This is a genomic window from Streptomyces sp. NPDC006691 (assembly GCF_042869955.1).
In the GTDB taxonomy this organism is placed as follows: Bacteria; Actinomycetota; Actinomycetes; order Streptomycetales; family Streptomycetaceae; genus Streptomyces.
In genome coordinates this window covers 1-49806 of record NZ_JBIAGW010000032.1, presented here as the reverse complement: position 1 = coordinate 49806, position 49806 = coordinate 1, and the positions used below count along the sequence as shown (strand labels likewise).

At 72.2% G+C, this 49806-nt stretch carries 47 protein-coding genes; 20 read left to right on the top strand and 27 right to left on the bottom strand.

What is annotated here, in order from left to right; genetic code table 11:
- Nucleotides 1–216 precede the first annotated feature (216 nt).
- The 3 genes from ACFYNP_RS36365 (at nucleotide 217) to ACFYNP_RS36355 (ending at nucleotide 2113) form a co-directional block, all read left to right on the top strand.
- Nucleotides 217–1182 (top strand): zinc-binding dehydrogenase, encoded by a 966-nt coding sequence (locus ACFYNP_RS36365; protein ID WP_388406808.1) that lies wholly within the window; start codon nucleotides 217–219, stop codon nucleotides 1180–1182.
- Nucleotides 1183–1352: 170 nt separating this feature from the next.
- Nucleotides 1353–1562, top strand: a complete 210-nt coding sequence (locus tag ACFYNP_RS36360; RefSeq protein ID WP_388791555.1) for a helix-turn-helix domain-containing protein — start codon at nucleotides 1353–1355, stop codon at nucleotides 1560–1562.
- Nucleotides 1562–2113 carry a Clp protease N-terminal domain-containing protein gene (locus tag ACFYNP_RS36355; RefSeq protein ID WP_388791553.1) on the top strand — a complete coding sequence of 184 codons (552 nt, stop codon included), beginning with the start codon at nucleotides 1562–1564 and terminating at the stop codon, nucleotides 2111–2113. Before ACFYNP_RS36360 ends, ACFYNP_RS36355 begins: the two co-directional genes overlap by 1 nt.
- 260 nt (nucleotides 2114–2373) lie before the next feature.
- Here the strand turns inward: ACFYNP_RS36355 and ACFYNP_RS36350 are convergent, their stop codons facing one another.
- Both ACFYNP_RS36350 and ACFYNP_RS36345 read right to left on the bottom strand, forming a co-directional pair.
- On the bottom strand, nucleotides 2374–3420 hold the full coding sequence (locus ACFYNP_RS36350; RefSeq protein WP_388791551.1) for a helix-turn-helix transcriptional regulator: 1047 nt from the start codon (nucleotides 3418–3420) through the stop codon (nucleotides 2374–2376).
- A gap of 1 nt (nucleotide 3421) precedes the next feature.
- Nucleotides 3422–4327, bottom strand: coding sequence for a DUF4097 domain-containing protein (locus ACFYNP_RS36345; protein ID WP_388791549.1), 906 nt, complete (start codon nucleotides 4325–4327; stop codon nucleotides 3422–3424).
- A 261-nt stretch (nucleotides 4328–4588) separates the two neighbouring features.
- Here ACFYNP_RS36345 and ACFYNP_RS36340 point away from each other — a divergent pair, with 261 nt between their 5' ends.
- Nucleotides 4589–5407 carry a hypothetical protein gene (locus tag ACFYNP_RS36340; RefSeq protein WP_388791547.1) on the top strand — a complete coding sequence of 273 codons (819 nt, stop codon included), beginning with the start codon at nucleotides 4589–4591 and terminating at the stop codon, nucleotides 5405–5407.
- Nucleotides 5408–5538: 131 nt separating this feature from the next.
- On the opposite strand, the gene ACFYNP_RS36335 is transcribed toward ACFYNP_RS36340, so the two are convergent.
- A complete protein-coding gene (locus ACFYNP_RS36335) occupies nucleotides 5539–5721 on the bottom strand; it encodes a DUF6104 family protein (protein WP_003961784.1) in 183 nt (60 codons plus the stop codon).
- A 290-nt stretch (nucleotides 5722–6011) separates the two neighbouring features.
- Here ACFYNP_RS36335 and ACFYNP_RS36330 point away from each other — a divergent pair, with 290 nt between their 5' ends.
- Nucleotides 6012–6401, top strand: coding sequence for a DUF6191 domain-containing protein (locus tag ACFYNP_RS36330; RefSeq protein ID WP_388791545.1), 390 nt, complete (start codon nucleotides 6012–6014; stop codon nucleotides 6399–6401).
- 103 nt (nucleotides 6402–6504) lie between these two features.
- Here the strand turns inward: ACFYNP_RS36330 and ACFYNP_RS36325 are convergent, their stop codons facing one another.
- From ACFYNP_RS36325 to ACFYNP_RS36310, 4 genes are all read right to left on the bottom strand, one after another.
- On the bottom strand, nucleotides 6505–10323 hold the full coding sequence (locus tag ACFYNP_RS36325; RefSeq protein WP_388406825.1) for a multifunctional oxoglutarate decarboxylase/oxoglutarate dehydrogenase thiamine pyrophosphate-binding subunit/dihydrolipoyllysine-residue succinyltransferase subunit: 3819 nt from the start codon (nucleotides 10321–10323) through the stop codon (nucleotides 6505–6507).
- Between the two features lie 280 nt (nucleotides 10324–10603).
- Nucleotides 10604–11794 carry an ATP-binding protein gene (locus ACFYNP_RS36320; RefSeq protein ID WP_388406828.1) on the bottom strand — a complete coding sequence of 397 codons (1191 nt, stop codon included), beginning with the start codon at nucleotides 11792–11794 and terminating at the stop codon, nucleotides 10604–10606.
- Entirely contained in the window at nucleotides 11791–12528 is a 738-nt protein-coding gene (locus ACFYNP_RS36315) for a response regulator transcription factor (protein ID WP_053730675.1), read from the bottom strand. The genes ACFYNP_RS36320 and ACFYNP_RS36315 overlap by 4 nt, the downstream gene beginning before the upstream one ends.
- A gap of 90 nt (nucleotides 12529–12618) precedes the next feature.
- On the bottom strand, nucleotides 12619–13287 hold the full coding sequence (locus tag ACFYNP_RS36310) for a spermidine synthase (RefSeq protein WP_388406831.1): 669 nt from the start codon (nucleotides 13285–13287) through the stop codon (nucleotides 12619–12621).
- A 255-nt stretch (nucleotides 13288–13542) separates the two neighbouring features.
- On the opposite strand from ACFYNP_RS36310, the gene ACFYNP_RS36305 reads away from it, so the two are divergent.
- A complete protein-coding gene (locus tag ACFYNP_RS36305; protein ID WP_388791543.1) occupies nucleotides 13543–14388 on the top strand; it encodes a rhomboid-like protein in 846 nt (281 codons plus the stop codon).
- Here the strand turns inward: ACFYNP_RS36305 and ACFYNP_RS36300 are convergent.
- Both ACFYNP_RS36300 and ACFYNP_RS36295 read right to left on the bottom strand, forming a co-directional pair.
- Nucleotides 14372–15424, bottom strand: a complete 1053-nt coding sequence (locus tag ACFYNP_RS36300; RefSeq protein ID WP_388791541.1) for a DUF3626 domain-containing protein — start codon at nucleotides 15422–15424, stop codon at nucleotides 14372–14374. The genes ACFYNP_RS36305 and ACFYNP_RS36300 overlap by 17 nt on opposite strands.
- A 56-nt stretch (nucleotides 15425–15480) precedes the next feature.
- The gene (locus ACFYNP_RS36295) at nucleotides 15481–16206 is read right to left on the bottom strand and encodes a GNAT family N-acetyltransferase (protein WP_388791539.1); all 726 of its coding nucleotides are present in this window, start codon (nucleotides 16204–16206) and stop codon (nucleotides 15481–15483) included.
- Between the two features lie 189 nt (nucleotides 16207–16395).
- On the opposite strand from ACFYNP_RS36295, the gene lon reads away from it, so the two are divergent.
- Nucleotides 16396–18810 carry an endopeptidase La gene (lon, locus tag ACFYNP_RS36290; protein WP_388406844.1) on the top strand — a complete coding sequence of 805 codons (2415 nt, stop codon included), beginning with the start codon at nucleotides 16396–16398 and terminating at the stop codon, nucleotides 18808–18810.
- A gap of 36 nt (nucleotides 18811–18846) precedes the next feature.
- Here the strand turns inward: lon and ACFYNP_RS36285 are convergent, their stop codons facing one another.
- On the bottom strand, nucleotides 18847–19650 hold the full coding sequence (locus tag ACFYNP_RS36285) for a trypsin-like serine peptidase (protein WP_388406847.1): 804 nt from the start codon (nucleotides 19648–19650) through the stop codon (nucleotides 18847–18849).
- Nucleotides 19651–19776: 126 nt separating this feature from the next.
- Nucleotides 19777–20610, bottom strand: a complete 834-nt coding sequence (locus tag ACFYNP_RS36280; RefSeq protein ID WP_388406850.1) for a lysozyme — start codon at nucleotides 20608–20610, stop codon at nucleotides 19777–19779.
- Nucleotides 20611–20905: 295 nt separating this feature from the next.
- Here ACFYNP_RS36280 and ACFYNP_RS36275 point away from each other — a divergent pair, with 295 nt between their 5' ends.
- Nucleotides 20906–21358 carry a MarR family winged helix-turn-helix transcriptional regulator gene (locus ACFYNP_RS36275; protein ID WP_100579617.1) on the top strand — a complete coding sequence of 151 codons (453 nt, stop codon included), beginning with the start codon at nucleotides 20906–20908 and terminating at the stop codon, nucleotides 21356–21358.
- Between the two features lie 75 nt (nucleotides 21359–21433).
- On the opposite strand, the gene ACFYNP_RS36270 is transcribed toward ACFYNP_RS36275, so the two are convergent.
- The gene (locus ACFYNP_RS36270; protein ID WP_388406855.1) at nucleotides 21434–22219 is read right to left on the bottom strand and encodes a hypothetical protein; all 786 of its coding nucleotides are present in this window, start codon (nucleotides 22217–22219) and stop codon (nucleotides 21434–21436) included.
- Between the two features lie 336 nt (nucleotides 22220–22555).
- Here ACFYNP_RS36270 and ACFYNP_RS36265 point away from each other — a divergent pair, with 336 nt between their 5' ends.
- From ACFYNP_RS36265 to ACFYNP_RS36245, 5 genes are read left to right on the top strand one after another with little or no spacing between them, the layout of a single operon-like run.
- Entirely contained in the window at nucleotides 22556–25375 is a 2820-nt protein-coding gene (locus ACFYNP_RS36265; protein ID WP_388791536.1) for a nitrate- and nitrite sensing domain-containing protein, read from the top strand.
- On the top strand, nucleotides 25372–25902 hold the full coding sequence (locus tag ACFYNP_RS36260) for a roadblock/LC7 domain-containing protein (protein WP_388406861.1): 531 nt from the start codon (nucleotides 25372–25374) through the stop codon (nucleotides 25900–25902). The genes ACFYNP_RS36265 and ACFYNP_RS36260 overlap by 4 nt, the downstream gene beginning before the upstream one ends.
- Nucleotides 25899–26345, top strand: coding sequence for a DUF742 domain-containing protein (locus ACFYNP_RS36255; RefSeq protein WP_388791534.1), 447 nt, complete (start codon nucleotides 25899–25901; stop codon nucleotides 26343–26345). Before ACFYNP_RS36260 ends, ACFYNP_RS36255 begins: the two co-directional genes overlap by 4 nt.
- Complete coding sequence (locus ACFYNP_RS36250) at nucleotides 26326–26943, top strand: ATP/GTP-binding protein (protein WP_388406866.1); 618 nt, start codon at nucleotides 26326–26328, stop codon at nucleotides 26941–26943. Before ACFYNP_RS36255 ends, ACFYNP_RS36250 begins: the two co-directional genes overlap by 20 nt.
- A gap of 48 nt (nucleotides 26944–26991) precedes the next feature.
- Nucleotides 26992–28233 (top strand): styrene monooxygenase/indole monooxygenase family protein, encoded by a 1242-nt coding sequence (locus ACFYNP_RS36245; protein WP_388791532.1) that lies wholly within the window; start codon nucleotides 26992–26994, stop codon nucleotides 28231–28233.
- Here ACFYNP_RS36245 and ACFYNP_RS36240 read toward each other — a convergent pair.
- The 4 genes from ACFYNP_RS36240 to ACFYNP_RS36225 form a co-directional block, all read right to left on the bottom strand.
- Nucleotides 28230–29399 (bottom strand): NlpC/P60 family protein, encoded by a 1170-nt coding sequence (locus tag ACFYNP_RS36240; protein WP_388791530.1) that lies wholly within the window; start codon nucleotides 29397–29399, stop codon nucleotides 28230–28232. The two genes, ACFYNP_RS36245 and ACFYNP_RS36240, sit on opposite strands and share 4 nt — an antisense overlap.
- Nucleotides 29400–29499: 100 nt before the next feature.
- The gene (locus ACFYNP_RS36235; protein WP_267056366.1) at nucleotides 29500–29799 is read right to left on the bottom strand and encodes a hypothetical protein; all 300 of its coding nucleotides are present in this window, start codon (nucleotides 29797–29799) and stop codon (nucleotides 29500–29502) included.
- 10 nt (nucleotides 29800–29809) lie between these two features.
- Entirely contained in the window at nucleotides 29810–30535 is a 726-nt protein-coding gene (locus ACFYNP_RS36230; protein ID WP_388791528.1) for a TetR/AcrR family transcriptional regulator, read from the bottom strand.
- Nucleotides 30536–30564: 29 nt separating this feature from the next.
- Nucleotides 30565–31494: a diiron oxygenase gene (locus ACFYNP_RS36225; RefSeq protein ID WP_388791526.1), complete on the bottom strand. Its 930-nt coding sequence runs from the start codon at nucleotides 31492–31494 to the stop codon at nucleotides 30565–30567.
- Nucleotides 31495–31684: 190 nt separating this feature from the next.
- Here ACFYNP_RS36225 and ACFYNP_RS36220 point away from each other — a divergent pair, with 190 nt between their 5' ends.
- Complete coding sequence (locus ACFYNP_RS36220) at nucleotides 31685–32791, top strand: ferritin-like domain-containing protein (protein ID WP_388406878.1); 1107 nt, start codon at nucleotides 31685–31687, stop codon at nucleotides 32789–32791.
- A gap of 132 nt (nucleotides 32792–32923) precedes the next feature.
- Nucleotides 32924–33523, top strand: coding sequence for a Uma2 family endonuclease (locus ACFYNP_RS36215; protein WP_388406880.1), 600 nt, complete (start codon nucleotides 32924–32926; stop codon nucleotides 33521–33523).
- A 40-nt stretch (nucleotides 33524–33563) separates the two neighbouring features.
- Here ACFYNP_RS36215 and ACFYNP_RS36210 read toward each other — a convergent pair whose 3' ends face one another.
- The 7 genes from ACFYNP_RS36210 to ACFYNP_RS36180 all read right to left on the bottom strand — a co-directional run bounded on the left by ACFYNP_RS36210 (nucleotide 33564) and on the right by ACFYNP_RS36180 (nucleotide 40284).
- A complete protein-coding gene (locus tag ACFYNP_RS36210; protein WP_388791524.1) occupies nucleotides 33564–35021 on the bottom strand; it encodes a penicillin-binding transpeptidase domain-containing protein in 1458 nt (485 codons plus the stop codon).
- Entirely contained in the window at nucleotides 35018–36406 is a 1389-nt protein-coding gene (locus tag ACFYNP_RS36205; protein ID WP_388791521.1) for an FtsW/RodA/SpoVE family cell cycle protein, read from the bottom strand. The genes ACFYNP_RS36210 and ACFYNP_RS36205 overlap by 4 nt, the downstream gene beginning before the upstream one ends.
- Nucleotides 36407–36575: 169 nt before the next feature.
- Entirely contained in the window at nucleotides 36576–36917 is a 342-nt protein-coding gene (locus tag ACFYNP_RS36200; protein ID WP_388406888.1) for an SH3 domain-containing protein, read from the bottom strand.
- Nucleotides 36918–37069: 152 nt separating this feature from the next.
- Nucleotides 37070–38389 (bottom strand): ATP-binding protein, encoded by a 1320-nt coding sequence (locus tag ACFYNP_RS36195; protein WP_388791519.1) that lies wholly within the window; start codon nucleotides 38387–38389, stop codon nucleotides 37070–37072.
- A complete protein-coding gene (locus ACFYNP_RS36190) occupies nucleotides 38386–39159 on the bottom strand; it encodes a hypothetical protein (RefSeq protein ID WP_388407035.1) in 774 nt (257 codons plus the stop codon). The genes ACFYNP_RS36195 and ACFYNP_RS36190 overlap by 4 nt, the downstream gene beginning before the upstream one ends.
- 73 nt (nucleotides 39160–39232) lie before the next feature.
- Complete coding sequence (locus tag ACFYNP_RS36185) at nucleotides 39233–39859, bottom strand: class F sortase (protein ID WP_388791517.1); 627 nt, start codon at nucleotides 39857–39859, stop codon at nucleotides 39233–39235.
- 119 nt (nucleotides 39860–39978) lie between these two features.
- Nucleotides 39979–40284, bottom strand: coding sequence for a zinc-ribbon domain-containing protein (locus ACFYNP_RS36180; protein WP_388406895.1), 306 nt, complete (start codon nucleotides 40282–40284; stop codon nucleotides 39979–39981).
- 155 nt (nucleotides 40285–40439) lie between these two features.
- Here ACFYNP_RS36180 and ACFYNP_RS36175 point away from each other — a divergent pair, with 155 nt between their 5' ends.
- The 3 genes from ACFYNP_RS36175 (at nucleotide 40440) to ACFYNP_RS36165 (ending at nucleotide 42989) form a co-directional block, all read left to right on the top strand.
- Entirely contained in the window at nucleotides 40440–41243 is an 804-nt protein-coding gene (locus ACFYNP_RS36175; protein ID WP_388406898.1) for a nuclease-related domain-containing protein, read from the top strand.
- 184 nt (nucleotides 41244–41427) lie between these two features.
- Nucleotides 41428–41835 (top strand): YciI family protein, encoded by a 408-nt coding sequence (locus ACFYNP_RS36170; RefSeq protein ID WP_388791515.1) that lies wholly within the window; start codon nucleotides 41428–41430, stop codon nucleotides 41833–41835.
- Between the two features lie 8 nt (nucleotides 41836–41843).
- A complete protein-coding gene (locus tag ACFYNP_RS36165) occupies nucleotides 41844–42989 on the top strand; it encodes an RNA polymerase sigma factor (RefSeq protein ID WP_388791557.1) in 1146 nt (381 codons plus the stop codon).
- A 37-nt stretch (nucleotides 42990–43026) separates the two neighbouring features.
- On the opposite strand, the gene ACFYNP_RS36160 is transcribed toward ACFYNP_RS36165, so the two are convergent.
- Both ACFYNP_RS36160 and ligD read right to left on the bottom strand, forming a co-directional pair.
- Nucleotides 43027–43935, bottom strand: a complete 909-nt coding sequence (locus ACFYNP_RS36160) for a DNA ligase (RefSeq protein ID WP_388791513.1) — start codon at nucleotides 43933–43935, stop codon at nucleotides 43027–43029.
- Nucleotides 43932–44816, bottom strand: a complete 885-nt coding sequence (gene ligD, locus ACFYNP_RS36155) for a non-homologous end-joining DNA ligase (RefSeq protein WP_388791511.1) — start codon at nucleotides 44814–44816, stop codon at nucleotides 43932–43934. Before ligD ends, ACFYNP_RS36160 begins: the two co-directional genes overlap by 4 nt.
- 59 nt (nucleotides 44817–44875) lie before the next feature.
- Between ligD and ACFYNP_RS36150 the strand changes: the two genes are divergently transcribed.
- Together ACFYNP_RS36150 and ACFYNP_RS36145 are read left to right on the top strand one after the other, a co-directional pair.
- The gene (locus ACFYNP_RS36150; protein ID WP_388791509.1) at nucleotides 44876–46009 is read left to right on the top strand and encodes a Ku protein; all 1134 of its coding nucleotides are present in this window, start codon (nucleotides 44876–44878) and stop codon (nucleotides 46007–46009) included.
- Nucleotides 46010–46199: 190 nt separating this feature from the next.
- Nucleotides 46200–47198 (top strand): PP2C family protein-serine/threonine phosphatase, encoded by a 999-nt coding sequence (locus tag ACFYNP_RS36145; protein ID WP_388407042.1) that lies wholly within the window; start codon nucleotides 46200–46202, stop codon nucleotides 47196–47198.
- A 294-nt stretch (nucleotides 47199–47492) separates the two neighbouring features.
- On the opposite strand, the gene ACFYNP_RS36140 is transcribed toward ACFYNP_RS36145, so the two are convergent.
- Nucleotides 47493–48302, bottom strand: coding sequence for a pentapeptide repeat-containing protein (locus ACFYNP_RS36140; protein WP_388791507.1), 810 nt, complete (start codon nucleotides 48300–48302; stop codon nucleotides 47493–47495).
- 123 nt (nucleotides 48303–48425) lie between these two features.
- Complete coding sequence (locus tag ACFYNP_RS36135) at nucleotides 48426–49190, bottom strand: MerR family transcriptional regulator (RefSeq protein WP_388791505.1); 765 nt, start codon at nucleotides 49188–49190, stop codon at nucleotides 48426–48428.
- Nucleotides 49191–49806: the final 616 nt, after the last annotated feature.

Here is a 49806-nt window from a genome sequence, read left to right as displayed (position 1 = left end):
CCCCGCGCCCGGGGGGGGGCGGGGGCCGCGGCCGGGGGGGGGGCGGGGCCCCGCGGGGGCCCGCGCGGCCCCCCCCCCCCCCGGGGGGGGGGGGCCCCCGGCCGGCCCCCCCCCCCACGACTGTCTTCCCGGCTCGTCCCGGCTCCTCCCGGCGTGCGGGGCGTCACAGCCGTGGGAGGTTCCGGCGGCCGGGCCGCGCCCCCTAGGGTCAGGGCCATGTTCGCCGCTTACGCCGCCCGCATCGACCGTGACCAGCCGCTCAGCGGCCTTGAGTTGGGGGAGCGGCCGGCCCCCGAGGTACGTCCCGGCTGGACCCTCGTCGACGTACGGGCAGCCTCCCTGAACCACCATGACGTCTGGTCGCTGCGCGGGGTAGGGCTCTCCGAGGACAAGCTGCCGATGATCCTCGGCTGCGACGCGGCCGGTGTCGACCAGGACGGCAACGAGGTCGTCCTGCACTCGGTGATCGGCCAGACCGGCCACGGCGTCGGCCCCACCGAGGGCCGCTCGATCCTCACCGAGAAGTACCAGGGCACCTTCGCCGAACAGGTCGCCGTGCCCACCTGGAACGTGCTGCCCAAGCCGAAGGGCCTGAGCTTCGCGGAGGCCGCCTGCCTGCCGACCGCCTGGCTGACGGCGTACCGGATGCTGTTCACCAACGCCGGTGTCCGGCCCGGGGATTCGGTCCTGGTGCAGGGCGCGGGCGGCGGCGTGGCCACGGCCGCGATCGTGCTCGGCAGGGCGGCGGGCCTGCGGGTCTTCGCGACCAGCCGCGACGAGCACAAGCGCGGGCGAGCGGTCGAACTGGGCGCGGTCGAGGCGTACGAGCCCGGGGCGCGGCTGCCGCAGCGGGTGGACGCGGTGATCGAGACGGTGGGCGCCGCGACCTGGTCCCACTCCGTCAAGTCCCTGCGCCCGGGCGGCACTTTGGTCATCTCCGGCGCCACCAGCGGCGACCGCCCCGCCCACGCCGAACTGACCCGCATCTTCTTCCTCGAACTCAAGGTCGTCGGCTCGACGATGGGCACGAAGGACGAGCTGGAGGACCTGTTGGCGTTCTGCGAGGCGACGGGCGTACGTCCCGTCATCGACGAGGTGCTTCCGCTGGACCGGGCGCGCGAGGGCTTCGAGAAGGTGGCGTCGGGCGATCTGTTCGGGAAGGTGGTCCTCACGGTGGGGTGAGGCCGGTACCGGGCATCCGCTGCACTTCGGGGCCGTGACCCCGCGCGTAGGACCGCGCGGGGTCACGGCCCTTTCGTCTGCCCGTCGTCTGCCCGTCGATTGCCCGTCGACTGCCCGTGGATGTCAACAAGGGTTGACGTCTCGGTGTCTGTCAATGTAAGTTGACAGGCATGACCGAGGCAACCGATCTCGCCGCACGAGCCGGCGACCGCGACCCGAGGGTCGGACTGCGAGCCGTCGCCGCGCTGCGCCGGCTACTGGAACAGCTCGAATCCGTACAGGTGCGAAGCGCCCGCAATCAGGGCTGGTCGTGGCAGGAGGTCGCCGCAGAGCTGGGGGTCAGCCGCCAGGCCGTCCACAAGAAGCACGGGAGGACTTGATGTTCGAGCGATTCACGGCGGATGCGCGGGGGGTGGTGGCGGGTGCGGTCGAGCACGCGTCGCGCACGGGGTCCCCGGTGGTGACCGAGGAACACCTGCTGCTCGCCCTCCTGGACCGCGAGGGCACGAGGGCGTCCTTCGCACTCGCCTCCCTCGGCGTGACCGATCGCCGCGCCGAACTCGCGGAGGCGCTGGCCGCCGGGCGGCGCAGGGGCGGCATGTCCAGGGCGGAGGAGGACGCGCTGGCCGGCCTCGGCATCTCCGTCCAGGAGATCGTGGCGAGAGTGGAGGAGGTCCATGGCCCGGGCGCGCTGTCCGGCGAGACCCTGGGCAAGGCGTGGCCCTCGGGCCGGCCCTCCTTCACGAAGGGGGCGAAGAAGGTACTGGAGAAGGCGCTCAGGCTGGCGGTCGCGCGCAAGCAGAAGCACATCGGGGACGAGCATCTGCTGCTCGCGCTTGCGGTGCTGCCGGGGCTGGCGGGGGAGGCCCTGGCGGAGTGCGGCGGGACGTACGCGGGGTTGGAGCGGGCGCTCTCGCTTCCGGCCGCCTGAGCCGGCCCCGGTGCGGGGGCACTTGCGCAGTACCCCGCGCCTGGGTTCACTGCGGGGCTTGCGGGGCTGAGGGGTGGCGTGGGGCTGGTTTTGCACGGTTCCCCGCGCCCCTGATCCTGCTTTCGGCTGCGGGCCGTGGGGGAGCTTGAGGCCGAGCGCCGTTCAGGCGCGCGCGGGGTCCGGGCCGGGGCCCCAGGGGCCGGGGCCGGGACCATCCAACCCGCGCAAGAGCCGGGAGAGCGGGCAGCCCCCCGCCCCGGTCAGGGGCGGAGCGCCGCTCCGATGTGGGCCGCCGCATCGGCCAAGTGGCGCCGGGCCTCGATCAGTTGGGCCTCCGTCACCCCGTGGTCCCGGGCCGCATCCCGGATGTCGTCCCGGAACCGGTCGAGCAACCGGTCGAGATCCCGCACCGGGTCACCGGACGACTCCTCCCGTGCCCACTCCGGCACCGCCTCCGACTCCGGCTTGCCGAGATCCACCCGCTCGTCCGCCACCGGCGGCGCCTGGCCGAACCCGAACCGCCCGAACTCCTTCGTGATCTCGGCGAGCCCCTCCCGTACCCCCTTGGGCCAGTCGCCCCGAGCGAAGTGCTCCTGCACCTGGCGCTGTACGTCCTGGGCGACCCGCTGCATCTCGTCGCGCGCCTTGTCCTGCGCCTCCTTGGCCTGGCGCCGCGCCTCCTTGGCCTCGTCGCGGGCCCGCCGGGACTCGTCCTTGGCCCGGCGGGCCTGCTCCTTCCACTCCTGCTTCGCGCGCTTGAACTCCTCCTTGGCCTGCTGCCACCCCTCCGCGTCGCCCCACGAGCCGTCGAAGAAGTCGGAAGCCTCGGGGAAGCCCCTCCGGGCACCACGGCCCGCACCCGCACCAGTCCCGGCACCCGCACCCGCACCGGCTCCGGCACCAGCCCCGGCCTGACCCGTACGGGCCTCACGGGCCGCCCGGCGCATGTCGTCACGCAGGCTGCCCGCCGCACCGCGTACGTCGTCGCGGATCTCGGCGGCGAGTTCAGAGACCGACTCGCGGATCTCCAGCTCCAGATCGGCGAGTTCACCGCCCCGGCCCGCCAACTCCGCGCGGCCCGCGTCGGTGATCGAGTAGACCTTGCGGCCGCCCTCGGTGGTGTGCGTGACCAGGCCCTCCGCCTCCAGCTTGGCGAGCCGGGGGTAGACCGTGCCGGCGCTGGGCGCGTACAGCCCCTGGAAGCGCTCTTCGAGCAGACGGATCACCTCGTACCCGTGACGCGGAGCCTCGTCCAGCAGCTTGAGCAGATAGAGACGCAGGCGTCCGTGGGCGAAGACGGGGGGCATGTCAGAGCACCTTCTTGTTCGGGCCGGCCGGGCCGGACTGGTCATCGGGCGACGGCGCTTCCGCGAAGTGCGGCTCCTCCTCCGTCGGCCTGCGCAGGAGCGCGATCGAGCCGGAGACCGTCGTCGCCCTCAGCGTGCCCGTGCCCGCCCCCAAGGTGCCGGTGATCTTCTTCGTGCCCCACTGTCCGCTGATCCGCAGGTCCTCGAACGCGCTGGAGACCGCCCCGCTCGTGGTGTTGGCCTCGACGTGCGCGTCGGCCGGGTGCGGCAGTCGGATGGCGACCTCGCCGGAGACGGTGGTCAGCCGGATGTCGGTGGACTTCGCGCCCGGGTCGAGGTCGAGGAGCATGTCGCCGCTCACCGACTCCGCCTGCACTTGGCCCCCGGCTCCCTCGACGACCGTCAGGTCGCCGGAGACCGACTTGAAGTGCAGGGCGCCGGCGACCGCCTGGGCCTCCAGGTTGCCGGACACGCTCTCGGCCCGGACCGGTCCGCCGAGCTTGACCAGGGTGGCGTCGCCGCTGACTCCGCGCACCTCGGTACGTCCCCGGACCCCGGACACCACGGCCCCCGCGCCGATCGTCCCGACCTCGACGTCCGCACCGGCGGGCACCGCGAGCGAGACCACGGCGCTGCGGCTCCAGCTCTTGCGGTCCAGCCACTTGAGGATGCCGCGCCAAGGCAGATCGTCATAGCCGACGGTGAGTGTGGAGCCGTCCCGCGTCACGATCAGCGGCGGTCCCTCGACGGCCGAGACCTCCAGGCGGGCGGAACTTTCCTCGGTGCCGACGACGTTCACCGTTCCGTTGACGATACGGACCTGGACCTTCGTCACCGGCCCGTCGGCGTCGGACGCGTCGAAGGTGAGCTTCCGCGAATCTGGGACGGCCCACGTGGACTCGGACATGTGCTGACCTCCTGAGCGCTGTGACGACTGAACAGGGCGAGGAACGACGGGTGCGGCTGCCATGCAACGGCAGACGCAACATATCGCGTATCTCGCTAGACACGATATATCGCGGTTGCCGAAAGTCAAGACGGTCCGGGTCGGCCCGGCCGGCTCCGGCTCGCTTCCGCTGTCGTGCGCCCATGCCGCAGTCCGTTTCCATGCGCCCAAACGCCGTCGTACAGGGAGAAAACGCATCAAGAGTGACCTAGCGTATGGATCATGCCCGTCGTCGATGCAGCCGCCCCCGGTGCCCTGCTTCTCTGCCGCGCCGAGCCCCCGGTGGTCCGCCCGGTCGCCCATCTGCTGCGCGAGCGCATGCTGCTGGCGCCCGCTGGGGACGGCTGGAGCGTGCTCGTCCCCGCGGCCAAACCCTGGCTGACCGGCGCCGGCCCGGTCGACGAGGTGCTGGCGGGCTGGGCGGGCGCGCTCACGGTCGGGGCGGGCCGGCCGGTGATCGCGCTGTGGTGGGACGACACCCGGGCCGGCTACACCCTGGCCTCGGGCTTTCGCCGCACGGTCGGATACGTCTGGCTGTCCGACGGCACACCGCTCGGCGAGGGCGAGGCGATGCGTACGTTCGCGGCCCGGCTCGGCCTCGATCCCGTACACGACATGGCGGCGCTCGACGGCCTGACCCGCCCCGACTCCGCCGCCGATGCCCGGGCCCGGCTCCTCGGCCTGATCGCGGTCCTGGCCCGCACGGGCGTGGTGCTGCCGGCCGGGCTCGGCCCGGGCGAACCGACCGACCGGCTGCGTTCGGTGGCCTCGGCGCACGGTGCCGAGGCGATCGAATGGTCCGGCTGGCGCGATGCCGTACGCGCCGAACTCGACGCGGTCGAGGACGGTCCGCTCGGCCCCTGGGTGCGGGGCCCCAAGGCCCGTCTGGTCGGCGCGGTCCAGCTCGCCGCGGGTCTCCCGCTCACGGCCTGGGGCCTGGTCCGTCGCAGCGGCGGCTGGACGACGGCGGGCGCGGTCCTGCTCGCCCACGGCGCCCTCGGCCTCGCGTACGACCGGATGCGGGCCCGGCCGGGTGCCTGATCCGGGCCGGGCGCCCGACCTGAATCGCGCCCCGGACCGGGGCACGTATCCCGGGGGGTGTCCCGATACGTAGCACGCGTCGGGCCGTTCCGCCGGGGGCTGCGGGGCTGCGGGGCTGCGGGGCTGCGGGGCTACTCGTCCTCGTCCTCGTCGTCGAGCCGGGCCAGCCAGGTGGCGAGCCGCTCCACGGGGACCTCGAAGTCCGGGTTCAGATCGACGAAGGTGCGCAGCTGCTCGGCGAGCCACTCGAAGGTGACCTCCTCCTCGCCGCGCCGCTTCTCCAGCTCCTCGATGCCGCGGTCGGTGAAGTACACAACTTGCTCCTGGGACGCCGTACCGGATGTTCGCCCTTCAGCGTATCCGGCGCCAGCACCCCGAGTTGGCCGCCGGGTTCGCCGTGCCGACCACGCGAGGTGCCGACCATGCGAGCGGCCCGGTACCCGGTTCGCGCGGCGAGTCCGGGGTACCGCGAGGTCACCGTGCCCGAGTGTTCCCGCGGGGCCTCCCCGTGACGCGGCCGGCGGATCCGGCCGTCATGATCGGGATCCGACCGGGTCCGCACAGCGTTGTGTGAGTACGGGACGGCTGACGGAGGTGGCTTCGGATGTTCGGTGGGCTCGGCGAGCTTTTCGCGCCCGGGCGGCGGCACACGGAAGAGGAGCGCCGACGTCAGGAGATCACCCTGGACGAGGTCGGCGACTCCGACCCCGGCCGTGGCCCGATAGACCTGGCCAGCGGCAGTGTGGTCATACGGGTGTCCCCGGGCGGGGGCGCCGGGCACACCCGTGAGGACACCGCGGCTCCGGACGGTTCCGTGAGCCCCGCAGGCCCCGCAGGCCCCGCAGGCCCCGCAGGCCCCGTAGGCCCCGCAGGTCCCGTAAACCCCGTAGACCCTGGCGACCCCGCGGAGCACGACGGCCCCGGCCCCGGTCCGCACGCTCCCGCGGCCCGCGACGATGCCCGCGACTCCGACGATCACGACGGCGGGCGCTGAGCACGTCCGTCCATGCCGAAGGGCCCGGCATCCCGATTCCGCGGGATGCCGGGCCCTTCGCCCTGCTTACGACCGTCGGCGACCGGTCGCCGACCCGCCGGTGCTAGGCCTCGAAGACCTCGTTCACCAGCTGCTCCTGCTCCTGCTCGTGGCGCTTCTTCGAGCCCACCGCCGGGGACGAGCCGTGCGGCCGCGAGATGCGGCGCAGACGCTCGCCGTGCGGCACGTCCGCGCCGACGGCCAGGTCCAGGTGGTCGATCAGGTTGAGCGCGATGAACGGCCAGGCACCCTGGTTCGCCGGCTCCTCCTGGGCCCACAGGTACTTCTCGGCGTTCGGGAACTTGGCGATCTCCGCCTGGAGCTCGGCACCCGGCAGCGGGTACAGACGCTCGATGCGGATGATCGCCGTGTCGTTCGCGCCGCGCTTGTCGCGCTCGGCGGCCAGGTCGTAGTAGACCTTGCCCGCGCAGAAGACGACCTTGCGGACCGCGTGGGCGTCCACGTGCTCGTCGCCGATCACCGGGCGGAAGCCGCCGTTGGTGAACTCCTCGGCCTTCGACGCCGCCGCCTTCAGACGCAGCATCGACTTCGGGGTGAAGACGATGAGCGGCTTGTGGTGCGGGTTGTGGACCTGCCAGCGCAGCAGGTGGAAGTAGTTCGACGGCAGCGTCGGCATGGCGACCGTCATGTTGTTCTGCGCGCACATCTGGAGGAAGCGCTCCGGGCGGGCGGACGAGTGGTCCGGGCCCTGGCCCTCGTAGCCGTGCGGCAGCAGCAGCGTGACGCCGGAGGTCTGGCCCCACTTCTGCTCGGCCGAGGAGATGAACTCGTCCACGACCGTCTGGGCGCCGTTGACGAAGTCGCCGAACTGCGCCTCCCACATCACCAGGGACTCGGGACGGGCCAGCGAGTAGCCGTACTCGAAGCCCATCGCCGCGTACTCGGAGAGCAGCGAGTCGTAGACGTTGTAGCGCGCCTGGTCCTCGGACAGGTACATCAGCGGGGTGTAGTCCTCGCCCGTGACCTGGTCGACCAGGACCGCGTGGCGCTGGCCGAAGGTGCCGCGGCGGGTGTCCTGGCCGGAGAGCCGGACCGGGACGCCCTCGATGAGCAGCGAACCGATGGCCAGGGTCTCGCCCATGCCCCAGTCGATCGTGCCGTCCTCGACGGAGGCGGCGCGGCGCTGCATCTGCGGCATCAGACGCGGGTGGACGGTGATCCGCTCGGGGATGTTCACCTGCGACTCGGCGATCCGCTTGACGACCTCCTGGGAGACCGCCGTGGAGACCGCGACCGGGAACTGGGCCTGGGCGTCGGTCGAGTGGATCTCGCTCGGCGCCGAAGTGGCCTCGCGGACCTCCGCGAACACCTTCTCCAGCTGGCCCTGGAAGTCCTGGAGGGCCTGCTCGGCCTCCTCCAGGGTGATGTCCCCGCGACCGATGAGCGACTCGGTGTAGAGCTTGCGCACCGAGCGCTTCTTGTCGATCAGGTTGTACATCTGCGGGTTGGTGAACTGCGGGTTGTCGCCCTCGTTGTGACCGCGGCGGCGGTAGCAGATGAGGTCGATCACGACGTCCTTGTTGAACGTCTGGCGGAACTCGAACGCGAGCCGCGCGACGCGGACCACGGCCTCCGGGTCGTCGCCGTTCACGTGGATGATCGGCGCCTCGATCATGCGGGCCACGTCGGTGGCGTACATGGAGGAGCGCGACGACTCCGGCGCGGCGGTGAAGCCGACCTGGTTGTTGATGACGATGTGGACCGTGCCGCCGGTGCGGTAGCCGCGCAGCTGCGACATGTTCAGCGTCTCGGCGACGACACCCTGGCCGGCGAAGGCCGCGTCACCGTGCAGGGCGACGGGCAGGACCGTGAAGTCCGTGCCGCCCTTGTTGATGACGTCCTGCTTGGCGCGGGCGACGCCCTCCAGGACCGGGTCGACCGCCTCCAGGTGCGAGGGGTTCGCGACGAGCGAGACCTTGATCTGCTCGCCGTCCAGGCCGGTGAAGGTGCCGGAGGCGCCCAGGTGGTACTTCACGTCGCCGGAGCCGTGCATCGACTTCGGGTCGAGGTTGCCCTCGAACTCGCGGAAGATCTGCGCGTACGACTTGCCGACGATGTTGGCGAGCACGTTCAGCCGGCCGCGGTGGGCCATGCCGATGACGACCTCGTCCAGGCGCGACTCGGCGGCGCTGTCGATGACGGCGTCGAGCAGCGGGATGACCGACTCGCCGCCCTCCAGCGAGAAGCGCTTCTGGCCGACGTACTTGGTCTGGAGGAACGTCTCGAACGCCTCGGCCGCGTTCAGGCGGCGCAGGATGCGCAGCTGCTCCTCGCGCTCCGGCTTGGAGTGCGAGCGCTCGACGCGGTCCTGGATCCACTTGCGCTGCTTGGGGTCCTGGATGTGCATGAACTCGATGCCGGTGGTGCGGCAGTACGAGTCGCGCAGGACGCCGAGGACGTCGCGCAGCTTCATCAGGGACTTGCCGGCGAAGCCGCCGACCGCGAACTCCCGCTCCAGGTCCCACAGGGTGAGGCCGTGCTCGGTGATGTCCAGGTCGGGGTGCTTGCGCTGGCGGTACTCCAGCGGGTCGGTGTCGGCCATGACGTGGCCGCGGACCCGGTAGGAGTGGATCAGCTCGAAGACGCGGGCGGCCTTCGTGACGTCGTCGTCGTGCGAGGCGTCGATGTCCTTGAGCCAGCGGACCGGCTCGTAGGGGATGCGCAGCGCCTCGAAGATGTCGTCGTAGAACTCGCTGTCGCCGAGCAGCAGGTTGGCGACGATCCGCAGGAACTCGCCGGACGCCGCACCCTGGATGACCCGGTGGTCGTACGTCGAGGTGAGGGTCATCACCTTCGAGATGCCCAGCTTGTTCAGGGTGTCCTGCGAGGTGCCCTGGAACTCGGCCGGGTAGTCCATCGAGCCGACGCCCATGATGACCGACTGGCCGGGCATCAGACGCGGCACGGAGTGCACGGTGCCGAGGCCGCCGGGGTTGGTCAGCGAGACGGTGACGCCGGTGAAGTCGTCCATCGTCAGCTTGTTGTTCCGGGCCCGGCGGACGATGTCCTCGTAGGCCTGCCAGAACTCGAAGAAGTTGAGCGTCTCGGCCTTCTTGATGCCGGCGACGACGAGCTGGCGGTCGCCGTTGGGCTTCACCAGGTCGATGGCCAGACCGAAGTTCACGTGGTCCGGCTTGACCAGGGTCGGCTTGCCGTCCTTCTCGACGAAGGAGTGGTTCATCGACGGCATGGCCTTGATGGCCTGCACCATCGCGTACCCGATGAGGTGGGTGAAGGAGACCTTCCCGCCCCGGGCGCGCTTGAGGTGGTTGTTGATGACGATGCGGTTGTCGAACAGGAGCTTCACCGGGACGGCGCGCACGGACGTGGCCGTGGGCACCTCAAGGGAGGCGTTCATGTTCTTGGCGACCGCGGCGGAGGGACCGCGCAGCGTCACGTACTCGGGACCGGCCGGGGCCTCGGTCGCCGGAGCGGCGGCGGGCTTGGCGGGCGCGGCGGCGGCCGCGGGCTTCGCCGGAGCGGGAGCCGGGGCGGCGGCCGGAGCCGCGGCCTTCACCGGCGCCGGAGCGGCGGCCGGGGTGGCCGGCGCCGCGGGTGCCGGGGCGGCCTGGGCCGGGGCCGCGGGAGCGGCCGGAGCAGCTGCGGCAGGCGCGGCTGCCGGGGCGCCCGCGGCTGCGGTGGGAGCACCCTGAACAGGGTTGTCCGCCGTGCCGGTGGCACCCGGCTTGTAGTCGGCGAAGAAGTCCCACCAGGCACGGTCGACCGAATTGGGATCCTGGAGGTACTGCTGATAAATCTCGTCGACAAGCCACTCATTGGCACCAAAGCCGGCCGCAGGGTTCTTGCCCTGCCCGTCTTGGTCGGTCGAGACGCTCGAATTACTGGGGGACTGAGACGACACGGCGGTAACCGCCCTCTTCCGCTTCACAAGGTGATGGACAGCGGAAATAAAGGCTACGCCTTGCCGGCGTGGACGTGCAGGCCGGGCTTGCCACAGTCGCGTAAGTCACACCGGAACCCTGGTTTCAGGGCGTGAAATGGCGGGAAACAAGCGTGGTTCCGCTGCTCCACGCGTCGCTCCGGGTACACGGCAGCGCGGCTGCGGCCCCCTGGCCCGCACCCTGAACGACCGCTTCCGCTGATGACCACGCAGAACGGTCGCTTCCGGTTCGAACTTTACGTCAACTTTGCGGGCGCGGGGTGCCCGGGAGGGTGACCTGGATCCGGCAGCCGCGAGTGGATTCGGCCACGCCGATCCGGCCACCGTGGAGATCCACCGCCCAGCGCGCGATGGCGAGGCCGAGGCCCGTGCCGCCGTCGCTGCCCGGGCCGTGCGGGGCGGTCGCCGTGCCGCGGTTGAACCGCTCGAAGACCCGGTGCCACTCCGACTGCGGTATGCCGGGCCCCTCGTCCAGGACCTCCAGGTCGAGCGACTCGGGCTGCGGGCCGCGCCGGGCCCGTACCGTCACGCGGCCGTGCGGCGGGGAGTGCTTGACGGCGTTGTCGATGAGATTCGCCACGACCTGGTGCAGCCGCTCGGCGTCCGCGTGCGCGGTCAGCTCGGGCGGCGAGACGTCCAGGTGCAGATGGACATCGGTGCGCTGGTGGTTGCCCGAGCCCGAGGACAGCTTGCGCTGGGCGGCCGCCAGATTGGCCTCCTTGAGGACGCCCGACAGATACGGCCACACCTCGAAGCGGTGGGCGCGCAGCGTGACCACGCCGTTGTCCAGGCGCGACAGGTCCAGGAGGGTCTCGACCAGGCGGCCCAGGCGCTCGGTCTGCTTGAGGGCCGTGCGCATCGTCTCCGGGTCGGCGGCCGAGACCCCGTCCACCACGTTCTCCAGGACCGCGCGCAGCGCCGCGATGGGGGTGCGCAGCTCGTGGGAGACATTCGCCACGAGTTCCTTGCGGTGCCGGTCCACGGCCTCCAGGTCGTCGGCCATGCGGTTGATGGTGCCCGCGAGGTCGCCGAGCTCGTCGCGGCGGTCGGCGCCGCGCACCCGGCGCGTGTAGTCGCCGTGCGAGATGGCGCGGGCGACCGTGTTCATCTCGTCCAGCGGGGCGGTGAGCCCATGGGCGACGAACTGGGTGATCAGCAGGGTCGCTATCACCGAGAACACCGTGATGAAGCGGAGCTCGGTGCGGGTCTGGAGGGCCACCATGAGCAGCCCTGTGGTGATGAACACGGAGACCACGACGAGCGTGCCGAGCTTGGTCTTGATCGAGATCGACACCGACCGCAGGCCGGCCGCTATCCGGCCGCGCAGCCCGCGCCGGGCCCTGGCCCAGCCGCCGCGTCTGGCGGGCTCGTCCCAGCCGGGCCGCTCGCCGCTGCCGCGCAGCTGCCGGGCCCGGTCTCCGGCCCGGCTCATGGCGCCGGGGTCTCCAGCGCGTAACCCACGCCGTGGACCGTGCGGATCCGCTCGGCGCCGATCTTGCGGCGCAGCGCCTTGATGTGGCTGTCCACGGTCCGGGTGCCGGACGCGTCGGCCCAGTCCCACACCTCGGCGAGCAGCTGCTCGCGCGAGAGGACGGCGCGCGGCGTGTTCGCCAGGCAGCTCAGCAGGTCGAACTCGGTCGGCGTGAGGTGGACGTCCTCGCCGCGCACCCGTACCCGGCGCTGCGCGTGGTCGATCTCCAGCTCGCCGAGCCGGAGTATGCCCGTGCGCGGTGTGGTGGCGGCCAGCGCGGCGCGCTCCACCCGGCGCAGCAGGACGTGCACCCGGGCCGCGAGCTCGCGCATCGAGAACGGCTTGGTCATGTAGTCGTCCGCGCCGACCCCGAGTCCGACCAGCATGTCGGTCTCGTCGTCGCGGGCCGTCAGCATGAGGACCGGCACGGGCCGGCGGGCCTGGACCCGGCGGCAGACCTCCAGGCCGTCGAAGCCCGGCAGCATGATGTCGAGCACCATGAGGTCCGGTTGCCAGGCCTCGGCCGTGTCGACGGCCGCGGGGCCGTCGACGGCCGTCTGCACCTGGAAGCCCTCGGCCCGCAGACGGGCCGCGATGGCGTCGACGATCGTCGTGTCGTCCTCGACGACCAGCACCCTGCGCTGGGCGCCGGGGGTCGCCGCGACGCCGTTGTGGCCGGTGTGTGTCTGCTCCATCGGTTGCCCCGCCCTGAATGTGCTCGCCCGGGGATCCGTGGGGTGATCCCCTGTGTGGCTCAGAGACTAGAGGCACTTTCCGTATCTCGGCTACGCAGGGCGAACACCGAGATGGACCACGTCAGGGACGCCCCGGGCAACTCGGATCTCTTTGGTATTTACCCCGGTGAATCCGGCATTCCGGAGTGCCTGCTCAAAGCCGGGGGACGGCTGCGCGGACCATACGGCGAGCACTCCGCCGGGCCTCAACCGCCTTGCGCAGTGGGCGAGTCCGGCCGGTGAGTACAGTCCGCCGTTGCCCTCCGTGACGGTCCAGTCGGGCCCGTTGTCGATGTCGAGACAGAGCGCGTCGAAGGTGTCCTGGGCGGTCCGTACGTAATCGACCAGATCGGCCTGGATGATCCGGGTACGCGAATCGGACAGAGCCGGGCCGGAAATGGCGCGGAGCGGACCCGTGCGGTGCCAGTCGATGACGGCCTTCTCCCGCTCCAGCACGGTGATTTGGCCCCAGCGGGGGTCCTGCGCCGCATGTGCGAGGGAGAAGCCGACGCCCAGCCCGCCGATGAGAACGGAAGGGCCGGATGTGCCTGGCAGAAGTGTGTCGTACGCCGCATCGATGAGCAGGCGTTCCGAGCGGCCGTCGGAAGTGTCCATGAGGAAGCACCCGTTGGCGATGATCTCGAAATGCGCGCCGCGCTGCCGCAGCACGACTTCCCCGTGCGGTCCCTGCCGCCGGTCGAGGGTGGCGATGTCGTCCATGTCCGTGAGGATGCCGTCTCCGGCCGCTCCGCGCACGCGAGTTGTGGGGCTCGTACGGGTGGCGCGGCGAGCCCCGGACGCTCAGGATGTGTCAAAGGTTGTCCGATGTGGCGCACGCCATAGACGGGCCCGGAGACGATCACGGAAGGTGAGCCGTTGTACGGCAGGTAAGCGAGAACGGAACACGGCCGGGGAACGCGGGCGTGGCTTGATTCGGGGCGCGTACACCGTGCCCCGGGGAAGGGGCCTCTTCCGGTGCACCCGTTGGAAACCCGGCAGCCGGCCGCGTCGGCCACGCCGCTGCCCGCCGTCACTCCTGCTTTCGCTTCCGCCTCCGGCCCCGCGCTGGACGCGATCCCGCCCCAGCGGCCGTGGCCGGAGCCGGAGCCCGCCGAGCCGTCGGTTCGCGAGGCCGGGGCGGCGGCCGTCCCCGGACCGGAGCCGGTGGCCGGCGCCGGTGCGCGGGGCGGTCTCGCCCGTGTCCGGGGGCTGCTCCCCTCGCCCGCCTCGTACCCCTTCGCCTTCGGCTACGCGGTGCTGCTCCTGGTGACCTCGCTCTACAGCGAGTACGGCGACCAGGCCACGGTGAGCGCGTTGCTGCGCGGGTCGAGCACCGATGTGGCCCATCTGTCCACGGCGCCGGTCCTGGCGATCTTCGCGAGCGCCCTGTGGATAGCCGGCGGCATCGCCTCCCCGTACGCGATGGTGTTCCTCTTCGTCCTGGCCGCGCTGGAGCGCCGTATCGGCGGCTGGCGCACGGCCGGTGTCTTTCTGCTCGGCCATGTCGTGGCGACCCTGGCCACCGAGCTTCCGGTCGCCGTCTCGGTCCTGGCCGGCCACCTTCCCGCCAGCTCGCTGCACCGCCTGGACTACGGCATCAGCTTCGGCCTGATGGCCACGGTCGGCGCCCTCGCGGGCCTGCTCGCCCCGCTGCTGCGCTGGACCGCCCTGGCCGTCGTCGGCGCCCTGCTCGTGCAGGACCTCCTGGAGATGGTGGAACCGCTGGCGGCCTGGGGCCACCCGGTGGCCCTCCTGGCGGGCATCGCCTGCTGGCCGGCGGTACGGCGGGTGCGGCTCACACCTGTCACACCGGCCGGCTGATCCCGGCCCGGTCCTCCGCCCCTTCGTCGGCCAGCCCGTCGGCCCCCGTTTCGGCCCGCACGTCGGGCCGCCCGAACCGGGCCAGTACGTGCCACAGCTGCTTCACGTACTGGAGCACCTCGTCCCCGCTGCCGAACTCGGCCCAGGCCCGCGGCTCCCGTACGACGGACGCGGCGGCGTGGCCCAGCGTCTCGGCGCGCAGCAGGCCGTCGGCCGAGTAGGCGCGCACGACACGGGCGGCCAGGGGAAGCATCACGGGGCCACGGAATTCGGCGTCCACCTCGTGCGGCGCGAGCACGAATCCGGGGTGCCACTCGATCGGCACCCCGGTCGACGCGAGCAGCCGGGCGGCCGGGGTGCCCCGGAACGACGGGTCGAGCACGATGGCCTCCGCGTCCCGGGTGAGGACGACCGGGCCGTGCACCTGGGCCTCGACATACCCGTCCAATATCCGCCCGTGTATCCGCCCGTGCGTACCGGAAGGCACCCCGCGCACATCCGTCCCGTCCTCCACGAGCGCCGCCAGGACGCACCAGAAGGCGTCGGCGGTCCCCACGTCCTCCGGTCCGAGGTGGCTGTCGCCGTGGCAGAACGTGGCCCGCCGGTTCACCTCGGGGCGCAGCCGCACATGGCAGGAGCCGAAGCGGGGCGCGGCGCCGTCCGCGTGGCCGAGCAGGTTGAGCGCCCCGTACTTGGGCCGTACGCCGTCGGCGTGGTAGGCGCCGCCGAACAGGGACCGCTCCCACTCGTCCCGGGCCCCGCCGGGGAAGGCGGTGCGCCCGCCGTTGGACAGGCCCGTCTCGTACTGGCTCCGGTAGACCGCGTCCACCGCGAGCGCCTCGGCGACCGTGCGCCCGTCGGTGGGACGCGGCCGGTCGGGGTGGAAGTTGAGGGTGATGCGCGCCCGGTCCATGACGTGCGAGGTGAGTGCCTGCGCGTCCACGCCGCCGAGCCGGCCCGTGGCCCGGCGGGCGGCCGATCGTGCGGCGGTGCGGACGTGGGTGAGCGCGGCGCTCTGGGCGCGGGTGAGCGTCATGCGGCCGAATGTAGGCGAGCGGCCCGTTCGCCCGCTGCCGGATTTTCCGGCGGCGGTCAGCCTGCCGCCGGCTTGAGGACCAGGCTCGCCATGGGAGACCGGGTCGTCCAGCCGAGGGAGGCGTAAAGGGCGCGGCCCTCGGGGGTGCCCACCAGGATGCCGGTGCGGGCGCCCGCCTCGTGGGCGGTGTTCTGAAGGGTGCGCATCACCAGGCTGCCCAGGCCCCGGCGCCGGTGGTCGCCCGCGGTCTCGATCTGGTCGGCGACGGCGGTCGGGCCGGTCGGCGCGATCTGGCCGCGGGCCGCGAAGTGCCCCTCGGTGGTGCGGACGAGGACGCGGGTCACACCGCCCCGGGTCCATGAGGTGAGGGTGTAGCCGGCCGGCACCTCGGGCCGCTCGGCGGCGAGCGGGACCGTCATCAGGTAGCCGGGCCGGTCGAACTCCCAGCCCGCGCCGAGCCAGGGCCGCACGGTGTCGTCGTCCGCGAACAGCTTCAGCCAGGTCCCGGGCGCGCTCGTGGCGGCCACGAGCGCGCGGACGTCGGCCTCGGCGGGGCAGGGCAGTACGTGCCGGGACACGTGGTGGGCCTGTCCGGCGTCGATGGTCCAGCCCCAGGGCCGGTCCATCGGGTCGGAGGTTCCGCGCGACACGACCCAGCCGTCGATCCACGCCCGTACGAGGGCGGCCGTCCTGGCCGGGTCCTTCGTAGCCGCCTCGGTCGCTGCTGCCGTCGTCGTAGCCGTAGCCGTAGCCGTAGCCGTAGCCGTCGCTGGCGAGGTCATGTCCGCCCCCAGTGGTAATAGGTGAAATGGCTAACGGAACCTTACAAGTGGCGGCCGGTATTTGTCCCCCGCCCCTGGTTACGAGGGCGGCCCCAGATGATCGCTCAGAGCGAACAAGGCTCGGGGAACAATCCCCGACTCACATGCATTGAGTCGGCATAGCTCAACTTGACTGCCGAAGGGGAGATCATGGCTACCGAGTCCACGGCGAACACACCGACCGCCCTGCCCGTGCTGCCGCTCGACGACGAGGTCGTGCTGCCCGGGATGGTCGTTCCGCTGGACCTGTCCGACACCGAGGTGCGGGCCGCCGTCGAGGCGGCGCAGGCCGCCGCCCGGTCCGATGCGGGGAAGCCGCAGGTGCTGCTCGTGCCGCGGATCGACGGGACGTACGCCGGGACCGGTGTGCTCGGGACCGTCGAGCAGGTCGGCCGGCTTTCCGACGGCGACCCCGGCGCCCTCATCCGGGGCCGCCACCGCGTGCGCATCGGCGCCGGCACCACCGGGCCCGGCGCGGCCCTGTGGGTGGAGGGCACCCGGGTCGAGGAGACCCTGCCCGAGCCCCTGCCGGGACAGGTGACCGAACTGGTCAAGGAATACAAGGCGCTCGCCACCGACTGGCTGAAGAAGCGCGGGGCCTGGCAGGTCGTCGACCGCGTCCAGCAGATCGAGGGCGTCTCCGCGCTCGCCGACAACTCCGGCTACTCGCCGTTCCTCACCGTCGCCCAGAAGGTAGAGCTCCTGGAGATCGCCGACCCGGTGGCCCGCCTCAAGCTCGCCACCGAGCAGCTCCGCGAGCACCTCGCCGAGCAGGACGTCGCCGAGTCCATCGCCAAGGACGTCCAGGAAGGCGTGGACAAGCAGCAGCGCGAGTTCCTGCTGCGCCGCCAGCTGGACGCCGTGCGCAAGGAGCTGCGCGAGCTCAACGGCGAGGGCGGCGACGAGGACGAGAGCGACGACTACCGCGCCCGTGTCGAGGCCGCCGACCTGCCCGAGAAGGTCCGCGAGGCCGCCCTCAAGGAGGTCGACAAGCTGGAGCGGTCCAGCGACCAGTCGCCCGAGGGCTCCTGGATCCGCACCTGGCTGGACACCGTCCTCGAACTGCCCTGGAACGAGAGCACCGAGGACGTCTACGACATCCGGGGCGCCCGGGAGATCCTCGACGCCGAGCATGCCGGGCTGAAGGACGTGAAGGAGCGCATCACCGAGTACCTCGCGGTGCGCAAGCGCCGTGCCGACCGGGGGCTCGGGGTGGTGGGCGGCCGCCGCGGCGGCGCCGTGCTCGCGCTCGTCGGGCCGCCCGGAGTGGGCAAGACCTCGCTCGGCGAGTCCGTCGCGCACGCCATGGGCCGCAAGTTCGTCCGGGTCGCGCTCGGCGGCGTACGCGACGAGGCCGAGATCCGCGGCCACCGCCGCACCTACGTCGGCGCCCTGCCTGGCCGGATCGTGCGGGCCATCAAGGAGGCCGGGTCGATGAACCCGGTGGTGCTGCTCGACGAGATCGACAAGGTGGGCTCCGACTTCCGGGGCGACCCGGCCGCGGCCCTGCTCGAAGTGCTCGACCCGGCGCAGAACCACACCTTCCGGGACCACTACCTGGAGGTCGAGCTCGACCTGAGCGACGTGGTGTTCCTGGCCACCGCCAACGTCCTCGAAGCCATCCCCGAGGCCCTGCTCGACCGCATGGAGCTGGTCCGGCTCGACGGCTACACCGAGGACGAGAAGGTCGTCATCGCGCGCGACCACCTGCTGCCGCGCCAGCTGGAGCGGGCCGGCCTGGAAGACGGTGAGGTCGTCCTGGAGGATGCCTCACTGCGCAGGCTCGCGGGGGAGTACACCCGCGAGGCGGGCGTACGGAACCTGGAGCGCTCGATCGCCCGGCTGCTGCGCAAGGTGGCGGCCCAGCACGAACTGGGCGGCCAGGAGCTGCCGTTCACCATCGCCCCGGACGACCTGCGCAAGCTGATCGGGCGACCGCACCATGTGCCCGAGTCCGCCCAGGACCCCGCCGAGCGGCGCACCGCGGTGCCCGGCGTGGCCACCGGCCTCGCGGTCACCGGGGCCGGAGGTGACGTCCTGTTCGTCGAGGCCTCCCTGGCGGACCCGGAGACCGGCGCCGCGGGCCTGACCCTCACCGGCCAGCTCGGCGACGTGATGAAGGAGTCGGCGCAGATCGCGCTGAGCTTCCTCCGCTCGCACGGGGCCGAACTGGAGCTCCCCGTGGGGGACTTGAAGGACCGGGGCGTGCACGTCCACTTCCCGGCGGGCGCGGTGCCCAAGGACGGTCCGAGCGCCGGCATCACCCTGGTGACCGCGCTGTCCTCGCTGCTCTCCGGGCGGCAGGTCCGCACCGACGTGGCGATGACCGGCGAGGTGTCGCTGACCGGCCGGGTGCTGCCGATCGGCGGCCTCAAGCAGAAGCTGCTGGCCGCACACCGGGCCGGGATCACGACCGTGGTGATCCCCAAGCGGAACGAGGCGGACCTGGACGACGTCCCGGCCGAGGTCCTGGAGAAGCTGGAGGTCCACCCCGTCACGGACGTCCGCCAGGTCCTGGAGATCGCCCTCGCCCCCGCCGAGGTCGCGGTCGCCGCGGCCGCGTGAGACACCGGGGCCGGGGGTTACCGCCCCGGCCCCGGGCTACGCCCGGGTGGCCCGCTCGTACACCGAGCGGGCCTTCGCGTCGAACAGGGCCGCGGTCGACTCGACGTCCGTGTCGCCGCCGCTCAGGACGCCGATGATCCGGCCGAGCCGGTCCGGGCCCCGGTAGTCGATCAGCCAGGGGCTGCCGCTGGTGCCGACCCAGAACCCGCCGCACTCCATGCGCATCATGGCGGGCTCGTCCGGGTCCTGGCGCACGTCGGTGGTGCACATGACCGGCTTGTTGTCGGGGTTGTGGTCCGGGTCCGGGTAGCCGACGACGGTCGCGCGCTGATCGGGGCCCGCGCCCCACTCGGGCGTCGAGGCGCCGACCACGCTCTGTACGTTGCGGCCGTGCGCGTCCGGCTCCAGCGTGAGGAAGGCGTAGTCCGCCGCGTCCTCGTGGTCCGCGGTCCACCGGTCGTCGACCTGTACCGACCGCACCTTCCACTTCCCGTACGGGAACGTCCCCGGGGCCGCCCCGGAGAAGCCCGGCGCGAACTCCAGGGTGTCCAGCGGAAGCCCGGTCGCGCAGTGCGCGGCGGTGGCTACGACATTGCCGTGCGGACTGGCCACCACGCTCGCGGTGCAGGCGTGGTCGTCGCCGTTGACGAGGACGCCGACCGACGAGACCTTCCCGGCCGGTACCGCGCTGCTCTGGGTGCCGGGCGGCGGGGCCGCGGCTTCGCCCGGGGGCCGCTCGGTCTGCGGCGAGGACGCCACGGACCAGCCGCAGCCCGCACCACCGGCCGTGACGACCGCGATCAGGGCAACCGCCCGGCACACCGCTCCCAACCTGCGCATGCCCCCCATCCTTACTCATGCCGCGCCCGGGACGGGGTCACGTGTGCGACGGGTGCTCCGTACGGGGAGCCGAAGGGCCCCCGGCCACGCAGTGCCGGGGGCCCGCTCGGGTGTGCGTGGGTGCCGTCAGCCGTTGGCGAGCGCCTGGAGGCGGTCGTACGCCCCGTTGAACCGGGAGTGGTCGCCGACCGTGGGGCCCGAGGAGGTGTACTGCCACATCGTCTGGAAGCCCCAGCCGGCCGGCAGGGTGCCGGGGTCGGTGTTGTAGCGGGCGATCCAGAGCGGGTTGCTCGCGCCGAAGGCGGCCGAGTTGCCGGTGCACTGGGTCCACCAGCTGGTCGCGGTGTAGATCACCGCGTCCCGCCCGGTACGGGCCCGGTACTGGTCGAGGAAGTCGCCGATCCAGCTGACCATGCCGGCCGCCGACTTGCCGTAGCAGGCCGCGCCGTACGGGTTCCACTCGATGTCCAGGGCGCCCGGCAGGGTCCGGCCGTCGCGCGACCAGCCGCCGCCGTGGTCCACGAAGTAGTCGGCCTGGGCGGCGCCGCTCGTCGTGTCGGGGGTGGCGAAGTGGTACGCGCCGCGGATCATGCCGACGCCGTACGAGCCGTTGTACTGCTGGGCGAAGTTGGGGTTGGTGTAGTACGTGCCCTCGGTGGCCTTGACGTAGGCCCACTTCACCCCGCTGTTCCACAGGGTGGACCAGGCGACGTTGCCGTTGTGGCTGCTGGTGTCGACACCCTCGGTCTGCGCGGCCTGTACGGCACGGGTGTCACGGGGCAGCCCGCCCACCCCGTCGTGCTTGGCCACGCCCATACCCAGGGTCGCGGAGCCGCGCGCGGGGATGTCGGCGGCGCCGGCCGTACCGGTGAAACCGAGGACGAGGGCGAGGGAGGAGAGGAGGATCCCGGCCGCGGCGAGGGGGCCGCGGCGGGCCGTTCCGGATCTGTGCACGGGCATTGCGTGCCTCCGAAAGGCTGTGTGGGGGTGGGGAGATGACGTCCTGGGTCGACATGGCGACGACGTATCGCTGTGGACATGTCAGGGATGCCAGAGATGACGCTACGCACGTAGACCGTTGGCGGGAAAGGGGCTCCAGGCTATGCCGTTGGTTCAGACCTGTGGTGGTGACGACACGCTGCGGGAACGGCGTGGCCCGGCGGAAACTTTCAGCCGCGGCCCCTCCCGGCGCCATCCGGGATGCCCGGCACACAGCCCGCTGGGAAATACTGTGCCGTCACGACACACCTAGGGCATGGGAGCCGATGTGCACGGTCCGGACCAGGAGTTCCTCGCGCTCGAACGCGAGCTGGCCGTCTTCCTGCGGCGGGCCAGGGCCTCGTCCGGCGAGATGGCCCGCGAGGTGCACCCCGATCTCGAACCGGCGGCGTACGGCCTGCTGGTACGCCTCGACGAGGCCGGCCCGCAGCGGGCCACCGAGCTCGCCGGGTACTTCGGCGTGGGCAAGGCGACGATGAGCCGCCAGTTGCACGCCCTGGAGGACCTCGGCCTGGTCGCCCGCGAACCCGACCCGGCCGACGGCCGTGCCTCCCTGGTCCGCATCACCCCCGAGGGCACGGCACGGTTCGGCCGGGTCCGCGACGCCCGCCGCGAGAGCTATGTGCGCAGGCTGGCCAACTGGGACCGCCTGGAAATCTCCGAACTGGCCCGCCTGCTGCACCAGCTGAACGCGGCGGCGGAGAGCTAGGGCCTGTCCCCGGGGCCGGGCGGGTCCGGGCGGAGCCGGGCCCGGGAAAGCCCTCGGGGCCGCGCGCGGCGGGGGCTAGAACCCCACCGCCACCACGGTCGCGTCGTCGTGCCGCTTGCTCCGCCCCAGGAACGCCCGCTCCGCGTCCCCCGTCTCCAACTCCCGCACCCGCGCGACCAGTCCGTCCGGACCCGCCTTGCGGACCAGGGCCACGCAGTCCGCCCACGAGCCCTCGCGGAACTTCTCGACCCAGCGGCTCGCCCCGTCCGTCAGGGCGAGCACCGACCGCACGGCGGCGAGCGGCTCGCGGCCGGTGACCGCGCGGGCCGCCACCGACGGGTCCGCGGCCGCCGTGAAGAACCCGCCCTCCTTGTTGCGGACCGTCGCGTCCGCGACCGCGTCGCTGACCAGGGACGCCCGCGGCACCCGGTCGAGCCGGTCGTCCAGGACCGCCCGTACCGAGCCGTCGGCCGATTCGACGAGCAGGGCCGAGTCCGACAGGACGAGGTACTCCAGGTCCGCCGCGTCCCACCGCGCGAGCACCACGGTTGCCTGAGGCGTGCGCGGGTGAGAAAGGTCACAGGTGTCGCGGTGGGCGTCCGCGGTGCGCCGAATGGATTCCGCCAGGATCCCGGCCAGCGTCATGTCCCGCCGCGAAGCGGACAGTTCGGTCAGCGCGCCGCCGAGCCGCGCGGTGAACCACGGCACGTCGTGCACGCAGTCGCCGTTCCCGGGCAGCGGGGTCACGCCGTCCAGGACGACGAGCAGCCCGCCCAGGCCCGAAGCGGGCAGTGCGGTGGCCGCCCAGTCCTCGTTGGGGCGGGCGGGGTCTCCGGGCACGGTGGTCAGCTGGATGCGCATGCCGGCCAGTCTGCACGAGCCCGCCACGGCGCCTCCCCGCCATCGGCGGAGCCGTCGGACGCCCCGTCAATTGGCTCCGGACGGGGGCCGAACCGCATAATCCCGGGAGGAATCCGCCGCTCCGCCGAGTGTGGGCGGGCATCCTGCCAAAGGCCGCGCGGAAGTTCCAACCGGCTCCACGGCGGACCGGGGCCGGGCGCTCCGGGAGAGTTGATGGTCAACTCCGAAGTGATGTTCACTCGTTCAGGTGGCCGAGCAGTGACTACTCGTCATGACCAGTCGTCACCTTGGCTTCCTTGGTGGACTGGCAGACACGAGTGAAGATTGAGAGCACCGGTGCAGAACAAGCGGCCTCGGGGCAACGACGGCACACGCGCACAACGCACCGTTCGGGTGCGGAGCCGCCTGGTCGTCTCCGTCGCCGTTGTCTCCCTCACCGTGCTCGGAGCCGGTGCGCCCACCCTCTTCGCGGCCTCCGCGGACCTCAAGGACTCCCAGCACCTGGTCACCCTCGCGCAGCTGGACCAGCAGGCGATCAGCCTCGCCCACGCGCTCGGTGACGAGCGCGACGGCGTCACGCAGTACGTCGCCGCCGGCCGGCCCAGCGGCAAGGACGCGGCCCTCAAGGAGCCCGCCGCCCGCGTGGACCGGCAGATCGACGAACTGCGCGCCACCGCCCCCGCGGGCCTCGCACGCGACCTCGCCACCGTGCCGGCCCTGCGCCGCACCGCGCTCACCGGCAAGGGCACCGCCCTGGAGGCGCAGAAGTCGTACTCCGACGTGATCGCCACGCTGCTCGCCGTCGCCGACGAGCTCGCCGACCGCACACCGCCGCGCGCCGCCGAGGCGACCCGGGCCCCCGGGGCGCTGGGGCGGGCGGTGGAGCAGGCCTCGGCCACCCGGGGGCTGCTGCTCGGCGCGCTCTCGGTGCCGGCCGGCTCGACCTCGCGGGTGTTCGACCCCGTCAGCGGCAAGTACGTGTCGAAGGAGAACGACGGGGACGCGGCCCGCACGCGGGACGCGCTCAGCGGGGCCGCCCAGCAGGCCCATGTGCGCGAGCAGTCCGCGCTCGCCGACTTCGACCAGGCCGCCGCCGCGGACGCACGCGACCGGTTCGCCAGCACCGTCACCGGGCCCGAGGTGGAGGCCGCCGACGGCTTCCTCACCCGGCTCACCGACCAGCCCCAGCTCAGCACCTCCGAGCGCAAGTCCGACCCGGACGCGGTGGGCGCGGCCCTCTCCGCGCGGATCGACCGGATGCGCGGCGCCGAGGCCGCGCTCGCCACCGCGCAGGTCAAGAAGTTCGAGCAGCTGCGCGACGACGACGTCAGCGCCCTGGAGATCCGGATCGGGCTCATCGGCGCCCTGCTGCTGCTCGCCATCGGAATCTCGGCCGCGACCGCCCGCAGCCTGACCCGTCCGCTCGCCGTGCTGCGGCGCGGCTCGGCCCGGCTCGCCGAGGCGCCCGAGACCGAGGAGCCGGTGCGCTTCACCGGCCGCAACGACGAGTTCGCCCAGGTCGTACGCTCCCTCAACGAGCTGCACGCCAAGTTCGTCGAGCAGCGCTCCCGCGTCACCGAACTCGACCAGGACCTCGGCAAGCAGCGCGGCCGGCTCGCCCGCCTGGCCGCCGAGAAGGAGCAACTCCGCGCAGAAGTACGGGAGTTGACGACTCGGCTGGAGCGTGCGGAGGGCACGGTCAAGCACGCCTTCGTCAACCTGGGGCTGCGCAGCCTCGGTCTGATCGAGCGTCAGCTGTCCGTGATCGAGAGCCTGGAGGAGCGCGAGCAGGACCCGGACCAGCTCGGCGTCCTGTTCAAGCTCGACCACCTGGCCACCGTCATCCGGCGCCACGGCGAGAACCTCCTGGTCCTGGCCGGCACCGAGCACCACCACAACCACCCGGGCCCGGTCCCGCTGGTCGATGTGATGCGGGCCGCGGTCAGCGAGATCGAGCGGTACGAGCGGGTCGTCATCCAGGCCCTGCCGCCGCACGCCCAGGTCGCCGGTTTCGCCGCCGACGACCTGAGTCACCTGGTCGCCGAGCTCCTGGAGAACGCCACCTCCTTCTCGCCGCCCGAAACCCAAGTGCAGCTCTCCGGATGGCAGTTGGAGAGCGGCGAGATCATGCTCTCGGTCGAGGACGAGGGCATCGGCGTGCCCTCCGAGCGCCGAGCCGAGCTGAACCGCCGGCTCGCCGACCCCGCCTCGTACGAACCCGGCGAGCCCGGCACCGAGGCGGGCGGCCTCGGGCTGCATGTCTCGGCCCTGCTCGCGCACCGGCACGGCGTACGTGTCGAACTGCGCGAGCAGAAGCAGGGCGGTGTCGCCGCGGTCGTGGTGCTGCCCGGGGCGATCCTGCCGACCACCCCGCCGGTGGACGCCCCGCAGCTGGTGCCGTCGGCCGGCGAGGCGCCGCGCTTCACGCTGCCGGGCGCGCTCGCCGAGGCCAACTCCAATGTGCTGCCGGAGCGCACGGAACGCTCGGGCGAGATCCCCAGGCCCACCGTCCCCGAGCCCGCGGGGCCGACCGAGTCCGCGGGGCCGACCGAGCCCGTGGAACCGGCCGAGCCCGCGCGGCCCGAACCGGCCGAGCCCGCCCTGCCGACGCGGGCCGCCCGGGCCCAGGACGATTCGGTCGAGCCGGCTGGGCCCGGTGCGCCCGTCGCGGACGCGGAGCCCGCAGCGGACGCCGAACACCCCCTGGACCAGCCGACCTTCGAGATGCGGCTCCCCGAGCCCCGGCCCGAGGCAGCCGGTCCCGAGCCCACCGCACCTCGGCCCGCACCCGCGTCAGAGGCCGTCCCCGTGGCCGCCTCCGCACCCGTAGCCGCGTCCGCGCCCGTACCCCCGGCCGTGCCCAACCCGGAGGCCGAACCCGACCCGGCCCCCGAGGGCGCTCAGCGGCTGACGGACAAGGGCCTGCCCAAGCGGACCCCGAAGGTCGTGCAGGCCGGGGCGGGCGGGGTACAGGAGCGCAAGGGAGGCACCGACGCCGCGGAGGCGCTGCGCCGCAGGCTCGGCGGTTTCCAGAAAGGCGCGACCGAGGGCCGGCGCGATGTGGCGGCGGAACTCGAAGAGACCGGACAGCGCGAAGAGACCGAACAGCAGGCAGACACGGACACGGGGGAGACAGTCGAGGAGGTACGCAGATGAGTGCGACCGGCACCACCGGTATCGACAGGCCCGGCGGCGCGGCGTCCGGCACCGGCAGCGGCACCGGCACGATCGGGGCGAACACCGAGGCCCGCAATCTGCAGTGGCTGCTGGGCAACCTCGTCGAGGAGGTGCCCGGGATCCACTCCGTCGCGGTCGTCTCCTCCGACGGACTGCTGCTGCTCTCGTCCGACCCCGAGCAGCGCCAGGTGACCGTCGCCCGGCAGGGCCCGCGCGGATCGAGCGCCGATCTCGCCACCATCGTCTCCGGCATCGGCAGCCTCACCATCGGGGCCGCCCGCCTCATGGAGGGCGGCGGCGTCAAGCAGACGATGGTCGCGATGGAGGAGGGCAGCGTCTTCGTCATGTCCATCAGCGACGGCTCGCTGCTCGGCGTGCACGCCACCCCCGACTGCGACATGAGCGTCGTCGCGTATCACATGGCGCTCTTCGTGGGCCGCGCCGGACACGTGCTGACCCCCGAAGTCCGCAGTGCGCTGCGCCAGTCGATGGAGGCCGTCCAGTGAACCCGCCCGCCGAGGAATCCGCGCGGCTTCCGATACGCGGCGCGGGCCTTCCCCGAGCTCTCCGCTCCGGTCGGGCAGGGGAGACCCCGAGGCCCGCCCGGGTCCGCCCGTACTCGCTGACCGGCGGGCGCACCCGGTTCGGCCACGTACTGCTCGTCGAGACGTTCGTCGCGGCCATCGAGGCGCCCCCCGAGCGCAAGGAGCTCGGCGGGCGCACCCACCGGGTCATGCCGGAGATGCTGGCCATCGTGGAGATCTGCCGCGCGATGCGGACCGTCGCCGAGATCTCCGCCCTCCTCAAGATGCCCCTCGGTGTGGTGCGCGTGCTGCTCAGCGACCTGGCCGACCAGGGAAGAATCCGTGTGTACGGGACCGGGCACGGCTCGGACCGGCCCAACCGCGCACTGCTCGAAAGGGTGCTCAGTGGACTCCGCCGTCTCTGAACTCCTCGCTCCCGACGAGGAGTTGCAGCCTTGGCAGCAGGACCGCAGCCGGGCCCCCATCGCGACCAAGGTCGTGGTCGCGGGTGGCTTCGGCGTGGGCAAGACCACCTTCGTAACGGCGGTCTCCGAGATCACCCCGCTCCAGACCGAGGCGGTGATGACCCGGGCCAGCGAGGCCACCGACGACCTGTCGGCGACGCCCGAGAAGCTGACCACCACCGTCGCCATGGACTTCGGCCGCATCACGCTCGCCGACGACCTCGTCCTGTACGTGTTCGGCACGCCCGGGCAGCAGCGGTTCTGGTTCATGTGGGACGACATCGTGCGCGGGGCGATCGGCGCGATCGTGCTCGCCGACACCCGGCGTCTGACGGACTGCTTCCCCGCGCTCGACTACTTCGAGAGCTGCGGCATTCCGTACGTCGTGGCCGTCAACCACTTCGAGGGCACCGAGTCCTTCGAGGCCGAGGACGTGCGCGAGGCACTCACCGTGCCGCCGCACATCCCGGTGGTGATCATGGACGCGCGTGACCGGCTCTCGGTCATCGACTCCCTGCTCGGCCTGGTGGCCCACGCCCTGGAAGCCTGCCCCGAATAGACGCCGCCCCCCACGGCACGCAACGCACACAACGGAGAACGGTCCCGCATGCGGAGAATACTCATCGTCGGAGCCGGCCAGTCCGGTCTCCAGCTGGCCCTCGGACTGCAGGCGCAGGGGTACGAGGTCACCCTGATGTCGAACCGCACGGCGGACGAGATCAGGTCCGGCCGGGTCATGTCGACGCAGTGCATGTTCCACACCGCGCTCCAGCACGAGCGCGACCTCTCGCTGAACTTCTGGGAGTCCCAGGCTCCGCTCATCGAGGGCGTGGGCGTCTCGGTCGCCGCCCCGGACTCCTCCCGGGCCATCGACTGGGTGGGCAGGCTGGACGGCTACGCGCAGTCCGTGGACCAGCGGGTCAAGATGGCCGGCTGGATGGACACCTTCGCGCAGCGCGGCGGACAGCTCGTCATCCACGGCGCGGCCGTCTCCGACCTCGACTTCTTCGCGCGCACCTACGACCTGGTCCTGGTCTCCGCCGGCAAGGGCGAGCTCGTCTCGATGTTCGGCCGCGACGCCTCGCGCTCCCCCTACGCCGAGCCGCAGCGCGCCCTCGCGGTGTCGTACGTGCACGGCCTCGGCCCGCGCCCCGAGCACCCCGGGTTCGACGCGGTGCGCTGCAACCTGGTGCCCGGCGTCGGCGAGCTGTTCGTCATGCCGACCCTGACCGTCTCGGGCCGCGCGGACATCCTGTTCTGGGAGGGCGTGCCCGGCGGCCCGCTGGACGTGTTCAACGGCGTGAAGGACCCGAACGAGCACCTCGCGCTCACGCTGGAGCTGCTGGAGAAGTTCGTGCCGTGGGAGTACGCGCGCGCCACCAAGGTCGAACTGACCGACGCGGGCGGCACGTTGGCGGGCCGTTACGCCCCGACCGTGCGCAACCCCGTCGGCCGGCTGCCCGGCGGCGGTCTGGTGCTCGGCGTCGGGGACGTGGTCGTCGCGAACGACCCGATCACGGGACAGGGCTCCAACTCGGCGTCCAAGTGCGCCGCTTCGTACCTCTCCTCGATCGTCGAGCACGGCGAGAAGGAGTTCGACGAGGCCTGGATGCGGTCGGCCTTCGACCGGTACTGGGACACCGCCCAGCACGTGACGAAGTGGACCAACGCGATGCTGAGGGTGCCGCCGGAGCACGTCCTGAACCTGATCGGCGCGGCCGGCGAGCTCCAGCCCGCCGCCGACCGCTTCGCCAACGGCTTCAACGACCCGGCCGACTTCGAGAACTTCTTCTACGAGCCGGAGAAGACGGAGCCCTACCTCGCCGAAGTGGCGGGCGCCCAGGGCTAGTTGGCGGGCTCGGCATCGGTCGAGTACCCCGTGTCCGTCCCCTCCGACGCCCCCTCGGGGAGCCTCGGAGGGCGGTACGAGGACAGGGAGCCCGCCGCCGGGTCCGGGCGGACCGCGCCGAGCAGCGGGTTCGCCGCGATGGGGGAGACCTTGACGCGGGTGCCGGGGCGCGGCGCCTGTACCACCAGGCCGTCGCCCAGGTACATCGCCACATGGGTGGCCTTGGGGAAGTAGATCACCAGGTCGCCCGGGCGCAGCGAGGTCAGCGGGACGCGCGGCAGCTCCGCCCACTGCTCCTGGCTGGTGCGCGGGATCGAGCGGCCGGCGTGCGCCCACGCCTGCGAGGTGAGCCCCGAGCAGTCGTAGGACTCGGGGCCCTCGGCGCCCCACACGTACGGCTTGCCGATCTGGTCGACGGCGTACGTGAGCGCCCGGTCGCCCTCCGGCGAGGGGGCCCGGGCCGAGCTCAGGGCGCCCGAGGAGAGCAGGGTCTGCTGGGCCCGCTCGGTGCCCTGCTGTTCCAGCCGGGTGAGTTCGGCCAGTTGGTCGGGGGAGAGGCCGGAGAGCAGCTTCTCGACTTCCTTGAGCCGTGACTCGACCTCCTCCTTCGCCTGTTGCTGCTGTCTGGCGAGGGCCTGCTGCTCGTCGAGCGCCTGGCGCGAGGCCCGGGCGAGTTCGGCGGCCCGCCGCTCGCCGTCGGCCAGCCGGTCCATCGCGGCCCGGCGTTCGCCGGCCGCGCGGTCCAGGACGTGGCGCTGGTCGAGTGCGCTCTGCGGGTCGCTGGCCAGCAGCAGCCGCAGATACGTGGAGAGGTCGCTGCGGCCCTGGTACTGCTCGCGGGCCAGACGCCCGGCGTCGCCGCGGCCGCGCGCGAGCGCGGTGCGGGCCTGGGCGAGTGAGGCGGTCAGCTTCTTGTCCTCGGCCTCGCGGCGCTTCAGCTCGACATCGGTGGTCTTGTACGCCTCGGTCGCCTCCTCCGTCTGCCGGTACAGCGTCTGGAGTCGGTTCAGGAGGGCCAGCGGCGAGGTCTCGGGGGGCCCGCCGGGCAGCGCGGCCGACGACTCGCCGGGCGGCTGGGGTGCCGCGACCGCGAGCGGGCCCACGGCAGCCGTCGCCAGGGCCGCGGCGACGGCCATCGCGCACACCGAGCGCACACGAGCTGACATGTGCTCACCTCCGGTCCGGGACCGGTCGGTCCGGCCCCACCGGATCGTGGCACGCGCTCGCGGGACAATCCTGGTGGGAGAAGTGAACGGGGGATTCGGCTCACTCGTGCGGCGGCAGCCCGGTGCGGGGGCTTGCGCCGGGGCCCTTCTTGGTCCACGGCCAGCGGCGCGGCTCGCGGCCCTCGGGCACATAGGTGTACTTCCAGCCGCGCGGAAGCCCGAGCCGCTTGGTGTGGGAGGCCGGCTCCAGACGGTAGGCGTGCACGGTCGCCGGGCCGCCCTCCGCGTCGGGCACGGGCACCTCGTACCACTGCGGCGGCTTGCCGGTCGGGCCGGTCAGTACCGGCAGGACGCGCCCGTCGAGGGGGCCGCCCACAAAGAGGGTGTTCTCGCTTCGCACCCCCCAAGTCTCACAGCAGGTGGGCCGCCTCGCTCACGACGGGTACCACCCGGCGGGCCAGCACCCCGGCCGCGCCCTCGGGGGACTCGTGGGACAGCGCTCCGCGCACCGCCGCCGAGGTCTGCGCGTCGGTGGCCGCCGTCGCGGTGAGCAGCGCCACCAGATGGTCCACCAGCCAGTCCCGCAGCTCGGGCAGCGGGGGCTGCTTCTCCTCGTCCAGCCAGATCAGCGAGGCGGCCTCGACCGCCGCGATCCAGGTGCGCACCATCATGCGCAGCCGCGGGCCCGGTTCGGTGACCTCCAGGTGCACCAGGATCTGCTCGGCCGCGGCCCGCCGCACCTCGTCCACGATCGCGGTCGTCCGCGACGTCTCGGCCATGCTGCCGCCCTGGAGCAGCGCGGAGAACCCAGCGTCGTGCTGGTCGACGAAGGCGAGGTAGCGGTCCAGGGCCCGGGTGAGGCGCTGGGTGAGCGGGCCGGTCTGCGCCTCGGCGAAGCACAGCTCCAGCTCGTCGGCCGCCGAGCGCAGCGCGGCCTCGTACAACTGCTGCTTGCCGCCCGGGAAGTAGCGGTAGACCAGGGGCCGCGAGACCCCGGCGGCCTCGGCCACGTCGTCGAGCGACACGTCCTCCGGCGCCCGGTGCGCGAAGAGCGTCAGGGCCGCGCCGAGGAGCTGGGTGCGGCGCTCCTCGACGCTGAGCCTGCGGTACGCGGGGGTGGCGGCGGGTGAGGTCATACGGGCAGCGTAATCGCCGGGTCCGGGGTTTACGCCAGGAGTCCCGAGCTCTTCCAGAGCCTGCGGCTGACGCCGTTCAACACGCCTATGTCGTCCAGGAATTCGGTGAGGCGGCCCGCGCCGCTCTGCATGACCTCGCGGCGGTGGCCGCTCGCCTTCACCTGGGCCACGGCCTCGCGGCGGTCCAGACCCACGTTCTCGTACACCTGCGGGTTGACGAAGCAGGTGGCGAAGACGCGGGCCGCCTCGCCGCAGCTGACGCGGGTCAACTCCCGTTCCCAGCGCGGCGCGGAGACCATCTGCCGCCTCAACTCCTCGCGCGCGTAACGGACATGGCGGGCCTCCTCGACCACGTGGATGCGGGTCACTCCGCGCACGATGGTCTGGACGCGCTCGTCCGGGAAGGTCAGCCGCTGCATCCAGTCCAGGATCTCCTCGCCGAGCAGGGTGGCCGCGAAGGAGCCCGGGGTCGTGGAGACGGTCTTCAGGACGCGGGCGAGGTTGTGGTAGATCCTCGGCACCCGGTACGTCGGCGCCCCGCCCTTCTTGATCATGCGGGCGAACATCATCGAGTGGCGGCACTCGTCGGCGATCTCGGTGAGCGCGTACCGGACGTGGTTGCTGGTGAGCGACTTGTCGTAGATGTGCCGGACCAGCAGCTGCATCAGGATGATCTCGAACCAGATGCCGAGCGAGGCGAGCGAGGCGGCCTCGTGGCGGGCCAGGTCCATCCGCTGCTCCTCGGACATCTTCCGCCACAGCGGGGTGTCGTAGAGGGAGAGCAGCTCCGGCGGCCAGAACCACTTGCCGTCCTCGACGGGGGCGTCCCAGTCCAGTTCCCTGTCGGGGTCGAAGGAGTGCTTGGCGGACGATTCGAGCAGCCGCTCGGCCACCTGCTCGCGGTCCCTGAGCAGGCCGAGTGCGTCGCGGAGCACTTCGCGTTCGGTCACGGTCGTCATGGCTTCGGGCACCTCGTGGCTGGGTTACCTGCGGTCACCTCTTATGAGACTGCTTGTCAGCAAGTGCGTCAATCCCTCGCACCCGACTTGTTGACCCCGTGTCTACCGCCGTGTGAACCTGCCAACTGCACAGCAGTGTGCAGAAGTTGAGCCGCTGGACGATGCCGTCCGCGAGGCGAAGGAGCCGCACGTGTCGACGCACGACCTCTATGTGAAGGCCCCGCAGGAACCGCTGTGGCAGGTGCCGGCCTCCGGCGCCGCCCGCTTCAGCTGGGAGTACGACGACGGGCGCGACCGTCTGCTCGCCCTCTACCAGAAGGGCAAGGACAAGCAGTGGGACGGCGCCAAGCGCATCGACTGGGACCTGGAGGTCGACCCGTACGACCCCCTCGGCACCCCCGACGAGGCGATGACCCTGTACGGCACCCCGCACTGGGCCAAGATGACCGACCGGGACAAGGGCGAGCTGCGACTGCACTACACCTCCTGGCAGTTCAGCCAGTTCCTGCACGGCGAGCAGGGCGCGATGGTGTGCGCCGCCCGCATCGTGGAGTCGGTGCCCGACCTGGACGCCAAGTTCTACTCGGCGACCCAGACGATGGACGAGGCCCGGCACGCCGAGATCTACGGCCGCTTCCTGCACGAGAAGCTCGGCATGCTCTACCCGGTCAACGACAACCTCCAGGCGCTGCTGGGCGACACCCTGCGCGACTCCCGCTGGGACATGCCCTACCTCGGCATGCAGGTCCTGATCGAGGGCCTGGCACTCGCGGCCTTCGGCATGATCCGCGACACCACGGACAAGCCGCTGCCCAAGCAGATCCTGGCGTACGTCATGCAGGACGAGGCCCGTCACGTGGCCTTCGGCCGCATGGCGCTGCGCGACTACTACCGCCAGCTGTCCGACGCCGAGCTGAAGGAGCGCGAGGAGTTCGTCATCGAGGGCTGCTACCTGATGCGGGACCGGCTGCGCGGGGTGGAGGTCCTGGAGAACTTCGGCATCCCGAAGAAGGAGGCCGAACAGCTCAGCGAGGAGAGCGAGTTCCTCCACCTGTTCCGCAAGCTCCTCTTCAGCCGCATCGTCCCCTGCGTGAAGGACATCGGCCTGTGGGGGGAGCGGCTCCAGAAGGCGTACCTCGACATGGGCGTCTTCGACCTCGGTGACTCCAACCTGGACCTCCTGATGGCCCAGGACGAGGAGATCGCCGAACAGCTGGACAAGGAACGCTTCGCCGAGGAGGAGGCGGCGCGGGTCGCGGAGGTGGAGGGGGCGATCGAGGCGGGCGCCTCGTCCTGACGCCGCCGGGTGCCGGTCGCGCCTCCCGCTTCGTCAACGGCGCGACCGGTATGCACTCTTTCGTGCGGCGCCCTCGGATTGCCGCTGGGTAGGCTGAGGAGGCGAGACAGACTCCGTCGTATGGGAGCAATCATGAGCGCCGCACGCGAGTACAAGCTGGATGGCGAGTACCAGTGGCCCAGGCCGCCGGCGGGCGGCTGGACGGCGGACGACCTGGACCGGCTTCCGAATCTCCCTCCGCACACGGAGCTGATCGACGGGAGCCTCACCCTCATGAGTCCGCAGACCTGGTTTCACATGCGCACGATGCGCCTTTTGGAGCACGCGTTCGTGGCCCAGGCTCCGGAGCATCTTGCGGTGATCCGAGAGATGACAATCAAGCTGGATCAGAGGAACCGCCCCGAGCCCGACGTCCTCATCGTCCCGGCCGACGTGGTGACCAGCGCTCTCCAGACCTGGTTCGAGCCGAAGGACGTTCTCCTCGCGGTCGAGGTGGTGTCCGCGGACTCCATGGAACGAGACCGCGAGGTCAAGCCCCGCAAGTACGCCCGAGCGGGCGTCCAGCACTTCTGGCGGGTCGAGGAGAACGACGGACTGCCCGTCGTGTACGTCTTCGAACTGGATCCGGGTACCAAGGCCTATGGCCCGATCGGGATCTTCCACAAGCAACTCAGGGTCGACCTCCCCTTCCCCATCGAGATCGATCTGACCGCGCTGGACCGCCGTCGCTGACCCCCGGGACCGCGGGCACCGAGGTGCCCGCGACGGGCTGTCACGGGGCCAGCGCCGCCTCCATCACCGCCTTCGCGATCGGCGCCGCGTCCCCGCCGCCGCTGATGTCGCCGCGCCTGGCCGACGCGTCCTCGACGACGACCGCGACCGCCACGGCCGGGCGGACCGCGCCGTCCGCCTGGGCCCAGGAGATGAACCAGGCGTACGGGCTGCCGATGTTGCCGATGCCGTTCTGCGCGGTGCCGGTCTTGCCGCCGACGGTCGCGCCGGGGATCGCGGCGCTGGTGCCGGTGCCGGTCCGCACCACGTCCACCATCATCTGCTGCAACCGCATCGCGGTCGCCGGGTTCATCGCGCGCTGGTAGGTCCGCGGCACGGTCGTGGACACCGTCGAACCGCGCGCGGTCGTCGTACGGTCCACCAGATAGGGGTACTTGAGGTCCCCGCCGTTGGCGACCGCCGCCGAGACCATCGCCATCTGGAGCGGGGTCGCCGTCGTGTCGAACTGGCCGATGGAGGACAGGGCCAGCTGGTCCGGGCTCATCCGGGTGTCGAAGTTGGACTTCGCGACCCCTGACGGGATCCGCAGCTTCGTGTCGTTGAAGCCGAACTTCCGCACCGCGTCCAGCATTCCGCGCAGCCCCACCTTCACCCCGAGCTGCGCCATCACCGTGTTGCAGGAGACGGTGACCGCGTACGTGAGCGACGCGTTGCCGCAGCCGCTCGCCTCGTTGGGCAGCGTGGTGCTGGTGTTGGGCAGGATGTACGGATCGGGGGTGTCGGTCGCGGCGTCGACGTCCGTGACCGCCCCCGCGTCGAGCGCCGCGGCGGCCGTCACGATCTTGAAGGCCGAACCGGGCGGATAGGTCTGCCGGATCGCCCGGTTCAGCATGGGCTGGTTCGGGTCCGTGGTGAGCCGCGCCCAGGCGCCCGCGACCTGCTTGCCCGTGCCCGAGAGCACCCCCGGATCGTAGGAGGGGCTGCTGACCAGCGCCAGGATCCTGCCCGTCGCGGGTTCGATCGCCGCGACCGCGCCCTTCTTGCCGCCCAGACCGTCGTACGCGGCCCGCTGCATGGACGCCTTGATGGTGGTGACCGCCCGCCCGCCGGAGTGCCGGCCCCGCGTCATGTCGTTCCACAGCGGGAACACCGAAAGGAGCGAGGAGGTGCCGGACAGGACACCGTCCTCCGCGTTCTCGACGAGCGTCGTGCCGTAGGTCTGCGAGGCGTACCCGGTGACGGGCGCGTACAGCGGACCGTATCTGTACGTCCGCTCGTACCGCAGCTGCTGGCCGCTGTCCCGGGACCCGGTGACGCTCTCCTTGCCGACCATGATGGCGCCACGCGGCTGGTGGTAACGGGCAATGGCCAGGCGGCGGTTGGCGGGGTTGCTGTCGAGTGCGTCGGCCTCGAAGACCTGGACGCGGGCCGCGTTCACGAGCAGCGCCACGAGCAGCACCAGACAGAAGGCGGCGGCCCGCCGGATGTACCGGATCACCTGGCTGTTCCCTCCACCGGCTCGGGCCGTGCGATGACGCCCGGCTCGACCGCGGGGAGCGGGCGGCGGGCGGAGTCGCTGATCCGGATGAGCAGCGCCACGATGATCCAGTTGGTGACCACGGACGAGCCGCCCTGCGCCAGGAACGGCATCGCCATGCCGGTGAGCGGGATCAGGCCCATCACGCCGCCCGCGATGACGAACACCTGGAGCGCCAGGATCGAGGCGAGCCCGATGGCGAGGAGCCGCCCGAACGGGCTCTGCAGACAGAGCCCGGCCCGATAGCCCCGGGCCACGAGCAGGGCGTAGAGCAGGAAGATCGCGGTGAGCCCGGACAGGCCCAGCTCCTCGCCGGCCGTGGCCAGGATGAAGTCGGACTTCGCGGCGAAGCCGATCAGGACGGAGTGGCCGAGCCCGAGCCCCGCGCCGAGCGTGCCGCCGGCCGCGAAGGCGAACAGCGACTGGGCGAGCTGGCTGGGGCCGATGCCCGCCTCGATGGTGGCGTACGGGTTCAGCCAGTCGGTGACCCGGGCGTGCACATGCGGTTCGAACAGGGCGACCGCCGCTGCCCCGGCCGAGGCGAGCAGCAGGCCCACCGCGATCCATCCGGTGCGCCCGGTCGCCACGTACAGCATCACCACGAACAGGCCGAAGAACAGCAGCGAGGTGCCGAGGTCGCGTTCGAGGACCAGGACGCCGACGCTCAGCAGCCAGATCGCCACGATCGGCCCGAGCACCCGGCCGGTGGGCAGCTGGAGCCGCCAGATCCGGCGTCCGGTGTACGCGAGGGCGTTGCGGTTGGCGGCCAGATACGCGGCGAAGAACAGGGCGAGCAGGATCTTGGCGAGTTCGGCCGGCTGGAAGGAGAACCCGGCGACCCTGATCCAGATCTTGGCGCCGTTGATCGCGGGGAACAGGATCGGGACGAGCATGAGGACGAGCGCGGCGGCCATCGAGAGGTAGGCGTACCGCTGGAGGACACGGTGGTCGCGCAGCACCAGGACGACGACGAGGAACAGGACGACCCCGAGCGTCGACCACACCAACTGGGCCGGGGCCGCCCGGCTGCCCGGGGTCGCGAGGTCGAGCCGGTAGATGAGCACCAGGCCGAGGCCGTTGAGCAGCACCGCGATCGGCAGCAGCAGGGGATCGGCGTACGGCGCGCGGAAGCGGACCACGAGATGGGTGATGAGGGCGAGCAGGCCGAGTCCGGCGGCGTAGCGCGTGGCGTCGTGCGGGACGGAGCCGGTGCGGGCGAGCCCGACGTTCACATAGCCGAGCACCACGACGAGGACGGCACCGACGAGCAGCGAGAGTTCGACGCCCCGCCGCTTGGGGAGGCGCAGCTCGGGCGGTGGGGCGTCCGCCGCCGGCGGTGCGGTCATGGCACGCAACGTAGCAAGCCGAGGCCATATGTCCGTGTATGTCGTGCGGTGCCGGGCGGTCGGGCGGCGCCGGTGCTGCGGCCGCCTGGCCCGTCCGGGTGACGGGGGCTCCGAAGAGCCGCCCGCACACGTCCGGTTCGCGTCCGCCGGGCCCTGTCGTCCCGGGGGGTCAGCACCAGCGCGGTACGGCCCCGATGTTGTCGATGTAGTAGGCCGAACCCCACGCCCAGGTGCCGTCGGTCAGCAGGTACCAGCGGTCGTTCCCGTTGACCCGGTCGCCGCCGGTCTTGCAGAAGATGTGCACGATCGAGCCGTACGGCGCCTTGCCGACGATCCGGCTGCCGCGGGTCGGCCGGTCCCGCAGGAGCAGGCCGGACTTGGCGGTGACGCGGCCCTTGTACTCGTTGTGCGCGGCCTCCTCGGCAGCGGCGGGCGCCGCCGAGGCGAGGACGGCCACGGCTCCGGTGGCCACGCAGAGACCGAGGGCGGCAAGAGGGGAACGCAGGGACATGGTGCCTCCTGGAACGGGGCGGGGCCGCGGGTGAGCGACCCTCAGTTCGCCTGGCTCACACTAAATTCGCCGCTTCGACATCGCAAAGCGTGACGAGTCGTCACGCGCCGTACGGGGCAGTGGTCGTCACGTGCCGCGCGGGGCGGCGGCCGTCATGCGCCGTGCGGGGCGGGATCGGCACCGGGCACCTCGAAGCTGACGTACTCCGGGAGTTCGAGCCGGGCCACCGCGCCGCCGTCCGGGGCGTTGTGGAAGGTCAGCTCCGCGCCGATGACGGCCGCCTGGCCCACCGCGATGGTCAGGCCGAGGCCGTGGCCCTTGCTTCCGGCGTCCGTGCGGAAGCGCTGCGGGCCGTGGTCGAGGAGGTAGTCCGGATAGCCGCTGCCGTGGTCGCGAACGGTGACGACCGGCCCGTGCACGGTCAGCTCCACCGGAGCCCTGCCGTGCTTGTGGGCGTTGGCGAGCAGATTGCCGAGGACCCGTTCGAGGCGGCGCTTGTCGGTCTCGACGCAGGCGTCCCGCACCACCGTCACGGTGGTGTCCGCCTCGGCGGTGCCCGAGGCCACGGAGGCGCGCACCAGCCGCTCGACCACCGGGGCCAGCTCCTGGAGGTCGAGGTTCACCGTCTCGCTGCCCGCGTCGAGCCGGGATATCTCCAGGAGGTCCTCGGTGAGCGAGCGCATCGCCCGGACCCGGTCGCGCACCAGCTCGGCCGGGCGTCCCTCGGGCAGCAGCTCGGCCGCGGCGTGCAGACCGGTGAGCGGGGTGCGCAGCTCGTGGGCCACGTCCGCGGTGAAGCGCTGTTCGCTGAGCAGCTTGCCCTGGAGCGTGGAGGCCATCGTGTCGAGGGCGCCGGCCACCGTGGCCACCTCGTCCTGGGGGCGCGAGGGATCCCTGGTGCGCGGGTCGTTGACCCGGGCGTCGAGGTCGCCCGCGTCGATCCGGCGGGCGACGGTCGCCGTCTGGTGCAGCCGCCGGGTGATCCGGGTGACCGCGAAGACACCGACGAGCAGGGTCGCGCCGATGGCGAGGATGGACGAGCCGAGGATGGCCTTGTCGAGCCCGTTGATGGTGCGGGCGCTCTGGGTGTAGTCGATCTCGGCGGCCAGCGCCTTGCCGTCGGCCGGGCCCGCCGCCCACATGGTGGGGCGCCCGTGGTCGTCGTCGACGAGGGTGCCGCGCTTGCCGGAGACGGCGAGCGCGCGCAGCGAAGGGGGCAGCTCGGGAGGGTCGAGTGCGGCCCCGGGCGGCAGCTGCTCGCCCGCCTCGTACATCCGGGTGACGTCGGTCAGCCGGTCGAGCGCCTTGTGGCGGGCCTCGCCCACTGTCTGCCGGGTCACCGACACGTGCACCAGGACGCCGAGCAGCGATGCGAGGGCGCAGCACATCACGGTGATGAACACCGCGGCCTTCCAGGTGAGGGTCGCGGTCCAGGCGGGCAGGCGCAGCCGGGCGGTCCGGGGCAGTTTCATGGTGCGTCCGCCGTGGGGGTGGCCGACGGGCTCGCCGTCGGCGGCTTCTTCTTCGGCGACGGCGCGAGCGGGCCGCCGCCGGGGGGCGCGGGGACCTTGCCGCTCGGCTTGTTGCGCACGATCTCGTCCCGGGTGGGCAGCATCGCCTGCTGGTGGTCGTCCCAGGACCACGCCGTGCGGTACTCGTAGCCCGGCATGCCCGCCGACACCGACCGCAGGATGACATCGCTGCCGGCCAGGTCGACGCTGATGATCTGGTCGACGGTGGACATGATGCGGATCAGACCGCCGTCCTTGGCCGGCATGTAGCAGCGCACCGCCAGATTCTGGTCGGGCATCCGGATGCCCAGGATCAGCTCGTCCCTGCCGTCCCCGGTCAGGTCCCGGTAGTACGGCTTGAGCACCGGGCAGCCGGCCGGCTTCTGTTTGCAGGCACCCAGCTGGCGAACCGTTTCGTCGTAGAGCCCGTCGGCACCGCTGTAGGTGTTGGGGTGCGCCTTCACCTCGGCCTGCACCACCGCGACCGGGTTCAGCTTGCGCACGTCGCCGCCGGGGACCTTGATGCCGGGCACCTGCTCGGTGTCGGTCTGGCCGTAGTCGTTGGGGGTCGCGGTCGCGGGCGGCAGCTCGGGCCACAGGTGGATCGGCCCGATGGCCGTCGGCGTCGCACCCGAACTCTCCAGGTGGCCCGCCCCGCCGCAGCCGGACAGCAGCAACGCACCCACTGCGATCAGCAGGGGTGCCAGAAGGGCTGTGCGGCGGTCGCGGATCAAGGTGCTCCTGTCGTGCGGGAACCCCAGGCTATTTCACCTTCCGCCGGGCCTTCGCCGGAGCCCCGGTGCCCTATTCGGCCTTGACGAGGTCGGCGTAGAAGATGATGTTGGCCGAGCGGTGACCGTCCACGATGGGGCCGCCGCAGGTGATGAGGCGGAGCTCGGGACGATCGGTCTTCCCGTAAACCCTATGCGTGGGGAAGTCCTTTTTCTCGACCTGCTGGGTCTCCCTGATCCTGAACACCGCGGTCGAGCCGTCCGCCCGGCCGACCTCGATCACGTCCCCCACCTTCAGGTCCGCCACGTTCCGCATGAGCGCCGGGCCGTTCGCGGTGTCGTAGTGCGCGACCAGCACGGAGGCGCCCTTCTCGCCGGGCGTGACGCTGCCGGTGTACCAGCCCGCCCGCTCGGCCTCGTCCACCGGCGGCACCTCAAGCTCCTGGTCGGAGTCCACTCCGAGCCGCAGCACCGGGCTCGCGTCGACCTTCGCGGAGGGGATGACGAGCCGCGTCGGCTCGGCCGCCCGCAGGGGTCCGACGACGGCCTCGGCGCGCGCGGTGGCCGCGTTCCGCACCCGCACGTCCGGGGCCTTGGCCACGGGGTCGGGGGTGCAGGCCATGAGACCGCCGCCGACACCGAGAGCGAGTGCGGAGGCGGCCGCGAGGCGGGCGGTACGGGACAGGGTGCTCGTGGTCATGCGTACGACGCTAAAGCCCCGCCATTGCGACATTGCGGAGCATGTGTAACAGCCCGCCGTAGGTCACCGGGCGATGCGGTTACCGCTGCGGCGCGGTGCCGTTCGCGCGGGGTGGGGGCCTACTGCTGGTAGGGGTTCTGGCCCTGCACCTGGCCGGGCCGGGCCGACTGGCCGTACGGCTCCTGCGGAGCGACCGGCGCCGCGAGCAGCCCCTCGGCCTGCTCCTTGGTGATCCGCTGCTCAAGCCCGCAGAAGGTGCACTGCGTACGGAACTTCGTCGAGACCGGGAACAGCGGCACGAAGAACAGCGTGAACTTCGTGACGTACTTGCGGATCGCATGCGCGGCCGGATTGCCACAGCGGCCACACACCAGCGTGAGCATGGCGAGCTGGTGCAGATAGCCGCGGGTGCCGAAGATGATCATTGAGTGGTTCCCCTCCCGGAATTACCGACGTCGTGCCGCGCGCAAGTGTCGTGGCCACGACCGCCCCGCGTCCATCGCGTTGTGACCACGCCCACACGACTTATTGCCCCGCGGCCGCCGGGCTGTTCCCATGGGTCGTGGTGGGGTGATGGGGCATGGCAGGACTACGGGTCACACCGGTACACCGGCACGGGCAGGCGCGACTGTACGTCAGCCTCCCGGACGGCCGCGCCGCCGCCTGGTACGACCGGGACACCGGCCGCGTATCGCTGCTGCTCGACGACCGCAGGGCCGAGGTGCTGGCCGCGCTGCGCCCGTACGTCGTGGGCGAGCCGGCCGTCGGCCCGCCGCCCGTGCCGACCCCCGCCGACCTGGCCCGGCTCTCCCTGCACCCCGACGACGACCTCGCGCCCAACCGGCCCGGTGAGGCGCTGCACGGCGACCTGGAACGGTTCCCCGGCCGCCACCGCCTGAGGGCCGACCCCCGCCGCCGCGAGCTTGCCGCGCAACAGTTGGCCGGGGCCGCGCTCGAACGGCTCGAAGGCGCGGGCTGGCGGGTTCTGCACTCGGTGCCGCTGCCCGGCGAGGCGAGGATCGACCACCTGCTCGTCGGGCCCGCGGGCGTATGCGCCGTGCGCTCCCTCGATGCCCGGCGGCACCGGGTGCGGATCGCCGACCCGCTGGTCGCGGTGGGCAGGGCCGCTCCGCTGCCGCTCCTGCGGGACGCCCGGCACCAGGCCGAACGAGCCTCGCTCGCCCTGGCGGCGGCGGTACGGGCGGTGCTGCTCCTGGTGGATGCGGAACGGGTCGAGCGGGGCCCGGGCGTGGCCCCGGACGTGCGCGTCCTGACGGACCGCGACCTCCCTGAGCTGGCCCGTGCCGGCGGCGTGCTCAAGCCCGCCGACGTGGAGTCCCTGTACTGGGCGGCCCGGGACCGCAGGACCTGGCTGCACGTGTGAACCGGCCCGCTCATCCCGCGGCCCTCGCCAGGGTTCCAGCAGCGGTGTCCGCCCGCGACAAGGCTCCGGTGGCGATGCCGGTCCGCGAAGAAGTTCCGGCGGCGATGTCGAGAACCCGTGCCCGGCTCCGTCCCCGGCGTGAACGCGGCCAGAATGGGCCGCACCCGCACCGAGGAGAGCCACCATGGCCAAGTACCTGCTCCTGAAGCACTACCGCGGCGCCCCGGCTCCGGTGAACGACGTGCCGATGGCCGAGTGGGCGCCGGAGGAGATCTCGGCCCACGTCCAGTACATGAACGAGTTCGCGGCCCGCCTGGAGAAGACCGGGGAGTTCGTCGACAGCCAGGCCCTCGCGCCCGAGGGGACGTTCGTCCGCTACGACGGCGAGGGGCGGCCGCCGGTCACCGACGGCCCGTTCGCCGAGACCAAGGACGTCATCGCGGGCTGGATGGTGATCGACGTCGACAGCTACGAGCGGGCCGTGGAGCTGGCCGGGGAGCTGTCGGCCGCCCCCGGCGCCGGCGGCCGGCCGATCCACGAGTGGCTGGAGCTGCGCCCGTTCCTCGGCGCGCACCCCACCGTCGCGGAGTGAGCTTCCCCGTGGACGAGGCGCTGCTCAGAAGCCTCACACCGGGCGTGCTCGCCGTCCTCGTCCGCCGCGGAGCCGACTTCGCGGCGGCCGAGGACGCGGTGCAGGACGCCCTCGTCGAGGCGGTCCGGGGCTGGCCCGCCGAGCGGCCGCGGGACCCGAAGGGCTGGCTGGTCACCGTCGCCTGGCGCCGCTTCCTCGACGCGACCCGCTCCGACGCGGCCCGGCGCCGGCGTGAGGACCGGGTCGAGGAGGAGCCGGCGCCCGGGCCCGCGCCCGCGTCGGACGACACGCTCCAGCTCTACTTCCTGTGCGCCCACCCGTCCCTCACGCCGTCGTCGGCGGTCGCGCTCACACTGCGCGCGGTCGGAGGCCTGACGACTCGTCAGATCGCTCAGGCGTATCTGGTGCCCGAGGCGACCATGGCGCAGCGCATCAGCCGGGCCAAGCGCACGGTCTCCGGAGTGCGGCTCGACCGGGCCGGCGATGTCGCCACCGTGCTGCGCGTGCTCTACCTGGTCTTCAACGAGGGCTACTCCGGCGATGTCGACCTCGCCGCCGAGGCCATCCGCCTCACCCGGCAGCTCGCCGCCGCGATCGACCACCCCGAGGTGGCGGGGCTGCTCGCGCTGATGCTGCTCCACCACGCCCGCCGCGCCGCCCGGACCGCGCCCGACGGCAGCCTGGTGCCGCTCGCCGAGCAGGACCGCGGGACATGGGACACGCGAGCCATCGCCGAGGGAGTGTGCGTGCTCCAACAGGCGCTCGCCCAAGACCGGTTGGGGGAGTACCAGGCGCAGGCCGCCATCGCGGCCCTGCACGCCGACGCGCTCAGCGCCGGGGAGACCGACTGGGTGCAGATCGTCGAGTGGTACGACGAGCTCGTGCGCCTGACCGGCAGCCCCGTCGTCCGGCTCAACCGCGCGGTGGCCGTGGGCGAGGCCGACGGGCCGCGCGCGGGCCTCGCGGCGCTCGCGGACCTCGACGCCTCGCTGCCCCGCCACACCGCGGTGGCCGCCCACCTCCACGAGCGCGCCGGCGACCTGGCGACGGCGGCACGCCTGTACGCCCGGGCGGCCCACCGGGCACCGAACCTCGCCGAGCGCGACCACCTCACCCGTCAGGCCGCCCGGCTCAACGCCCGCCGCCCCCGCTGACCCGGGCTGGCGCGGCGGCCCGTCCGCGATGGAGGGCTCACCCGTCGGAGCGCACGCGGACGAAACGAGCGCCCTCCTGGCGTCCGGCCGCCTCGCGCAGCTCCACGGGAAGGGGCTCGGTGAGCATGCGGACCAGCCCGTGGTCGGGGTGGTCCGCCCGCTCGCCCAGGCGGTCGCGGATCAGCTCGCCCACCTGCCGGGCCTGGAGCGGGGTCAGGCGGGGCGAGGTCTGCACGGTCCGCTCGTCGGGGAGCCGGACGAGCAGGGACCTCGGGCGCTCCGGCGGGCCGAAGACGCCGAGGAGCGCGCCGTCGCGGGTGTCGGAGTGCCGGATCTTGCGCCAGGCCCGCGTGCCTCCGGGCCGGTAGGGGGAATCGAGGGCCTTCGCCACGATCCCCTCCACTCCCACGGACCGCAGGTCCCGGAACCAGGCGTGGGCGGTGTCCTCGTCCAGGGTGGCGAGGACCCGCTGCACGGGCGGCCCGACCTCCCGCAGTGCCGCCCCCAGCAGCTCCCACCGGTCCCGCAGCGGCAGGGCCCGTACGTCCCGGCCGGGGACGGCGAGGATGTCGAAGGCGATGTAGGACACCGGGACGCCCGACCGCTCGCGATCGCCGTGCGAGCGCAGCAGATCGGTGAAGCTCAGCCGCCCCTCGCGATAGGCGCACAGCTCGCCGTCCAGCACGATCCCGGGCGGCAGACGATCGCGCAGGTGGGCGGCGATCTCCGGGAACTCCCGGGAGAGGTCCCGCCGGGAGCGCGACTGGAGGAAGACCTTGCCGCCGTCGAGTACGAAGGCGAGCGCGCGGAACCCGTCGAGTTTGAGCGAGTACTGGAGGCCCCCGGGTGTGCTGCCGGTCCCGGGGATGTCGTCGGCCGGCCGCGGGCGCATGACGTCGACCGGGGGCCGCAGCGCGACCTCCGCCGGGCCCCGGTCCGCGGTCACGGCAGCCGGCCCGCCGTGTCGGGGTCGGCGAGCGGGGCCAGGAGATCGCCGTCCCGGTCCAGGCGGGGCCCGATGTCGCCGATCAGGAACGTCAGATCGCCCGGGACCGCACAGGACTCGACCTCCGCCCAGGACACCGGCGCCGACACCGCCGGACGCTCCTTGGCGCGCACGGTGTAGGGCGTCGCGGTGGTCTTCGCGGCGGCGTTCTGACTGAAGTCGACGAACACCTTCCCCGGCCGCAGCGCCTTCGCCATCTTGTGCGTGACCAGGCCCGGAAGAGCCGCCTCGGCCTCCTTGGCCAGTGTCTTCGCGTACGCCGAGACCTGCTCGGAGGGCGTCGGATCGAGGGATGCGAGCAGATGCAGCCCCTTGGAGCCCGAGGTCTTGGCGTACGCGGCGATGCCGTCCGCCGCGAGCCGCTCGCGCAGCCACCGCGCCACCGCGCAGCACTCGACGACGCTCGCGGGCTCACCCGGGTCGAGGTCGAGCACCAGGCGGTCCGCGAGCGCCGGGGCGCCGGCCCGCCACTGCGGGGTGTGGAACTCGACCACCAGGTTCGCCGCCCACATCAGGGTCGCGAGGTCGGACACCACCACCTGGCGGGCCGCCTTGTCCTCGGAGCGCGGTACCTCGGCGGTCTTCACCCAGGCGGGGGTGCCCGGCGGAGGATTCTTGGTGAAGAAGCGCTGGCCCCCCGGGCCGTCCGGGAAGCGCAGGAACGACACCGGGCGGTCGTCCAGATGGGCCAGGAGCGGGCCCGCGACCGAGGCGCAGTAGTGCAGCAGCTCGCCCTTGGTGGTGCCGGTGGCCGGGTAGAGCACCTTGTCCAGATTCGAGAGGGCGATCCGCCGCCCCTCCACCTCCGTGATCGGCGTCATACGATGAGACTCCCACGAACCACACCAAATGCACTCCTCGGGGACGAAGAGGAGAAACCGTGCGATCCATCTGGAACGGTGCGATCTCGTTCGGCCTGGTCAGCATTCCGATCAAGGTCGTGAACGCCACCGAGAACCACTCGATCTCCTTCCGCCAGATCCACACCGCGGACGGCGGCCGGGTCCGCTACCGCAAGGTGTGCGAGCTGGACGGCGAGGAGCTGAGCCAGGACGAGATCGGCAAGGCGTACGAGGACGCCGACGGCTCGATGATCCCGATCACCGACGCCGATCTGGCCTCGCTGCCGCTGCCCACCGCCAAGACGATCGAGATCGTCGCGTTCGTGGCGGCCGACACGATCGACCCGCTCCAGATGGACGCCGCGTACTACCTCTCCGCGAACGGGGTGCCCGCGGCGAAGCCGTACACACTGCTGCGCGAGGCCCTCAAGCGCAGCAAGAAGGTGGCGATCGCCAAGTTCGCGCTGCGCGGGCGGGAGCGGCTCGGCATGCTGCGGGTGGTCGACGACGTGATCGCCATGCACGGACTGCTCTGGCCGGACGAGATCCGCGCCTCCGACGAAGCCGCTCCCGAGGCCGACGTGAGCGTCCGCGAGGCCGAACTCGACCTGGCGGACGCCCTGATGGACACCCTCGGCGAGGTCGACATGGAGACCCTGCACGACGACTACCGCACCGCCGTCGAGGAACTCATCGCCGCGAAGGCGGACGGCGCGGTGGCCCCGGCCCCGGAGGCCCCCGCCGCCAAGGGCGGCAAGGTCATCGACCTGATGGCGGCCCTGGAGAACAGCGTCAAGGCCGCGAAGGCCTCGCGCGGCGAGAGCGGGGAGTCCGGCGCACCGGGGGACGGTGACGTCGCCGAGGTCACCGACCTGAGCTCGCGCAAGTCCACCGGCCGCAAGTCGGCGCCCGCGAAGAAGGCGGCGACCAGGACGGCCGCCAAGTCCACGTCCGCGGCGAAGAAGGCCACGGCCGCGAAGACCGCGCCGGGCAACACGAAGACCGCACAGGGCAAGAAGAGCACCGCCTCGAAGTCCGGCACCGCCAAGGCCCCGGCCAAGAAGTCGGCCGCGGCGAGCCCCAAGTCCACCGGCGCGAAGAAGTCCACGGCCACCACCGCCAAGAAGACCGCGGCGAAGAAGACGACCCCCCGGAAGCGGGCCAGCGCCTGACCTTCCCACACGGACGCGCGGCCTCGATTCGGTAACGGAAGGGTTGCGGCGGGCTCGGCGTGGCGAAATGGTTGCCCAAGGGTGTGAAAGGGGTGCGGCCATGGTGCGAAGAACCGGGAAGGGCCACACCCGTACCGAAGAGCGGTCCGGCTCCGACCCCGTGGTGCTCTCCCTGCTGCCGTACGCCGTGATGGCGCTGGTCGTCGTGGCCAACCTGATCGCGGGCCCCACGATCGGCCTGCTGCCGCTCGTCGCGCTCGGACCCGCCTTCGCCGGCCTGGCCGGCGGCTGGCGGCGCACGGTCGTCGTCGGCCTGATCGCGCTGGTCGCCGGGGTGGGGCTCGGCATCTACAGCGAGCTCTTCGAGGAGCGCCGCGGCTTCGCCTCGCTCGCCGCCGTCGCGGGGGTCACCGCGGTGGCCGCCGTCGGCAGCGTGATGCGCCGGCGCCGGGAGGCCGAACTCGCCGGCATGCGTTCCATCGCCGAGGTCGCCCAACGCGTGCTGCTGCGCCCGGTGCCGCGCAGCGCCGGGCATCTGCGCGCGGCCGTCTCGTACACCTCGGCGGTCGCGGAGGCGCGGATCGGCGGGGACCTGTACGAGGTGGTCTCGGCGCCCGGCGGGGTGCGCGTGATCATCGGGGACGTGCAGGGCAAGGGGCTCGAATCGGTGGAGACGGCGGCGGTGGTGCTCGGCGCGTTCCGCGAGGCAGCCCACGACGAGCCCGACCTCAAGGGCGTCGGTGTACGCATCGAGCGGGCGGCGGGGCGGACCTTGCAGGGCGAGAAGTTCGTCACCGCGATCATCGCGGAGCTCGACCCCGCGAACGGGGCGGTGTTCCTCAACTACGGCCATCCGCCACCCCTGTTGGTGCGGGCGGACGGCTCGGTGTCCTTCCCCGAACCCGCCGAGTACGCCCTCCCGCTCGGCCTCGGCCTCGGCTCCGGCGAGGGCCCCCAGCCTTTCCAGGTCGCCTTCGCCCCCGGCGACCAGCTCCTCCTGTACACCGACGGCGTCACCGAGGCCCGCGACCGCGACGGTGCGTTCTACCCCCTGGGAGCCCGCACCCCCCTCCTGAAGGACCCCGACCCCGAGGCCGCGCTGGAGGCCCTGCGCCGTGACCTCATCCTCCACACCGAGGGGCCGCTGCACGACGACGCGGCGATGCTGCTGCTCCGCCATCGCGAGTGAGGCACGATCGCGAGTGAGGCACGGCCCGCTCGTACGTGCCGGTGGTCCACCTACGGGTGCCGGGCCCTCTGCGGGGCGCGTCCGCGACTGCTCGATGCCGGTCCGCCCGGAACCCGCCCGGAACCCGCCCGGAATCCGCCCGGAAGGGGCGCGAGGAACTGCGCCATCAGCCCGCGGCGGGATCCGCCGGCCCCGAGCCGGCCCCGACAGGGTCCTGCCCCGAGCCGGCCCCGACAGGGTCCTGCCCCGAGCCGGCCCCGACAGGTGCGCGGGAGAGCCCAGCCCTCGTGGCGGTCAGGGGCCGGCGATCTCCTTGAGCCGCGCGGTGACGGCCGCGACAAACACGTCCGCCTCCGCCTCGGTGATCTCCACATGGTCGACCTCGTTGTGGCCGAGGTCGTAGCGCCGAAGGTATTCCGTCGCCTCCCAGCGGAGCTTGCGGGTGAACGCCTCGTCGTAGGAGATCCCGTCGAGGAAGCGCCGTCGCACCACGCCGCGCGGGTTGTCGCGCGGATGGCCGCCGTCGATCTTCGCGTAGTACGTGACGCCCGGCGCGTCCGGGTCGATCACCCGCACATCGGCGCCCCGGCCGTTCAGCCACAACTCCATGGCCCGGCCGCCGACTTCGACGCACCGGCCGTCGCTCTCCACGCTCATCGGCCCGTACACCGACCCCGACAGGCCCTGGACGACGGTGAGTTCGTCGACCACCGCCCCGAACGACGTCTCCCTGAGCGAAGCCCCGGTGAGGTCCGCGCCCTGGAACAGGGTGCCGAGCAGCGCCGCACCGTGGAGCCGAGCGCCGCGCAGGGAGGCCTCTCGGGCATCGGTCTCGGACAACTCGGCGCTGCCCAGGTCCGCGCCGTCCAGCTTCGCGCAGCGCAGGGATGCCTCGTCCATGACGGCTTTGACCAGACAAGCCCCGGTCAGGTCGACGCCGTCGAGCACCGCGCCCTCCATGTGAGCCCGGTAGAAGTCGGAGCCCACGAGCACGGCGTCCGTGAGGGCGGGGTCCGAGAGGGCAGGGTCCGAGAGGGGAGGGTCCGTGAGGGCGGCGTCATCCTGGCCGTGCGGGGCCCCTGGATTTCTCCTTGGGCAGGTCATGCGGCTCCTCGTACAAGGTGAGAGGGGGCGGGGGAGTGGACCCGTCCATCGTCGGCCGTCATCGTCGGGGGTCTCCAGCCCCCGACGCGTGACAGCCCGGTTGCCGGCTGAACTCAGCCCAACTCAGCTCAGCCGTGCATGGGCGTACGCGACCATCGCGTCTCGCAGGTACTCGGCCAGGCCCTCGGCGACGCTGTCGTAATTGGCGCGCATCTGCGGATCCTCGACGTAGGTCTGGCCCAGGCCCTCGTACGCGACCGCGTTCGGCGTCCAGAAGCGGCAGACGCCCCGGTAGTGGTCGTCCATCTCCGCCTGCACCGCAGGGGCGCCGACGGGAGTGCCGGCCACCATGAACTCCGCGATACGGATCATCTGCGCCGTCACCTCGCGCTGCCACCGCTCGGTGTCCTCGGCGGTCATCGCGTCGACGGCCTGCCGGGACTGCTCCCACGCCTTGGGCCACCGCTCGCGGACCTTCTCGTTCTCCTCGGCCGACGGCTCGAACCCGTCGAACAGGTTCTCCGGCCGATTGATCTTCGTCATGCCGTCGCTCTCCTCTGCTTCTTCCAGTTCGGCGATGGTGCGGCCGACCGTGCCTGCCAAGGTGCCGAGCCGGTCCCGCTCCGCGAGCAGCCTTCGATGATGCTCGCGGAGTACGGACACACGGTCGACCTGGCTGTCGAGCACCGCCCGGATCTCGCGCAGGCCCAGGTCGAGCTCGCGCATCAGCAGGATCTGTTGCAGCCGCAGCAGATCGGCCTCTTCGTAGTGGCGGTGCCCGTTGCTCCCGATCCAGGCGGGCGGCAGCAGGCCGATCTCGTCGTAGTGGCGCAGGGTCCGCGACGTCACCCCGGACATCCGGGCCACCTCCGCGATCGACCAGGCCATGGCCGTGCCTCCCCTCGCCGGGCCGGAGTCCGTCCCCGGCCACACCGAGGACGGTAGGAGTTGACGCGGCGGAAGCCGCAAGCCGCGCGCCAGTGGGCAGGTTCGGCTCGCCTCGGCATGGCGGGCCCGGCCCGTCTCGGCCCAGTGCGGTCTCGCTCGGCTCGCGGGCGCCCTTTGGCGAGGGGCTCCCGGGGACCGTAGGAAGCCGGGGACGGGGCGGACGCAGACCCCCTGGAACCTCGTGTAATGTTCTCCGAGTTGTCGCGCAGCCGGGACGGTTCCGCGCCGACCATCCGCCGCAGATTCTGCGGCATTCCCAACTCAGTACGACCCCCGACCGGGGTGAATTCGGCATGCCGAATTCCATTCGGTCGGACCGGGGACTCGATTACGAATCACCGGAAGGATCCGCTAGAGTTCGGGACGTCGAAACGGCCCAACAGCCGGGAAGACAACCCGATTTCGACCGGGAATCAGGACCGAAAGGATCTGATAGAGTCGGAGCCGCCGGAAAGGGAAACCCCGAGAGGGAGAACCTGAAAGGCACCGAGGAAATCGGACACGAAAGAGTCTGATAGAGTCGGGAACACGAAATACCGAAGGGAAGCGCCCGGAG

What these genes read in the sequence shown, in the direction of transcription:
- ACFYNP_RS36200 (WP_388406888.1), bottom strand. Translation starts at nt 36,917, where the DNA reads ATGTCCCTGCGTTCCCCTCTTGCCGCCCTCGGTCTCTGCGTGGCCACC.
- ACFYNP_RS36285 (WP_388406847.1), bottom strand. Translation starts at nt 19,650, where the DNA reads ATGCGCAGGTTGGGAGCGGTGTGCCGGGCGGTTGCCCTGATCGCGGTC.
- ACFYNP_RS36315 (WP_053730675.1), bottom strand. Translation starts at nt 12,528, where the DNA reads ATGGAGCAGACACACACCGGCCACAACGGCGTCGCGGCGACCCCCGGC.
- ACFYNP_RS36340 (WP_388791547.1), top strand. Translation starts at nt 4,589, where the DNA reads ATGCCCGTCGTCGATGCAGCCGCCCCCGGTGCCCTGCTTCTCTGCCGC.
- ACFYNP_RS36360 (WP_388791555.1), top strand. Translation starts at nt 1,353, where the DNA reads ATGACCGAGGCAACCGATCTCGCCGCACGAGCCGGCGACCGCGACCCG.
- ACFYNP_RS36345 (WP_388791549.1), bottom strand. Translation starts at nt 4,327, where the DNA reads ATGTCCGAGTCCACGTGGGCCGTCCCAGATTCGCGGAAGCTCACCTTC.
- ACFYNP_RS36270 (WP_388406855.1), bottom strand. Translation starts at nt 22,219, where the DNA reads ATGCGCATCCAGCTGACCACCGTGCCCGGAGACCCCGCCCGCCCCAAC.
- ACFYNP_RS36140 (WP_388791507.1), bottom strand. Translation starts at nt 48,302, where the DNA reads ATGACCTGCCCAAGGAGAAATCCAGGGGCCCCGCACGGCCAGGATGAC.
- ACFYNP_RS36275 (WP_100579617.1), top strand. Translation starts at nt 20,906, where the DNA reads ATGGGAGCCGATGTGCACGGTCCGGACCAGGAGTTCCTCGCGCTCGAA.
- ACFYNP_RS36310 (WP_388406831.1), bottom strand. Translation starts at nt 13,287, where the DNA reads ATGGACGACATCGCCACCCTCGACCGGCGGCAGGGACCGCACGGGGAA.
- ACFYNP_RS36230 (WP_388791528.1), bottom strand. Translation starts at nt 30,535, where the DNA reads ATGACCTCACCCGCCGCCACCCCCGCGTACCGCAGGCTCAGCGTCGAG.
- lon (WP_388406844.1), top strand. Translation starts at nt 16,396, where the DNA reads ATGGCTACCGAGTCCACGGCGAACACACCGACCGCCCTGCCCGTGCTG.
- ACFYNP_RS36215 (WP_388406880.1), top strand. Translation starts at nt 32,924, where the DNA reads ATGAGCGCCGCACGCGAGTACAAGCTGGATGGCGAGTACCAGTGGCCC.
- ACFYNP_RS36180 (WP_388406895.1), bottom strand. Translation starts at nt 40,284, where the DNA reads ATGATCATCTTCGGCACCCGCGGCTATCTGCACCAGCTCGCCATGCTC.
- ACFYNP_RS36145 (WP_388407042.1), top strand. Translation starts at nt 46,200, where the DNA reads ATGGCGCTGGTCGTCGTGGCCAACCTGATCGCGGGCCCCACGATCGGC.
- ACFYNP_RS36355 (WP_388791553.1), top strand. Translation starts at nt 1,562, where the DNA reads ATGTTCGAGCGATTCACGGCGGATGCGCGGGGGGTGGTGGCGGGTGCG.
- ACFYNP_RS36175 (WP_388406898.1), top strand. Translation starts at nt 40,440, where the DNA reads ATGGCAGGACTACGGGTCACACCGGTACACCGGCACGGGCAGGCGCGA.
- ACFYNP_RS36245 (WP_388791532.1), top strand. Translation starts at nt 26,992, where the DNA reads ATGCGGAGAATACTCATCGTCGGAGCCGGCCAGTCCGGTCTCCAGCTG.
- ACFYNP_RS36280 (WP_388406850.1), bottom strand. Translation starts at nt 20,610, where the DNA reads ATGCCCGTGCACAGATCCGGAACGGCCCGCCGCGGCCCCCTCGCCGCG.
- ACFYNP_RS36330 (WP_388791545.1), top strand. Translation starts at nt 6,012, where the DNA reads ATGTTCGGTGGGCTCGGCGAGCTTTTCGCGCCCGGGCGGCGGCACACG.
- ligD (WP_388791511.1), bottom strand. Translation starts at nt 44,816, where the DNA reads ATGACGCCGATCACGGAGGTGGAGGGGCGGCGGATCGCCCTCTCGAAT.
- ACFYNP_RS36225 (WP_388791526.1), bottom strand. Translation starts at nt 31,494, where the DNA reads ATGACGACCGTGACCGAACGCGAAGTGCTCCGCGACGCACTCGGCCTG.
- ACFYNP_RS36205 (WP_388791521.1), bottom strand. Translation starts at nt 36,406, where the DNA reads ATGACCGCACCGCCGGCGGCGGACGCCCCACCGCCCGAGCTGCGCCTC.
- ACFYNP_RS36350 (WP_388791551.1), bottom strand. Translation starts at nt 3,420, where the DNA reads ATGCCCCCCGTCTTCGCCCACGGACGCCTGCGTCTCTATCTGCTCAAG.
- ACFYNP_RS36320 (WP_388406828.1), bottom strand. Translation starts at nt 11,794, where the DNA reads ATGAGCCGGGCCGGAGACCGGGCCCGGCAGCTGCGCGGCAGCGGCGAG.
- ACFYNP_RS36135 (WP_388791505.1), bottom strand. Translation starts at nt 49,190, where the DNA reads ATGGCCTGGTCGATCGCGGAGGTGGCCCGGATGTCCGGGGTGACGTCG.
- ACFYNP_RS36295 (WP_388791539.1), bottom strand. Translation starts at nt 16,206, where the DNA reads ATGACCTCGCCAGCGACGGCTACGGCTACGGCTACGGCTACGGCTACG.
- ACFYNP_RS36185 (WP_388791517.1), bottom strand. Translation starts at nt 39,859, where the DNA reads ATGACCACGAGCACCCTGTCCCGTACCGCCCGCCTCGCGGCCGCCTCC.
- ACFYNP_RS36170 (WP_388791515.1), top strand. Translation starts at nt 41,428, where the DNA reads ATGGCCAAGTACCTGCTCCTGAAGCACTACCGCGGCGCCCCGGCTCCG.
- ACFYNP_RS36195 (WP_388791519.1), bottom strand. Translation starts at nt 38,389, where the DNA reads ATGAAACTGCCCCGGACCGCCCGGCTGCGCCTGCCCGCCTGGACCGCG.
- ACFYNP_RS36300 (WP_388791541.1), bottom strand. Translation starts at nt 15,424, where the DNA reads ATGACGCTCACCCGCGCCCAGAGCGCCGCGCTCACCCACGTCCGCACC.
- ACFYNP_RS36260 (WP_388406861.1), top strand. Translation starts at nt 25,372, where the DNA reads ATGAGTGCGACCGGCACCACCGGTATCGACAGGCCCGGCGGCGCGGCG.
- ACFYNP_RS36240 (WP_388791530.1), bottom strand. Translation starts at nt 29,399, where the DNA reads ATGTCAGCTCGTGTGCGCTCGGTGTGCGCGATGGCCGTCGCCGCGGCC.
- ACFYNP_RS36365 (WP_388406808.1), top strand. Translation starts at nt 217, where the DNA reads ATGTTCGCCGCTTACGCCGCCCGCATCGACCGTGACCAGCCGCTCAGC.